Genomic DNA, 56,534 nt, shown 5'->3' on the forward strand with positions numbered 1-56,534 from the left:
GTTATCGTTAACGTCCATCGCGAGCAAGCTAGCTCCTACAGGGCACGCCCGCGGAGACGGCCTTAAAGCCGACATCCCTTTCGACTAGTAGTCATCTCCCTGCGCCGTCACATCCCGCTCTATCATCGGTGCTTGCGGATCATGCCCTTCCGGGAACTTGCCCTTCAGGTTCCAGGCAAACGCAATGATCTCGGCGATGGTCCGGTACAACTCTTCCGGAATGCTGTCACCCAGTTCCATTCTGGCCAGCAACTTCACCAGTTCGGCATTTTCGTAGATCGGCACTTCACAGTCGCGGGCAATCTTCAGGATGGCTTCGGCCAGTTCGTTGTCGCCCTTGGCGGTGAGGGTCGGTGCGTGATGGCCGTCGTATTTGAGGGCGATGGCCTGGAGGGGCGGGTTGGGGTTTTTCATGCGGTTTCGTCGACCCAGCGTTGTTCGAGGCGGGTTTGTACGCCTTGGGGGGGGGTGCCGAGGTGGCAGTCCAGATCGCCGACGTTCAGGCCGGACGCTACCAGGCGCTCGCGCAGCCCGCTCAAGTGGCTCTCGATCAGGCTGGCGGTGTACGGCCGCTCGGCCCACAGCTGGCCGGACAAACGACCCTGAACCAGCTGTGCCTGGATTTGCAGCGGCCCGAGCGGTTCCATGGCGAACGCCAGTTCGACTCGCCACAACAGCTGCTTGGGTTCGCGCTCCGGGTATTTTTCGCTCGGTTCTTTCTCGGGTGTTTCCTCGCGCTGGAACTTGAGCTGCAACGGCACGATGTCCTGCAGGTTGCGCATGGGAATTTCCAGCTGCCAGGTGCTTTGCAGATTGCCCTCGGCGGTGAGGCCGGTCTGCTCCAGGCTCGACAGCTGATGGCTTTGCAGGCGCGAAACTGCCGCGGCGGCCAGGCGCAGCAAGTGTTCCAGATCACCTTCGCCGTCCTGGCTTTGCAGCAAGCGCGAAGGTAGCGGGAAACCGCCGGGATGGGGTTTGGCGCTGACCTGGCCGAGGGTGCCGAGGGCGCTGCGGACAAAGCTCGGCATTGCCTGGGCCAGGGTGTTGGCGGCAATGATTGCATTGAAGTGGGTGCTGGCCGGCAGACCGGCGGCCATTTGCCCGATCAGGCGCAGCAGGTTGGCTTTCATGTCCGGGGTCAGCGCCGGGTTTTGCCCAGCGAGCAATTTCGCTTCAAGGAACAGACCACTGTTGGCCAGCGCCTGGGCCAGGCCCTTCGGCGTGCTCAACTGTTGGGCGTCAGGCAATCCACTGAGCAACTGGTCGATGGCCGCGCGCATAGCGGCTGATGTCGTACTGGCTGAGGTCTGATTCTGCAAGGCATTGAGCAACCCCTCCAGTGAACCCTGGCGGCTCTGTTGACTGATCAGTTGTTGCGCCACCGCCAGTTGGTCTTGACGACCGCTCAGGGGCACGAAGCTCAGCTCCTGTGAACCCTGGACCATGGCGCTGAGCAGGCTGCCGATGCGCAGCGGTTGCGGGCTGTCGATGCTCAAGGTATTGCCGCTCAAGGCGGTATTGAGCAGGCTCACCAGCGAGCGATAAACCGAGGGTTGGCCAGGGGTTTGGGGCAGCAACTGAGTGGTCAGTACCTTGCCCTGGAGCAAACTGCCGACCGGCAGTTGCGCCGTATCCAGGCGGGTGAGGGTGGCGACGCTGGAGGCGATGGCCTGCTGTACGCTGATCGTCAGTTTGCCGGCCGACAGCTGGCTGACCGCGAGGTTAGTGCCTGCGGCCAGGGGCTGGTTGCTGATGGCCTGGAGGGTGGTCTGGCGGCCGCTGTCGAGCGTCAGCTTGAGCAGCAACTGGAACGTCTGATCCGCCTGTTTCAGCGACAACACTTCGGCCTTGGCGGTCTGCCCGGCGGCGATCAGGCCTTCCAGCGGTTGCAGCAGTTTGAGCAACTCGCCACTCACCGCGGCCGGGCGCGTAGGGCCGGGAGTGGGCTGCGGTAGCGGGGGGATGTTCATTTCGCCTGTCATAGGGTCACACCCTGTCGAAATTGCCCTCTTTGGATCAGGACATGACATGTATAATGCCGCCCCGTTATCAAGGGAGCGCTGAAAACATCACAAATGTTTGACGCAGCTCTCTGGAACAAGCTGCCAATGCATTTACTCTGCATCACTTTAACGGCCGCTCCACCGCCGACTTGAACCCTAAAGGCCCGCGATCTCTTGACCAGCCCACTTCTAGAAGCCGTAGCGCTCGCCTGTGAGCGAGACTGGCGGATGCTCTTCGAAAACCTCGAATTGCGTCTGGCGGGCGGTGATATGTTGCAGATCAGCGGCCCCAACGGCAGCGGCAAGACCAGCCTGCTGCGCCTGCTGGCCGGTCTGATGCAACCGACTGCTGGCCAGGTCTTGCTCAACGGCCAGCCCTTGAAAGCGCAGCGTACCGACCAGGCGCATAACCTGCTGTGGATCGGTCACGCCGCCGGGATCAAGGATTTGCTGACGCCGGAAGAAAACCTCAGCTGGCTTTGCGCATTGCATCAGCCGGCCAGCCATGAGGCGATCTGGAAAGCGCTGGATTCGGTAGGTCTGCGCGGTTTCGAGGATGTGCCCTGTCACACCTTGTCCGCCGGTCAGCGCCGCCGGGTAGCACTGGCCCGGCTCTATCTGGACAGCCCGCAGCTGTGGATCCTCGACGAACCTTTCACCGCCCTCGACAAACAAGGCGTGGCGCAACTCGAAGAGCACCTCGCCGTTCATTGTGAGCAGGGTGGTATGGTGGTGTTGACTACTCACCACACCTTGAAGCATATGCCTGCCAGTTATCGCGATATTGATTTGGGCTTATACCTTGAGGGCCGGGCCGAATGAGTGTTTTCGGACTACTGGTTGCCCGCGAGGCGCGTCTGCTGTTTCGCCGACCGGCGGAATTGGCGAACCCGCTGGTTTTCTTCGCAATAGTCGTCGCATTGTTTCCGTTGGCCGTCGGTCCCGAGACTCAATTGTTGCAAACCTTGTCTCCGGGGCTGGTGTGGGTAGCGGCCTTATTGTCCGTCCTGCTCTCGCTGGACGGGCTTTTCCGCAGTGATTTCGAGGACGGATCGCTGGAGCAGTGGGTCCTTTCGTCGCACCCCCTGCCTCTTCTGGTTTTAGCCAAGGTACTGGCACACTGGGCGTTTTCCGGCCTGGCCCTGGTTTTGCTCGCACCCTTGCTGGCCTTGATGCTGGGTTTACCGGCCGCTTGTCTGCCAGTGTTGCTGGTGTCGTTGCTGCTGGGTACACCGATATTGAGTTTGCTCGGTGCGGTGGGCGCGGCGCTGACAGTGGGATTGAAACGTGGTGGCTTGCTGCTGGCACTGTTGATTCTGCCGCTGTACATCCCGGTACTGATTCTCGGCAGTGGCGCCTTGCAGGCGGCATTGCAGGGCATGCCGGCAACGGGTTACCTGCTCTGGCTTGGCAGCCTGACCGCCTTGGCGGTAACCCTGACACCTTTTGCAATAGCTGCTGGCCTGAAGATCAGCGTCGGCGAATAATAATGAGGTCTGGTCATTTTTTGATCACTTTTTTTGAAAAAAGGCCGACCCTGGCTTTTCGTGCTGACGAAAAGCAACCGTGATGGAAACAGCAATGAACTGGACTTGGTTTCATAAGCTCGGCTCGCCCAAGTGGTTTTATGGTATCAGCGGCAGAATGCTGCCCTGGATAAGTATGGCCGCAGTGCTGCTGATCGGTATCGGCGCTGTCTGGGGCCTGGCTTTCGCGCCGCCGGATTACCAGCAAGGCGACAGCTTTCGGATCATCTACATCCACGTCCCGGCCGCCATGCTGGCGCAGTCCTGCTACGTGATGCTAGCGGTGTGCGGCATTGTCGGGCTGGTGTGGAAGATGAAACTGGCCGACGTCGCCCTGCAATGCGCCGCGCCGATCGGTGCCTGGATGACCGTGGTGGCGCTGGTCACCGGGGCCATTTGGGGCAAACCGACCTGGGGCTCGTGGTGGGTCTGGGATGCACGACTAACGTCCATGCTGATTCTGCTGTTTCTGTACTTCGGTCTTATTGCGCTGGGCAATGCCATCAGTAATCGTGACAGTGCGGCCAAAGCCTGCGCGGTGCTGGCAATTGTCGGGGTGATCAACATTCCGATCATCAAATACTCTGTAGAGTGGTGGAACACACTGCATCAAGGTGTGACATTCAGTCTCACCGAGAAACCGGCGATGCCTGCCGAGATGTGGTTGCCGCTATTGCTGACAGTACTGGGTTTCTACTGTTTCTTCGGCGTGGTGCTGTTGCTGCGCATGCGCCTCGAAGTGCTCAAGCGTGAAGCCCGCAGCAGTTGGGTCAAGGCTCAGGTGCTGAATACTCTGGAGGCTGCACGATGAGTTTTGCCTCCTTGGGCGAATTTCTCGCCATGGGCCATCACGGTCTGTATGTCTGGTCAGCCTATGGCATCTGTTTTGCGGTGCTGGCCCTCAACGTCGCGGCGCCGATCCTGGCCCGCAAGCGTTATCTGCAACAAGAGGCGCGTCGTCTGCGCCGGGAGAACGGCAAGTGAATCCGCTGCGTAAAAAGCGTCTAATGATCATTCTCGCGCTTCTGGTCGGAGTCGGCGCTGCTGTCGGCCTGGCCTTGAGCGCTCTGCAGCAGAACATCAATCTGTTCTACACCCCGACCCAGATCGCCAACGGCGAAGCACCGAAAGACACGCGTATCCGTGCCGGTGGCATGGTCGAGAAGGGTTCGCTGCAGCGTTCCGGGGATTCTCTGGACGTGCGATTCGTCGTCACCGACTTCAGCAAGTCCGTCACCATTACCTATCGCGGCATCCTTCCGGACCTGTTCCGTGAAGGTCAGGGCATCGTTGCCCTCGGCAAAATCAACGCCGATGGCGTGGTAGAGGCCGACGAAGTACTGGCCAAACACGATGAGAAGTACATGCCACCGGAAGTGACCAAAGCCCTGAAAGACAGCGGGCAATCGGCACCGACACCCGTGAAAGAGGGCTAACTGATGACTGCTGGAATCTTTATTCCCGAACTGGGCCATCTGGCGATGATTCTGGCGCTGTGTTTTGCGTTGGTGCAGGCCGTGGTGCCGTTGCTCGGCGCCTGGCGCGGTGACCGGATGTGGATGGGCCTGGCCCAGCCTGCCGCCTGGGGCCAGTTTGCCTTTCTGACGTTCGCCTTTGGCTGTCTGACCTATGCCTTCATGGTCGACGATTTTTCCGTCGCCTATGTCGCCGGCAACTCCAACAGTGCGTTGCCCTGGTACTACAAGTTCAGCGCCGTATGGGGTGCCCACGAAGGTTCGTTGCTGCTCTGGGCGTTGATCCTCGGCGGCTGGACCTTCGCAGTATCGATATTTTCCCGGCAGCTGCCGCAAGTGATGCTGGCGCGGGTGCTGGCGGTGATGGGCATGATCAGCACCGGCTTCCTGCTGTTCCTGATCCTCACCTCCAACCCGTTCGCGCGGATCCTGCCGCAAATACCTACCGATGGTCGCGACCTCAACCCGTTGCTGCAAGACATCGGCCTGATCGTCCATCCGCCGATGCTCTATATGGGTTATGTCGGTTTCTCCGTGGCCTTCGCCTTCGCTATCGCCGCGTTGCTCGGCGGGCGTCTGGATGCGGCTTGGGCGCGCTGGTCGCGGCCATGGACCATCGTTGCCTGGGCGTTCCTCGGTATTGGCATCACCCTCGGCTCCTGGTGGGCCTACTACGAACTCGGCTGGGGCGGCTGGTGGTTCTGGGACCCGGTGGAAAACGCCTCCTTCATGCCTTGGCTGGTCGGTACGGCGCTGATTCACTCGCTGGCCGTTACCGAAAAACGTGGAGTGTTCAAAAGCTGGACGGTGTTGCTGGCCATCGCCGCGTTCTCCTTGAGCCTGCTGGGGACCTTCCTGGTGCGTTCCGGCGTACTGACTTCGGTGCATGCCTTCGCCTCCGATCCGGAACGCGGGGTGTTCATCCTGATCTTCCTGCTGTTCGTGGTCGGCGGTTCGTTGACGCTGTTTGCCTTGCGCGCGCCGGTGGTCAAGAGCCATGTCGGGTTCAACCTGTGGTCGCGGGAAACCCTGCTGCTGGGCAACAACCTGGTGTTGGTGGTGGCCGCGTCGATGATTCTGCTCGGCACCCTGTATCCGCTGATCCTCGATGCCATGACTGGCGCCAAGCTGTCGGTCGGCCCGCCGTACTTCAATGCGCTGTTCATCCCGTTGATGGCGTTGCTGATGGTAGTGATGGCGGTCGGCATGCTGGTGCGCTGGAAGGACACGCCGGTCAAATGGCTGCTGGGCATGCTGATCCCGGTGTTGCTCGGCAGCGCGGCGCTGGCCGTGGTGGCCGGCATCGCGTATGGCGACTTCAACTGGGCGGTGCTGGCGACCTTCATGCTCGCCGCCTGGGTATTGCTGGCCGGCGTGCGCGACATCTTCGACAAGACCCGCCACAAAGGCCTGATCAAAGGCCTGCCGACCCTGACCCGCAGCTATTGGGGCATGCAGGTGGCGCACCTGGGGATTGCCGTGTGTGCTCTGGGCGTGGTGCTTTCCAGCCAGAACAGCGCCGAGCGTGACCTGCGCCTGGCACCGGGCGAATCCATGGATCTGGGCGGTTACCAGTTTATCTTCGAGGGCGCCAAGCACTACGAAGGGCCGAACTTCACCTCGGACAAAGGCACCGTGCGGGTCATCCACGACGGCAAGGAAATCAGCGTGCTGCACCCGGAAAAACGTCTCTATACCGTGCAGAACTCGGTGATGACCGAAGCCGGGATCGATGCCGGGTTCACCCGTGACCTGTATGTCGCCCTCGGCGAACCCCTGGGCGAAGGCGCCTGGGCAGTGCGGGTGCACGTCAAACCGTTCGTGCGCTGGATCTGGTTCGGCGCCCTGCTCACCGGTCTCGGTGGGTTGCTGGCAGCCCTTGATCGACGTTATCGGGTCAAGGTCAAAAGCCGCGTGCAGGAAGCACTGGGCCTGTCTGGAGCCACTGCATGAAGCGTTGGATAATGTTGTTGCCGCTGGCGGTGTTTCTGCTGGTGGCGGTGTTTCTCTACCGCGGACTGTTCCTGAACCCGGCCGAGCTGCCGTCGGCAATGATCGGCAAGCCGTTCCCGGCTTTCTCGCTGCCGACCGTGCAGGGTGACAAGCAGTTGACCCAGGCGGATTTGCTCGGCAAGCCGGCACTGGTCAACGTCTGGGCCACCTGGTGCATTTCCTGCCGGGTCGAACACCCGGTGCTGAACAAACTGGCGGAGCAGGGCGTGGTGATCTATGGCGTCAACTACAAGGACGTCAATGCCGATGCGCAGAAGTGGCTCAAGGAATTCCACAATCCGTACCTGCTGGATATCCGTGACGAGGAGGGCTCCCTGGGCCTGAACCTTGGCGTTTACGGCGCCCCGGAAACTTTCTTCGTCGATGCCAAGGGCATCATTCGCGACAAATTCGTCGGGGTGATCGACGAAGCGGTCTGGCGCGAAAAACTGGCGGGCAAGTATCAGGCACTCGTCGATGAGGCCACGCCATGAAGCGCTGGATAGCCGCGGCCGTTCTCGGCCTGAGTATCGCCGGTATGGCTCACGCGGCGATCGACACCTACGAGTTCGCCAATGACGCCGACCGTGAGCGTTTTCGCGAGCTGACCAAAGAGTTGCGTTGCCCCAAGTGTCAGAACCAGGACATCGCTGACTCCAATGCGCCGATTGCCGCTGACTTGCGCAAAGAGATTTTCCGCATGCTCGGCGAGGGCAAGGACAATCAACAGATCATCGACTTCATGGTCGACCGCTATGGCGACTTTGTGCGCTACAAGCCGGCCCTGACCTCGAAAACCGCGGTGCTCTGGTTCGGTCCGGCCGGGCTGCTGCTGGGGGGGATAGTGATCATTGCCGTGATCATCCGCCGTCGTCGCGTACAGCGCACCGACACCCCGGACACGCTTTCCACCGAGGAGCGCAAGCGCCTCGATCAACTGTTGGATAAAGACCAAGAATGATTGATTTCTGGCTCGCTGCAGGTCTGCTGCTCCTGGTAGCCCTGAGTTTTCTGCTGATCCCGATTTTACGCGGCCGCCGTGCCCAGCGTGAAGAGGATCGTACCGCGCTGAACGTGGCGCTTTACCAGGAACGCGTGGCTGAGTTGCAAACTCAGCAGGAAGAAGGCGTTCTCACCTCAGCGCAAATGGACTCCGGTCGCGCCGAAGCGGCCCGTGAACTGCTGGCCGACACCGAAGGCGCCGATGCCCCGCGGGTTTCCCGTCTGGGCAAGCCGGCGCCATTGCTGGCGGCCATTCTGGTGCCGCTGCTGGGCCTTGGCCTGTACCTGCATTTTGGCGCCAGCGACAAGGTCGAGCTGACCCGCGAATTCGCCGAGGCCCCGCAATCGATGGAGGAGATGACCCGCCGTCTGGAACGTGCCGTCGCCGCGCAGCCGGATTCGGCTGAAGGCCTGTATTTCCTCGGTCGCACCTACATGGCCCAGGATCGCCCGGCGGATGCGGCGAAGATCTTCGAGCGCACGGTGGCGGTGGCCGGTCGTCAACCGGAACTGCTTGGCCAGTGGGCTCAGGCGCAATACTTTGCCGACAACAAAAAATGGTCGGACAAGGTCCAGGCCCTGACCGATGAAGCGCTGAAGGCCGATCCGAAAGAAGTCACCAGTCTCGGCCTGCTGGGCATCGCCGCCTTCGAAGGCGAGCGCTACCAGGAAGCCATCGACTACTGGAATCGCCTGTTGGCACAACTACCGCCGCAGGACAGCTCCCGCGCCGCGCTGCAAGGCGGCATCACTCGGGCCAGCGAAAAACTCCAGGAGAGCGGCGGCAAAGTCGCCGAGGCTCCAGCGGCGGTGGTGAAAACCGCAGCGCTGCTCAAGGTCCGCGTCGATCTGGCGGCGAACCTCAAAGCCAAGGTCCAGCCGGGTGACAGCGTATTCATCTTCGCCCGTGCCACCTCCGGCCCGCCCGCGCCATTGGCCGCCAAGCGGCTGACCGTTGCGGATCTGCCGGCGACTGTCGAGCTGGGCGATGCCGACGCGATGATGCCGCAGTTGAAACTGTCGAACTTCCCTGAAGTCCAACTGGTTGCGCGCATCTCCCGCGCCGGCAAACCGACTGCCGGCGAATGGATCGGACGCAGCCAGCCCCTGGCCAGCAGCACCACTGCGCAGCAGCAATTGACCATCGACAGCCCGGATAAATAACAGAGAATCCGTATATGACCGCCATCGCTCGTATCACCCTGCTCAGTCTGGTCCTGGGTCTAAGCGCATGCGCGGTCCAGCGGCCGACGCCAGCACCCATGCCGCCGATCCCGCCGTCGGGGCCGAGCACTCAACCGGTTCCACCCAAGGCGCCGAGCAAACCGACCGCACCCGCCAAACCGGCCAAGCCGCTGCCACGCACCTCCGCCAGCTTCGCCCCACCACCGGGCGGCAATAGCCACTGGGATGCCAAGCTGGGGGTCTATGTCCTCGACGACCAGACCGACACCTTCTACCGCCAGCGCACCTACTACCGCTGGAACAACGGCTGGAGCCGCTCCGTCAGCCCGAACGGGCCTTGGGAAGAGACGGATATCCACGGCGTGCCGTCGGGGTTGGGGCGTCAGTTCAGTCAGTAAAGATAAACGGCAGCCTCAGGGTTGCCGTTTTTGCATAGAGGTAAAGAACACAGGCGTCGTACACAGCAGTAAAGGGAGAATGCCTCACTCGTATCCCATCCTTAACGATTGCGCCTGTTCCGCCAGCAGATTCATTGCCTGTTCACTGGCGCTGTCGCGCTTGCTTTTGTAATCCATCAACTCGGCAAATCTTACGCGACGATGTTTACCGGTCTTGTGAAAGGCCAACTCGCCAGACTCCAACAGCTTGACCAGGTGCGGACGAGAAACATTGAGCAAGTCAGCCGCTTCTTGCGTGGTCAGCTCAGCGTGGACAGGCACAACCTTGACCGCATTGCCCGCCGCCAGCTCCGCCAGAATATCCACCAGCAACCGAAGTGCAGAAGTGGGTAGCTCGACAGTGTGAGCTTCGTTCTGCTCATCAAATATCTGGATATGCTGAGTTTCAAAGTGGGTGGTGAGAAATGCTGCCAAGGTCCGCTGCCCTTCAATAGCGGCCTGTACTTCGCGCTCCAGGGGCAGATGAATGGGAGGGTGGATAACTTTGGACATGATGAATTCCAGTTATTTTAAATAGACGATGCGGAAAGCCTATTCGAAACAAACGAAAATCGCAATAAACGAAACGAAACGAAACGAAACGAAACGGAATGGTTGAGCCTGATTATGGGTGGGGAAGGGGGAAGCTTGCTCTGCATGTGTATTTCCGGATTTTTCAGCGGACCGTCTTCGAATGGGACTACCCTCCGCGTTCGGATAGTGTATGCGGTCCGCCCATTGCCAGGAGGCAACATGCAGAAGACCGCGATCAATCCATCCTCGGTTTTCAACTCGTTGCAGTACGGGTTCAGTCAAGCGGTAGAGGTGCGTGGCGGTCGCCGGCTGCTCCTTTCCGGTCAGGTTGGTGTCGATGCCAATGAGCGCACGGTTGGGCCTGGCCTGTTCGAGCAAAGCTGCACGGCCATTGATAACGTTGAAAAGCTGTTGGCTGAGCGGGGAGGGGATTTAAGCCATGTGATCATGTTGCGAATCTACATTGCCGAATCGGCTCGCAATGAGCAGGACTCTATCGTCAAGGTGCTGCGTGAGCGTTTCCCCGACAATCCGCCGCCATCCTCCTGGATTATCGTCAGTGGATTGTCGCTGCCGGAATGGTTGATCGAGATTGAAGCCGAAGCGGTGCTTGCTGACTGAGGCCATTGAGTGATGGCTGGTTGAGGTGACGTAGCAGCTGGCGAAGCCTGCGTTCGGACCGGGGTCGCGCTCGACCGCAGCAGTCGTAAAATCAAGCGCCGCGGTATTCCAGACACACCGTGGAAGCAGGGTTTACGACTGCTACGCAGCCGAACGCAGCCGAACGCAGCCTGCGGCAGCTGCTACGAGGAATGTGCGGGGCATGCCCGTAAAGGCAGTTGAACAGTCGCTATAGATCTCGACCCTCAGCGCTTATTGCCCGCTGTAGATCTGATCAAAAACCCCACCATCATTGAAGTGGGTCTTTTGCACGGTGCGCCAGTCGCCGAAGGTTTTCTCCACCGAGAGAAAGTCGACTTTCGGGAAGCGGTCGGTGTATTTGGCCAGCACGGCAGGGTCCCGTGGGCGCAGGTAGTTGGCGGCGGCGATTTCCTGGCCTTCCGGGGACCAGAGGTATTTCAGGTATTGCTCGGCCACGGCGCGGGTGCCTTTCTTGTCGACGACTTTGTCGACCACGCTCACTGGCGGCTCGGCTTCGGCGGAGACGCTTGGGTAGATCACTTCGAACTGCTCGCGACCGAATTCGCGGGCGATCATTTCGGCTTCGTTTTCGAAGGTCACCAGGACGTCACCGATCTGGTTGGTCATGAAGGTGGTGGTGGCTGCGCGGCCGCCGGTGTCGAGGACCGGGGCTTGCTTGAACAGCTTGCCGACGAATTCCTTGGCCTTGTTCTCGTCACCGCCGTTCTTCAGCACGTAACCCCAGGCCGAGAGGTAGGTGTAGCGACCATTACCGGAGGTTTTCGGGTTGGGCACTATGACTTGCACGCCGTCCTTGAGCAGGTCCGGCCAGTCTTTCAGGGCTTTCGGGTTGCCTTTGCGGACGATGAACACAGTGGCCGAAGTGAATGGCGCACTGTTGTTTGGCAGGCGGGTGACCCAGTTCTCCGGGACCAGTTTGCCATTGTCTGCCAGGGCGTTGATGTCGGTGGCCATGTTCATGGTGATGACATCGGCCGGCAGGCCGTCGATCACCGAGCGGGCTTGTTTGCTGGAGCCGCCAAAGGACATCTGCAGGGTGATGTTTTCGTTGTGTTCGGCTTGCCAGTGTTTCTGGAAGGCAGCGTTGTAGTCCTTGTAGAAATCTCGCATCACATCGTAGGAAACGTTCAGCAGGGTCGGTGCGGCCTGAGCCATGCTGCCCAATGCCAGACCGGCGGCCAGAAGTGAGGCGCTAAAGAGTTTTTTCACTGCGCAATCCTTGTTCTATCAGATGTGGGGCCCAATGCCCGCGACTATAGCCGGGGCCGCATAGCTCTTTAAAGATTAAAAAGCTCTTTGCTTATTCTATTTTCTTAAACAGCACATTGCCGCAGCGCGAGCAGAACGCTGCGCCATGTTCGTGATGGTTTTTCTTGCACACCGGACAGTCGTGCTGGAGTTGCTCGCCGCGCATGGCGTTGGCCAGCTCGGCGGTGAAGATCCCGGTGGGCACGGCGATGATCGAGTAACCGGTGATCATCACCAGCGACGAGATGACTTGGCCCAGCACCGTCTTGGGCACGATGTCGCCGAAACCGACGGTGGTCAGGGTGACGATCGCCCAATAGATCCCAGTGGGAATGCTGGTGAAGCCGTGTTCCGGGCCTTCGACCACGTACATCAGGGTGCCGAACACCGTGACCAGGGTCGACACGCTGAGCAGGAACACGATGATTTTCTGTTTGCTGCCGCGCAGGGCGGCCATCAAATAGTTGGCTTGCTTGAGGTACGGGCTGAGCTTGAGCACGCGAAATATCCGCAGCATCCGGATGATACGGATGATCAGCAGGAATTGGGCGTCGGCGTAATACAGCGCAAGGATCCCCGGGACGATCGCCAGCAGGTCCACCAGCCCGTAGAAACTGAAGGCGTAGCGCAACGGCTTGGGCGAGCAGTACAGACGCAGGCCGTACTCGATAATAAACACAACGGTAAAAGCCCACTCGATGTAGGCCAGAACGCTGGCGTAGTTCTGGTGAACGCTGTCGATGCTGTCCAGGATCACGATCACCAGACTGGTGAGGATGATCAACAGCAAGATGCTGTCGAAGCGTCGACCGGCCGCTGTGTCGCTCTGGAAAATCATGACGTAAAGCCGTTCACGCCAATTGTTGCTGCTGTCCATGGATAACGCCTGAACCAATGTTCAGCGAAGCCTAGGGTGATTCTCCTCGATTGCGCAAGGCGCACTGTCCATTGCCGCCTGACGCAACACTCGAATGCCGGCGTGGACCAGCCAGCAAGCAATGACAAAAGGCGCGGTGAGAGGCGCAAGACCCAGGGCACTGAAACCGGGTGTCAGCAGTATGGCCAGGGCAATGCCGAGCAGCGGCAACCAGGGTTGGCGACGTTGCTGGCTGAAGGCGAGGGCGGCCAGTGCCGGGTTGTGGCCGTTCAAGCCGAGTAAAGCGGTTGAGGATTCGTTGAGCAGTAATGCGCATGCCAGACCGACGCCGGACCCCAGCAATGCCCAGGCAGCAGCGCGACGATTGGCAATCAGCAGCCCGCCGGCGATCAGCATGCCGGCCAATGGATGATCGAGCAGCATGATCTGGCCCAACCCTTTGAACTCGGCGCTCAGCAGGTTGAGGGTATTCAGTTCGGGCAGCTGGAGGGAGGGCAGCGGTTGGGGGGCGGCGAGACTCAGCAACAGCCAGCTCAAGCCCACGAACGGTGCGGTGTAGGCGGGCAGGCAATGCTGGGCGCGGGTGCGTTTGAGCCACTGCTGGGTCAGAATCGCGCTGAGGCCACCGCAGGCGATGATCAGCGGCGGCAGCATCGCGGACCAGGCGAACTGCTGGCTCAGCAGCAGACCCAGCAGGACGCCGTTGTAACTATAGAGCCCGGCCCGCCGCTCGGCCTTGGCATAACCGCGCCGTTGCGCGGTGAGCAACCCGGCGACGCCGCCCAGCAAGGCACCGCCGAGCAGCGTTGGGGCCGTTAGCAGTATTGCTAGCAGACACAGCAAACCGCAGAGCGGATGGCGCTGCAGGAAAATCTGGCTGAAGCCGTTGAGCAGGGCGGTGGCCCAGTCGGGGCAGTGGGTGTTGAAGTGGTGAGTGGACATGGTGGGGTCTGTGAAGGGCAGTGTGTCTGGTAAACAGTGGTGCCCCCATCGCGAGCAAGCTCGCTCCCACAGGGATTTGAGTCAGGCCTCAAATCTGTGAACAACAGATAACCTGTGGGAGCGAGCTTGCTCGCGATAGGGCTGGTGCAGGCGCTAAATCAACGTCTCGATGCGCAACGAGTTAGTCGACCCCGGCTGACCAAAAGGCACACCCGCAGTGATCAATAACGTATCGCCACGCTTGGCCATGCCTTGGGCCTGGGCGATTTCCAGGGCGGTGGAGCAGACCTCGTCAACCTGACGCAGCCGATCATTGACCACCGAGTGCACACCCCAGGCCACGGTCAGGCGGCGGGCGGTCTGCAGGTTCGGAGTGAGGTTGAGGATCGGCACCGTCGGCCGTTCCCGCGCGGCGCGCAAACTCGAGCTGCCGGACTCGCTGTAGTTCACCAGCACGGCCACTGGCAGGATGCTGCTGATCCGCCGGATCGCACAGCTGATGGCATCGGATACCGTGGCTTCGGCCTGTGGTCGGCTGACGTCCAGTTGTGCCTGATAGTCCGGGCCGCCTTCGACCTGGCGAATGATCTTGCTCATCATCTGCACCGCTTCGAGCGGGTAATCGCCGGAGGCGGTTTCCGCCGAGAGCATCACCGCATCGGCCCCTTCGGCCACCGCATTGGCGACATCAGTGACCTCGGCGCGGGTCGGTGCCGGGGAGAAGCGCATCGACTCGAGCATCTGCGTCGCGACCACCACCGGTTTACCGAGCTGGCGGCAGATAGTGATGATGTTCTTCTGGATCTGCGGCACGCTCTCGGCCGGCACTTCCACGCCCAGATCACCCCGGGCGACCATGATCGCGTCGCTCAGTTCGGCGATTTCGCGCAATTGTTCGACCGCTGACGGCTTCTCGATTTTCGCCATCAGGAAGGCTTTGTCGCCGATCAGTTCGCGGGCTTCGCGGATGTCCTGCGGGCGCTGCACGAAGGACAACGCAACCCAGTCGACCCCCAGTTCCAGACCGAAGCTCAGGTCGCGGCGATCCTTGGCGGTCAACGGGCTCAGCTCCAGTACCGCCTGAGGCACGTTGACGCCCTTGCGGTCGGACAACTCGCCGCCGTTGAGCACCGTGGTGTCGATGGCGTCGGCATGTTTGGCGGTCACCCGCAGGCGCAGCTTGCCGTCGTCCAGCAGCAGGTCCATGCCTGGCTCAAGGGCCGCGATGACTTCCGGGTGGGGCAGGTTGACCCGGCGTTGGTCGCCTGGCGTCGGGTCCAGGTCCAGACGCAGCGCCTGACCGCGTACCAGCTGAACCTTGCCCTGGGCAAATTTGCCGACCCGCAGTTTCGGGCCTTGCAGGTCCATCAGAATCCCCAGGGGATAGTTCAGCTGCTGTTCGACTTCCCGAATCCACTGGTAACGCTGAGCGTGGTCGGCGTGATCGCCATGGCTGAAATTGAGGCGAAAGATGTTCACCCCGGCTTCGACCAGCTCACGGATGGCGTCGATCCCATCGGTGGCCGGGCCGAGGGTGGCGAGGATTTTGACCTTCTTGTCAGGCGTCATGTTCAGGGCTCTCGAGAATCAGGATGGCACGGAAGTCGTTGACGTTGGTGCGGGTCGGTTCGGTGACGATCAACGCGTCCAGCGCGGCGAAGTAGCCATAGCCATTGTTGTTGTCCAACTCATCGCTGGCATTCAGGCCCAGGGCAGCGGCGCGGGCGTAGCTGTCGGGGGTCATGATCGCGCCGGCGTTGTCTTCGGAGCCGTCGATGCCGTCGGTATCGCCGGCCAGTGCATAAACCCCGGGCAGGCCCTTGAGGCTGTCGGTGAGGCTCAGCAGGAATTCGGCGTTGCGTCCGCCACGGCCATTGCCACGCACGGTGACAGTGGTTTCACCACCGGAAAGAATCACGCAGGGCGCAGCCAGCGGCTGACCATGGAGGACAACCTGACGGGCGATCCCGGCGTGGACCTTGGCCACCTCGCGGGATTCGCCTTCCAGGTCGCCGAGAATCAATGGGCTGAAACCGGCTTGACGCGCTTTTACCGCCGCCGCTTGCAAAGATTGTTGCGGCCGGGCGATCAGCTGGAAATGGCTGCGGGCCAGGCTCGGATCGCCGGGTTTGACCGTCTCCGATTCCGCGCTTTGCAGCCAGTTGCGCACCGTCGCTGGAACGTCGATGGCGTAGCGTTGCAGAATCGCCAGAGCCTGAGCCGAGGTGCTCGGGTCGGCCACGGTCGGACCGGAAGCGATCACGGTCGCCAGGTCCCCCGGTACATCGGAAATGGCATAGGTGTAGACAGTGGCCGGCCAGCAGGCCTTGGCCAGGCGTCCACCCTTGATCGCCGAGAGGTGTTTGCGTACGCAGTTCATCTCGCCGATGGTGGCGCCGGATTTGAGCAGGGCTTTGTTGATCGACTGTTTGTCGGCGAGGGTGATGCCGGCCGCGGGCAGCGCCAGCAATGCCGAGCCGCCACCGGACAGCAGGAAGATCACCCGATCGTCTTCGCTGAGGTTGCTGACCAGTTCCAGCACCCGTTTTGCCACGGCCAGGCCGGCAGCGTCAGGCACCGGGTGGGCGGCTTCGACCACTTCGATTTTTTCGCAGGGGGCGCCGTGACCGTAGCGGGTCACCACCAGCCCGGACACTTCACCCTGCCAGCAGCGCTCGACTACTTGGGCCATGGCCGCGGCCGCTTTGCCGGCGCCAATCACGATCACCCGAGCGCTGCGATCGCTGGGCAGATGGGCTTCAAGGACTTGCTGCGGGTGGGCGGCATCGATGGCTGTGGCGAACAGCTCACGGAGCAATTGTTGCGGATCGACCGACATGGCGGGCTCCCGGAATTCTTGTTATTGGGGTAGGGCAACAGTTTGTGGGCAAACTCGGTCCAATGTGGGAGCTGGCTTGTTGTGGCGAGGGGGCTTGTCGGAACGCCGCATCGCCCCGTTCGATTGCGAAGCAATCGCAAAACCAGTCATTGCATTTCTAATGCAAGATTGCGGTGACTGGCTTCAGGGGCGCTTCGCACCCCAACGGGGGCAAGCCCCCTCGCCACAACAAGCCCCCTCGCCACACAAGCTCGCTCCCATAAGGGACCGGGTCAGCTACAGGTCGCGGCCTTATTTATCGCGAATCGAGAAGTTCGCCATGTGCTCCAGGCCTTTGATCAGCGCCGAGTGGTCCCAGTTGCTGCCACCGATGGCCGCGCAGGTGCTGAACACTTGCTGGGTGCCGGCGGTGTTCGGCAGGTTGATGCCCAGTTCGCGCGCGCCGGCCAGGGCCAGGTTGAGGTCCTTCTGGTGCAGGCTGATGCGGAAGCCTGGATCGAAGGTGCCTTTGATCATGCGCTCGCCGTGGACTTCGAGGATCTTCGACGAAGCGAAACCGCCCATCAGCGCTTCACGGACCTTGGCTGGATCGGCACCGTTTTTCGAAGCGAACAGCAGGGCTTCAGCGACGGCCTGGATATTCAGTGCGACGATAATCTGGTTCGCCACTTTGGCGGTTTGACCATCACCGTTGCCGCCGACCAGGGTGATGTTCTTGCCCATGCTCTGGAACAGTGGCAGGGCGCGTTCGAAGGCGCTGCTGTCGCCCCCGATCATGATGCTCAGGGTCGCGGCCTTGGCACCGACTTCACCGCCGGACACTGGCGCGTCGAGGTATTGCGCGCCTTTTTCGTTGATCTTCGCCGCGAAGGTTTTGGTCGCGGTCGGCGAGATCGAGCTCATGTCGATCACGATCTTGCCTTTGCCAACACCAGCCGCCACGCCGTCGGCGCGGAACAGCACGTCCTCGACCTGCGGGGTATCCGGAACCATGACGATGATGAACTCGGCTTCCTGGGCGACTTCTTTCGGGCTCGCCAGAGCGACCGCGCCACCGGCGATCAGATCGGCAGGCGCGGCATCGTGGTGTGCCGACAGGAACAGGCTGTGACCGGCTTTCTGCAGGTTCAACGCCATTGGGTGGCCCATGATGCCGGTGCCAATAAATCCGATTTTAGCCATGAGAAAATCCTCTTGTTTTTGTGTGGCTCATGTAGGAGCTGCCGAAGGCTGCGATCTTTTGACTTTAAAAAGCTGAAGATCAAAAGATCGCAGCCTTCGGCAGCTCCTACAGTGATGACAGTGATGACAGTGATGACAGTGATGAGTGTGTTCGATCAGATTGCGTTATGGGTCTTCAGCCAGCCCAATCCGGCTTCTGTGGTGGTCAGCGGCTTGTATTCACAGCCGACCCAGCCCTGGTAACCGATGCGGTCCAGGTGTTCGAACAGGAAGCGATAGTTGATCTCGCCAGTGCCCGGTTCATTGCGCCCCGGGTTGTCGGCGAGCTGAATGTGATTGATCTCGCCCAGATGGTCGGCCATGGTCCGGGCCAGGTCGCCCTCCATGATTTGCATATGGTAGATGTCGTACTGCAGGAACAGGTTGCTGCTGCCCACCTGCTCGCGAATCGACAGGGCTTGCGCTGTGTTGTTCAGATAGAAACCGGGGATGTCGCGGGTATTGATCGCTTCCATCACCAGCTTGATGCCCACCGCTTGCAGCTTGTCAGCCGCGTACTTGAGGTTGGCGACAAAGGTCTTTTCCACGGTGGCATCGTCGACGCCTTGGGGGTGGATGCCGGCCAGGCAGTTGACCTGGGTATTGCCCAGCACTTTCGCGTAAGCGATCGCCAGATCGACACCGGCGCGGAATTCTTCGACCCGATCCGGCAGGCAGGCGATACCGCGTTCACCCTTGGCCCAGTCACCGGCCGGCAGGTTGAACAGCACTTGGGTCAGGCCGTGGGCGTCGAGTTGGGCCTTGAGCTCGGCGGAGGTGAAGTCGTAGGGGAACAGGTATTCGACCCCACTGAAGCCGGCCTTGGCGGCGGCTTTGAAGCGGGCAAGAAAATCCTGCTCGGTAAACAGCATGGACAGGTTGGCGGCGAAACGCGGCATGGTGGTCTCCTGTATGTGTGAGGGCCCCTGTGGGAGCGAGCTTGCTCGCGAAAGCGGTGTGCCAGACAACAAAGATGTTGAATGTACCGGCCTCATCGCGAGCAAGCTCGCTCCCACAGAGGGACGATCAATCGAGCATCGAAATAGCGGTCGGCGCGTCGCTGCCGACCAGCGCCAGGTCTTCGAATTCGTTGACGGCGTTGATCTCGGTGCCCATGGAAATGTTGGTCACACGCTCCAGAATAATCTCGACGATCACCGGAACCTTGAATTCCTCGATCATTTCCTGAGCCTTGCGCAGCGCTGGCTGGATCTGGGCCGGTTCGAACACGCGCAGGGCCTTGCAACCCAGGCCCTCGGCCACTGCGACGTGGTCGACGCCGTATCCGTTGAGCTCCGGAGCGTTGAGGTTATCGAAGGACAGCTGCACGCAGTAGTCCATCTCGAAACCGCGCTGCGCCTGACGGATCAGCCCCAGGTAGGAGTTGTTCACCACCACGTGGATGTACGGCAGTTTGAACTGCGCACCCACCGCCAGCTCTTCGATCATGAACTGGAAGTCATAGTCGCCGGACAGCGCCACGACCTTGCGGCTCGGATCTGCCTTGACCACGCCCAGCGCTGCCGGAATAGTCCAGCCCAGAGGGCCGGCCTGACCGCAGTTGATCCAGTGGCGCGGCTTGTAAACGTGCAAGAACTGCGCGCCGGCAATCTGCGACAGGCCGATGGTGCTGACGTAGCAGGTGTCTTTGCCGAACACCTGGTTCATTTCTTCGTAGACCCGTTGCGGCTTGACCGGCACGTTGTCGAAGTGGGTCTTGCGGTGCAGGCTGGCTTTGCGCTGCTGGCAATCTTGCAGCCAGGCGCTGCGGTCCTTCAGTTTGCCAGCGGCTTTCCACTCGCGAGCGACTTCGATAAAGACCTTCAGTGCGCTTGCGGCATCGGCAACGATGCCCAGGTCCGGGGTGAATACACGACCGATCTGGGTCGGTTCGATGTCGACGTGAATGAACCGACGGCCTTCGGTGTAGACGTCCACCGAGCCGGTATGACGGTTGGCCCAACGGTTACCGACGCCCAGCACCACGTCGGACTTGAGCATGGTCGCGTTGCCATAACGGTGCGAGGTTTGCAGGCCGACCATGCCGACCATCAACGGGTGATCGTCCGGGATGGTGCCCCAGCCCATCAGGGTCGGGATCACCGGGATGCCGGTCAGTTCAGCGAACTCCACCAACAGCTCGCTGGCATCGGCATTGATGATGCCGCCACCGGCCACCAGCAATGGCCGTTCAGCCTGATCGAGCATGGCCAGGGCCTTCTTGATCTGTACCCGGTTGGCCACGGGTTTGGCCAGCGGCAGCGGTTCGTAGGCGTCGATGTCGAATTCGATTTCAGCCATCTGCACGTCGAACGGCAGGTCGATCAGCACTGGGCCTGGGCGGCCGGAGCGCATTTCGTAGAAGGCTTTCTGGAAGGCGTAAGGCACCTGGCCTGGTTCCATGACGGTAGTCGACCACTTGGTCACTGGCTTGACGATGGTGGTGATGTCGACTGCCTGGAAGTCTTCCTTGTGCATGCGGGCCCGGGGTGCCTGGCCAGTGATGCAGAGGATCGGGATCGAGTCGGCCGACGCGCTGTAGAGCCCGGTGACCATGTCGGTCCCGGCAGGCCCGGAAGTACCGATGCACACGCCGATGTTGCCGGCTTTAGTGCGAGTGTAACCCTCGGCCATGTGCGAGGCGCCTTCAACGTGGCGAGCGAGGACGTGATCAATGCCACCGACCTTTTGCAGGGCGCAGTACAGCGGGTTGATGGCTGCACCCGGGATGCCAAAGGCGGTATTAACCCCTTCGCGGCGCATCACCAGAACGGCGGCCTCGATTGCTCTCATTTTGCTCATTGTTTTGTGCCTCTTACGTTTTGTAATTGTATACAAGTGGCTTTTCGCAGAGTGTATTCACGGCGGGCGGCGCAGGTCAATTCATTTTCTCAAGCGGCTGTTTCATTTCGTCAGAAGCCGGAAGTGCTGGGGCCTTTTGTCGCATTAGCAGCTTTTAGATAATTATTGTATACAAAAAAATAGATCATTGTGTTCTATTTGTCCTGTCGGATTTCGCCATGCCGAGGTCCACAGGCTTTTTTCAAAACAAAATAAGGACGGCACCCATGAGCGCTTTAACCTTGAAGATCGCAGTCAGCCTGACCGGTCAAGCCATAGTCGCGGGGCGCAAGATCGCCGCGGCACCGTTGACCATCGCGGTACTCGATGCCGGCGGGCATCTGCTGAGCTTGCAGCGTGAAGACGGCGCGAGTCTGCTGCGGCCGCAGATTGCCATCGGCAAAGCCTGGGGCGCGATTGCCCTGGGCAAGGGCTCGCGACTATTGGCACTGGACGCACAACAACGGCCGGCGTTTATCGCCGCGCTCAACAGCCTCGGCCAGGGCAGCGTGGTGCCGGCGCCGGGCGGGGTGTTGATTCGTGATCAGGAAGGCGTAGTGATCGGCGCCATCGGCATCAGCGGCGACACCTCGGACATCGACGAGCAATGCGCGGTCAGCGCCATCGAGGCGCAGGGGTTGCGGGCGGATGCGGGGGTGGCTGTTTGATCTTCGTTGATTGATTTACCGCTATCGCGAGCAAGCTCGCTCCCACATTGGACTTGGTGGTAGACACAAAATATGTGAACACAATCGATCTCTGTGGGAGCGAGCTTGCTCGCGATAGCTATCTACTGGACACATCCAGACTAAAATTGCCGTCATTTACAGGTCTAGCCTTTCCATGATTTCATCATGTGAAAGAGGCAAAGGAATGCCTGATTTACCTTCTTCACATCGCCTGCGCATTGGCCGCTATGCAGCGCCACACTGCATTTACCTACTGACCTCCAATACCCTCGACCGAGAACCGGTTTTTGAGGATTTTGTCTTGGGCAGATTGGTCGTTGACCAATTTCGAAGTGCACAGGATCAGGGCTGGGCGAACTCATTGGCCTGGGTGGTCATGCCCGATCACTTTCACTGGTTGATCGAGTTGGAGCACGGATCGTTGGGCGAACTGATGCAAAAAACCAAATCATTGAGTGCGCGAGCGGTGAACATGTCCTCCGGACGCAAGGGTAGTCTTTGGCAGCCTGGCTATCACGACCGAGCGTTACGGCGAGAGGAGGATCTGGTAAAGCTGGCTCGGTACGTCGTGGCTAACCCATTGCGGGCGGGGTTGGTCGAGCGACTTGGCGATTATCCGCTGTGGGATGCTATTTGGATCTGATCGAAATCCGAGTTGCCCCTAATCGCGAGCAAGCTCGCTCCCACATTGGATCTTCGGCGTGCGCAAATCCTATGAACACCAGGGACAAATGTGGGAGCGAGTTTGCTCGCGATGGGTGCAACTCGGTCTATCAGTCCAGCTCACAGCCTTTGAGCACCAGCCGAATAATGGTCTGCGCCGCCGCTTCATAATCGGCTTCATCGAGCTTGGCCTTGCCGGTGACGACTGAGATCTGCCAGTCGAAATCGGCGTAGGTCTGGGTGGCGGCCCAGATGCTGAACATCAGGTGATTGGGGTCGAGTGGGGCGATCAGGCCGCGGTCGATCCAGGTCTGGATGCAGTCGATGTTGTGTCTGGCCTGGGCGTTCAGTTGTTCGACCTGATCGGGGCTCAGGTGCGGGGCGCCATGCATGATTTCGCTGGCGAATACCTTGGACGCAAACGGCAGGTCGCGGGAGATGCGGATTTTTGAGCGAATATAGCCGCTCAGCACTTCGCTGGGGACACCCTCGGCATTGAACGGGGTCGAAGCCTGCAGGATCGGTTCGATGATGCTTTCCAGCACCTCGCGGTAGAGGTTTTCCTTGGATTTGAAGTAGTAGTAGACGTTGGGCTTGGGCAATCCCGCCTTGGCCGCGATGTCGCTGGTTTTGGTCGCGGCGAAGCCCTTGTCGGCGAACTCCTCGCTTGCTGCACGCAGGATCAGTTCTTTGTTGCGCTCGCGGATGGTGCTCATAAACCAGGTGATTCCTTGCCTGTTCTGGCGGTTGCGCATGGTAGCACCGGCTTTGCGCGAGGCTCAAGAATGCCCCACGGAGTCTTGGGTCGCGCTATGCTCGACAAAATTTATTAGTAAAGGAAGCCTGACCCATGGCCGGAAGCAGTTTGCTGCTGTTGATCGATGATATTGCCGCGGTGCTCGACGACGTCTCCTTGATGACCAAGATGGCCGCGAAGAAGACCGCCGGGGTGCTCGGCGACGATCTGGCGCTCAATGCCCAGCAGGTCTCGGGAGTGCGTGCAGAACGTGAAATACCGGTGGTCTGGGCGGTTGCCAAAGGCTCGTTCATCAACAAATTGATTCTGGTTCCCGCCGCATTGGCCATCAGTGCGTTCGTGCCATGGCTGGTGACTCCGCTGTTGATGCTCGGCGGGGCCTACCTGTGTTTCGAAGGATTCGAGAAACTCGCCCACAAGTTCCTCCACAGCAAGGCCGAAGATCAGGCCGAGCACGCTGAATTGATTGAAGCCGTAGCCAATCCCGCAGTCGATCTGGTGGCCTTCGAGAAAGACAAGATCAAGGGCGCGGTGCGGACTGACTTTATCCTGTCGGCGGAAATCATCGCCATTACCCTCGGCACCGTAGCCGATGCGCCGCTGATGCAGCAGGTCCTCGTGCTGTCGGGCATCGCCATCGTCATGACCGTCGGCGTTTATGGCCTGGTGGCCGGTATCGTCAAGCTCGACGACCTCGGGTTATGGCTGACGCAAAAACCCGGGCAGATGGCCAAAAGCATCGGCGGCGTCATTTTGCGCGCGGCGCCGTACATGATGAAAGCTCTCTCGGTGATCGGCACTGCGGCGATGTTCATGGTCGGCGGCGGAATTCTCACCCATGGCGTGCCGGCGGCTCATCACTGGATCGAAAGTGTGAGTCAGAGCACGGGCGGCTTTTCGCTGATCGTGCCGACCTTGCTCAATGCAGTGGCCGGGATTATCGCGGGCGCGGTGGTTTTGGTGGGGGTGATGGCATTCAGCAAGGTCTGGCGGATGGCGAAGGCCTGAAAGATCAAAAGATCGCAGCCTGCGGCAGCTCCTACGGGATCGCGTATATCTGCAATTTTGTGGGTGTACCCGGTCGGCGTAGGAGCTGGCGTAGCCTGCGATCTTTTTGGGGACAGCAAAGCAGCAAAGAAAAAGGCCATTCGATCTGATCGAATGGCCTTTTTCATTACCCGCAGTTCGCCTTATTCAGCAATCTGCAACTTACGCGCCTCGGTGTAGACGTAACGAACCTTTTCGTACTCGAACGGGGTGTTCAACTGACCGTAACGGAAACTGGTCTGGTAGCGCTTGTCGATGGCGCGCAGGAGCAGGAGTTCCGGATGGTTGCCGCTGACTTCGGCGACGTTGAGGAAGTTGATCTGCGCTTCCGCCGCGAAGTCGAACACCAGGCCGCCAGTATCGCGCAGGTTCGATGGGCCGAAGATCGGCAGGATGACGTAGGCACCCCCCGGTACGCCATAGAAGCCCAGGGTCTGACCGAAGTCTTCGTTCTGGCGCGGCAAGCCCATTTTGCTGGCCGGGTCCCACAGACCGGCGATGCCGATGGTGGTGTTGAGCAACAACCGACCGGTGGTTGCCATCGAGCGCTTGCCCTTGAGCTGAAACAGACTGTTGAGCAGGTTGGGCACATCGCCGAGGTTGTTGAAGAAGTTACTCACGCCGGTGCGCAGGAAGCTCGGGGTGATGTATTGGTAGCCGTTGATCACTGGCAGGAACACCCACTGATCGAAGCGATAGTTGAAGTGGTAGACCCGACGGTTCCACGACTCCAGCGGGTCATAGACATTCAGCGCGTTCAAGGTCGAGCGTTCGAATTCGCGCTGGTCCAGGCCGGGGTTGAACTTGAGTTTGGTCAGCGGCAGTGTGAAGCCGTCCTGTTCGACCACGCTGGGTGTATTGGCCTTGCTGTTGTCGGCATTGACATAGCCTGCGCAGAGCAGCGCAGCGATAAGCAGGAGAGGTTTAACCACGGAAGAACTCCAGCATAGCGTCGCTGTTGACGCGATAGTTGAGGTTGCCGCAATGGCCGCCGAGAGGGTAGACGGTCAGACGATCGCCGAAGGTTTTACGCAGGAAACCGAGGTCGCCCGGGCCGAGGATCACGTCGTCGGCATTGTGCATCACGGCGATTTTCGGGCTGTCGTGCAGGTAATCCTTGAGCGCGTAGAGGCTGACCTGGTCGATCAGTTGCAGCACGCTGCCGCCATCGGTGCGGGCGCGCCACATCGGGATCACCTGCTCGGTGATGTAACAATCGAAGTCGCATTGCAGGGCGCGCTTGAGGAACGGAGTAAGGCTGGTGCCCTCGGTGATCGGGTACTTGGGCGGGGTGATCAGGCCGCGACGGTTGATCAGGTCCGAGGTGAAGGCAATGTCGGCGGCCGAGAAACGGAACGAGGTGCCGATCAGCATGGCCATTTGTTCGTTGCTCAGATGCTGTTTGGACTGTTGAAAGTCGTAGACCAGCGCGTCATTGAGATCGATATAACCTTTTTGCTGGAAGTAGCGGGTCAGTTTGTTCAGCACCAGCTCATAAAACGTGGTGCTGTTGTTGATGCCCTTGACCTCCGTTTGCACAAGCTTGTCGAGGTTGGTGATCGAGGTGTAGAGATTGACCGGCGGGTTGAGCAGCAAGACTTTCTTGAAGTTGAAGCTGCGCCGGGTTTCATCCAGCTTGCTGACGAACGCCGCATCCAGCGCACCCAGGCTGTAACCGCTGAGGTAGAACTCGCTGATCGGCAGTTTCGGGTGTTGCGCACGCACAGCCTGCATGACCCGGTACAGATCCTCGGCGTCTTCCTTGGTCACCCCGGGCGTGGCAAAGCGCGAAGCAGCCGTCATGAAGTCGAAGCTGGTGGGCGATGACAGTTGCACCACGTGATAGCCAGCTTTGTAGTAAAGCTTTTTCAGGTATTCGTTGATGCTGCTGTGATAAGGCGCACCCGTGCCGGCGATCAGGAAAATCAGCGGTGCCGCGTGATCCTGCTTGGCCATGCGGTAGGTGAGCTTTTTCACCGCCCAGAAATTGTCGGGCAAAGTGAATTCACGCTCCGGGCGCAATCTCAGGCTGTAATCCGCCTGGTCGATATCCTCATCTGCCGGCAGTTCCGGTCGCAGTTCCGGTGGCGTGGTGGCAATCGTGGCCTCGAACGGATTGGTCAGCGGATAGCCATAACTCGCAGCGTCGATATCCACTGCCAGTGCGGACGCACTCAGAATAAGGCCGCCAAAAAAGGCAGCGAAGCGTAAGGGTCGGAGCATGACTGAATCCCTTAGAGGAAGGTGCCGGGTAGAGTTAGCAGGCTATGACCATCACAATGGTACTGAAGTGCCATTTTTCGGACGAAATGGCAGTTCAGCGGGCGTGAATCGGCGTAATAGTAGCCGGACGATACACTTTCCGGTGATTTCGTGAACAGTTATCTGCTTATCTCGCTTGCTTACCCCTGTCGGGCGATTAAGCTGGGCGCCATTTTCGTTTATCGGAGTGCTTCATGTCCCGCCGCCTGCCCGTGATCCTGTTACTTATTGTGTTGCCGTTATGGCTGGCCGCCAGTTATGGCCTGCGTTACGGCTTTATGGAGGATGGGCAGTGGGTCGGCATTTGTGTCGACGAGGCAAGTCGCTGGGAATGCCAGGTGCGCTCGAACCTGGGGCTGATGATTCATTTCCAGATCCTCGGCTGGGCGGCGTTGGCGGCAGCGGTGCTCGGGTTTGTACTGCCGGGGCGTGCGGGCTGGTGGATGGCGGTGCTGGCACTGCTGTTCGGGTTCCCGGCGCTGGCCTTGTACAACACCAGTATGGCGGTGTTTGCGGTGGTGATGGGTGGGTTGCGGCTGGTCAGGGCGAGTCGCGGCGCCTAGCCTGATAGTCAGCCCTAATGCCAGTCAGTTAAGGCGTTACGCGAACCGTAGCAGCTGCCGAAGGCTGCGTCCGGCTGCGAAGCAGTCGCAAATCCTGCTTGCACGGTTTGTCTGGAATACCGCAGCGCCTGATTTTACGACTGCTGCGCAGCCGGACGCAGGCTTCGCCAGCTGCTACGGGGGACAGTGCTGAACCTGAAACTCCTTAATTGACTGACATTGGGGAAAGCCCACAGGGGATCTCCTGCATACACAAGTTTTGTGAACGCCAGAGACCAAATGTGGGAGCGACGGTGCGGCGATCCGACCTGCTCGCGATAGCGCCGACAGGCGCTCCAGGATTCAGGCCTTGCGAACCCGCAAGCTGCGCCACAATGCAGCAACCATCAACCCGCTCACCAGCGCCCAGCCCCAGGCCTGCTGGTTTTCCAGGCCTTCGCGGTACAGCTGCGGGGCGATGCCGGCGCCGATGATAAAGGCCAGCAGGGCGATCTCTGCGCGCGGCACCCTGACGGGGCGGCACAAGTAGACCAGTGCCGGCAGCAACAAGGCGGCGCTCGGGAAACTGCGATAGCGCGGGTCGAACACCAAGGCGAGCATCATCACCGCGCCAGCGAAACCAGCGGCGGCCAGCAGCCAGCCGGCGCGCTGTTCCAGCCAGTTGAACGCACGCTCACGCCAGGCGGTCTTGCTGCTGAGCGCCAGTGCGGCGTGGGCCAGCACTAACAGATTCAAGCCCACCAGCAACCCGGCCCAGATCCATTCGCCGGCAAAACGGCTGGTGACCCGGGCCAGTTCACCCCAGGTGCCGATGGAGCAGGTCGCCACTGCGCCGAGCAGCGGCAGGATCAGCGCCGCACGAGTGCCGCGCACGCGACCACCGAGGGCCAGCGTGCCGAGGAAGATCAAGCCACCGATGCCCAGCCACTGTCGCCAGAAGGGCAGGTTCGACACCGGCCCGGCCAACACGCCCTTGTCTTGACGGTCAGCATCGAACAGCCCCCAGTAACCGCCCACCGCACCTTCACTGGCGCGCTTCCACGGTTGGTCGAAGGCTTCAATCAGGTTGTAGTGCCAGCCATTGTGTTCAGCCATGACGACAAAACCGCGAATGAACTTGGCCTCGTTGACCCGGCTTGGCAGGGCGGTTTCGCGCTGGCGGCCCTCGCTTGGCCAGCCGGTTTCGCCAATCATCACATCCTTGGGGGCGAAGCGATTGCCGAACACCTTGCGGACTTCAGCGACGTGATTGAGGGCGGCGTCGATGTTGGACGGATCATCTTCCCAGTACGGCAGCAAATGGATGGTCAGGAAGTCCACGGTCGGAGCGATTTCCGGATGCTTGAGCCAGAACTCCCAGACATCGGCGTAGGTCACTGGCTGTTTGACGTGGCTTTTCACCCGGACAATCAGCTTGGCCAGTTGAGGCCCGGTGATTTCCTTGCGCAACAGGACTTCGTTGCCGACGATCACCGAGGTGACGACATCGGCGTTGGCATTGGCGGAAGCGATCAGCAGGTCGACTTCCTTGGCGGTGTCCACCGGGTTGCTGTTGACCCAGGCACCGATCATCAGTTTCAGGCCGTGCTTGCGCGCCAGGGCGGGGAGGGCTTCGAGGCCGGTCATGGAATAGGTGCGGATGCATTCGAAGCGGGTGGCCAGCAGCGCAAGGTCGGCGTCCATGCGCTCTGGGCGCAGCTTGAACGGCTGGTCGAACGGCGATTGGTCTTTATCGAACGGGGTGTAGGAGGCGCATTGCAGCTTGTGGGTGGCGCTGGCCACATCCGGCAGCAGCACCGGTTGGCCGAGGCCATACCAGAAACCGCAAAGGGCAAACAGGCCAAGCAGACAGGCGAACAGGTAAGGTAAAAAAGCGAAGCGTGCAGTCGCGGGCATGGTCTGGCCGTATGGGGGCAAAGCCGCGCATCTTACCTGCATTTGTCGCCCGTCAGGGCGGCTGCAAGGTTTTGACATGCAAAGTTCGGGCGGGATCCGTTGTCGTATTTCTACTTGCCGTCGTTAATGGCGTTCTGATGTCGTTTCTCGTTGCCTTGAGGTCGCTGCCAGAGCAGGTCGCCGAGCACGGCAGGTTGATGATCGGTGCGTCAGTACTCCGCTGATGTTCGAGCAGGTTTGGTGGTAGGGCGTGATGGGGGCGCTGGCGCCGAAGTTGACTAACAGAACTCGCCACACAGGCCACTACATAACAATAAGTTGACGACGCTCGGCATCCGTCGGGCGCAGCACTTTCGGGGAAGTAACGATGAAGATGCGACGACTCTTAGGTGCAGGTGCCGCTCTGGTGCTTGCAGTGGGTTCCACTCTGGCCAGTGCCGACAGCAAAACCCTGAGCATCGGCTACGTCGACGGTTGGTCGGACAGCGTGGCAACCACCCATGTGGCGGCCGAGGTGATCAAAAAGCTCGGTTATGACGTCAAGCTGCAGGCTGTGGCGACCGGGATCATGTGGCAGGGTGTTGCAACCGGCAAACTCGATGCGATGCTCTCGGCCTGGCTGCCGGTGACTCACGGTGAGTACTGGGCCAAGAACAAGGACAAGGTGGTCGATTACGGCCCTAACTTCAAGGACGCGAAAATCGGCCTGATCGTGCCGGAGTACGTCAAGGCGCAAACTATCGGCGACCTGAAAGAAGACACCACTTTCAAGAACAAGATCGTCGGGATCGATGCCGGCTCAGGCGTGATGCTCAAGACCGATCAGGCGATCAAGGACTATGGCCTCGATTACAAGCTGCAGGCCAGTTCCGGTGCGGCGATGATTGCCGAACTGACCCGTGCCGAAGACAAGAAAGAGTCCATTGCGGTCACCGGTTGGGTGCCTCACTGGATGTTTGCCAAGTGGAAACTGCGTTTCCTTGAAGATCCAAAAGGTGTTTACGGTGCTGCTGAAACGGTAAACAGCATCGGTAGCAAAGGTCTGGAGAAGAAGGCTCCGGAAGTTTCGGCCTTCCTGAAAAAATTCAACTGGGCGTCGAAAGACGAAATTGGCGAAGTTATGTTGGCAATTCAGGACGGTGCCAAGCCTGAAGCGGCTGCCAAAGACTGGGTCGCCAAGCATCCGGAACGGGTTGCCGAGTGGACCGCCAAATAATCTCTCGAAGCGTCTGAACCGCGGTTATCAAGACCGTCTGGCGTTCGCGCCAGGCGGTCTTTTGCGTTGTTCGGGGTGACAATTCGTCACAGGAGTCATGTCGTTCTAATACTAAGGTCGTCTGGAACCGAATCTGTAGCCGCATAGAGTGGAATACGTTGCAATTCAATCTGTGCTGCGAGGACAAAAACAATGAACGACAGCATTTACCTCTCGATTCAAAACAGCCCGCGTTTCAAGGAGCTGGTCAGCAAAAGAGAGCGGTTCGCCTGGATTCTCTCGGCGCTCATGCTTGGGCTTTACACTGGCTTCATCCTTTTGATTGCTTATGGACCACATATACTCGGGGCGAAAATCAACCCTGAGTCATCGATTACCTGGGGTATACCCATCGGTGTCGGGCTGATTCTTTCAGCCTTTATCCTGACTGCGATCTACGTTCGACGCGCCAACGGCGAATTCGACGACCTGAACAATGCGATTCTCAAGGAGGCTCAGCAATGATCCGGCGTCTGATTGCGGCACTCGGTATAGCGGCCTTCGCCCCGGCAGTCTGGGCGGCGGAAGCCCTGACCGGCGAGGTGCAAAAACAACCACTCAACGTTTCGGCGATCCTGATGTTCGTCGCGTTCGTTGGCTTGACCCTGTGCATCACTTACTGGGCTTCCAAGCGTAACAATTCGGCGGCCGACTACTATGCGGCGGGCGGCAAGATCACCGGTTTCCAGAACGGTCTGGCGATTGCCGGTGACTACATGTCGGCGGCGTCCTTCCTGGGTATTTCCGCGCTGGTTTACACCTCCGGCTATGATGGTCTGATCTACTCGATCGGCTTCCTGGTGGGCTGGCCGATCATTCTGTTTCTGATCGCCGAGCGCCTGCGTAACCTGGGTAAATACACCTTTGCCGACGTAGCGTCTTACCGTCTCGGGCAAACCCAGATCCGCACCCTGTCGGCCAGCGGTTCGCTGGTGGTAGTGGCGTTCTACCTGATCGCGCAAATGGTCGGTGCCGGCAAGCTGATCCAGCTGCTGTTCGGTCTGGACTACCATATCGCGGTAATCCTGGTCGGTATCCTGATGTGCATGTACGTGCTGTTCGGCGGCATGCTGGCAACTACCTGGGTGCAAATCATCAAGGCTGTGTTGCTGCTCTCGGGCGCTACCTTCATGGCTGTCATGGTGATGAAGTACGTTAACTTCGACTTCAATGCGCTGTTTGCCGAAGCGACCAAGGTTCACCCTAAAGGTGAAGCAATCATGAGCCCCGGCGGTCTGGTGAAGGATCCGGTCTCGGCATTCTCCCTCGGCCTGGCGCTGATGTTCGGTACTGCCGGTCTGCCGCACATTCTGATGCGCTTCTTCACCGTAAGTGACGCTAAAGAAGCTCGTAAAAGCGTGCTGTATGCCACTGGCTTCATCGGCTACTTCTACATCCTGACCTTCATCATCGGCTTCGGCGCGATCCTGCTGGTCAGCACCAACCCGGCCTTTAAAGATGCAGCTGGCGCGCTGTTGGGCGGCAACAACATGGCGGCGGTGCACCTGGCTAACGCGGTGGGTGGCAGTATCTTCCTGGGCTTCATCTCGGCAGTAGCGTTCGCGACCATTCTGGCTGTTGTGGCTGGTTTGACCCTGGCTGGTGCTACGGCGGTGTCTCACGACCTTTACGCCAGCGTGATCAAGAAGGGCAAGGCCAACGACAAGGACGAGATCCGTGTCTCGAAAATCACCACCGTCGCTCTGGGCGTGCTGGCGATCGGTCTGGGCATTGCGTTCGAAAGCCAGAACATCGCGTTCATGGTCGGCCTGGCGTTCTCTATCGCGGCGAGCTGTAACTTCCCGGTGCTGCTGCTTTCCATGTACTGGAAAAAGCTGACGACCCGTGGCGCGATGATCGGCGGCTGGTTGGGTCTGATAAGCGCTGTGGGTTTGATGGTGCTTGGGCCAACCATTTGGGTGCAGATCCTGCATCACGAGAAGGCTATCTTCCCGTATGAGTACCCGGCGCTGTTCTCGATGGCTATTGCCTTTATCGGGATCTGGTTCTTCTCCATCACTGACAAGTCGGCCGCGGCAGACAAGGAACGGGCGTTGTTCTTCCCGCAATTCGTTCGCTCGCAGACGGGTCTGGGCGCGAGTGGGGCGGTGTCGCACTAAGGTTCCAAGCTTCAATAGATAAGCTGCGTTGAACAGAAATGCCCCGGTCGAGAGACTGGGGCATTTTTGTTTGGGTGTGCACAACTCACCCCCTGTGGGAGCGAGCCGGACAAGGCCAAACCGTGTTGACGGAAAGGCTCAGGGCGTGAAGGTGGCCTTGCAGCCGGCCTGGCTCTAGAAGGTGTACATATCCATTCCTGCGGTAACGGCCACTAATGGTTCCGCCCTTACGGCGTGTCACTTTGGAAAAACGCCAAAGTAACCAAAGCGTTTTTGCCCCTCCATTCGGTGCCTCGCCTAGGCTCGGCATACCCTCGCTCCGGCATTGCTCCGGGGGCCCGCCGCCATCGGCCATCCATGGCCGGGGGCGGCTACCTCGGCATCCATGCCGAGGTAGCCGCCTGCGCAACGCCTGCGTTCGGCCTCTGGGAAAGGGGCAGGCAGATCAAGATCAAAAGCAAAGCAAAGCAAAAGCGAAAGCAATGGCAACGGCAATGGCAACGGCAATGGCAACGGCAAGATCAAAAGATCGCAGCCTGCGGCAGCTCCTACGGGGGGAACGCGTGCGCTTGAAATCAGGCCGGCCGGTCCGGCCGCCTCGCTTTTGCTTTTGCGGTGCACACCCCCTCGAGAGGCCGAGAGGAGGTTCTGCGCAGTGGGCAACCCGGCATGGATGCCGGGTTAGCCGCGCACGGCCATGGATGGCCGATCGCGGCGGGCCCACGGAGCAGGACCGGAGCGAGGGCACCCTGAGCCTAGGCGAAGGGCCGAACGAAAGGGGCAGAAGCGCTTTGGTTACTTTCGCGCTTTTCGAAAGTGACCCGCTGTAAGAGCGGAACCATTAGTGGCCGTTACCGCAGAAACGGATATGTACTCAACCAAAGAGCCCGGTCGGCTGTCAGGCCGCCGCGTATTCGGCATCAGGCCCAAACAAAAACGGCCTCTATATATTGAGGCCGTTTCCGGTGCAGCTTAAGACATTATCGCAAGACAAGCCTTATTTGCGGTCTTCCAGATTAGGAATGTCACGCGACTCGTAGCCGGTGTACAACTGGCGCGGGCGGCCGATTTTGTACGGGCTGGAGAGCATTTCTTTCCAGTGGGAGATCCAGCCGACGGTCCGCGCCAGGGCGAAGATTACGGTGAACATGCTGGTTGGAATGCCGATCGCCTTGAGGATGATCCCCGAGTAGAAGTCGACGTTCGGGTACAGCGAGCGCTCGATGAAGTACGGGTCGGTCAGCGCAATTTCTTCCAGGCGCATGGCCAGGTCGAGTTGCGGATCGTTTTTGATGCCCAGTTCTTTGAGTACTTCGTCGCAGGTCTGCTTCATCACGGTGGCACGCGGGTCGCGGTTTTTGTAAACCCGGTGACCGAAGCCCATCAACTTGAACGGATCGTTCTTGTCCTTGGCCTTGGCGATGTATTTGTCGATGTTCGACAAATCGCCGATTTCGTCGAGCATGCTCAACACGGCTTCGTTGGCGCCGCCGTGAGCCGGGCCCCAGAGCGCAGCGATACCGGCCGCGATGCAGGCAAACGGGTTGGCACCCGAAGAGCCCGCCAGGCGTACGGTGGAAGTCGATGCGTTCTGCTCGTGGTCGGCATGGAGGATGAAGATCTTGTCCATGGCCTTGGCGAGTACCGGGCTGATCGGTTTGATCTCGCACGGGGTGTTGAACATCATGTGCAGGAAGTTTTCCGCGTACGTCAGGTCGTTGCGCGGGTACATCATGGGCTGGCCCATGGAGTACTTGTAAACCATTGCAGCCAGGGTCGGCATCTTGGCAACCAGACGGACCGCGGAGATTTCGCGGTGCTGCGGGTTTTTGATGTCCAGGGAGTCGTGGTAGAAGGCCGAGAGAGCGCCGACTACGCCGCACATGATGGCCATCGGGTGGGCATCGCGGCGGAAGCCGTTGAAGAAGCTCTTCAACTGCTCGTGAACCATGGTGTGGTTCTTCACGGTCGTGACGAACTGGGCCTTTTGCTCTGCAGTCGGCAGTTCGCCGTTGAGCAGCAGGTAGCAGACTTCCAGGTAGTCCGACTTCTCGGCCAGCTGTTCGATCGGGTAACCGCGGTGCAGCAGGATGCCGTTGTCGCCGTCGATATAGGTGATCTTCGACTCGCACGAGGCGGTCGACATGAAACCAGGGTCAAAGGTGAAACGGCCCGTGGCCGTCAGGCTCCGGACGTCGATTACATCGGGACCAACGGTGCCGGTTAAAATGGGCAGCTCGACGGGGGCTGCGCCCTCGATGATCAACTGCGCTTTTTTGTCAGCCATGTGGCCTCCTATTTATGCTTGAAATCATCAGACAGACCCCCCACGCAGGGCCCGCACCACTATAGTGAGATAAATTTGAATGTCAATTTGCCTAAAGTATTGCGCCAGAAGGCTCTAACCGGACTTTTTCCTCGAAATTCCCTGCCATTTACGCCTTTTATTCAACTAACGCAATCAGCTATTAGGGGAAGGCGATTGCGTTGTCATTAGTGACCTAACTGTCTATACTCGGCCTCCGACCGCCAGGGGCTTTTGGGCCTGCTTTAATGGGGGTCGCACTCCCTGGGTGGTGGGTACCTGACCAGTGCACTCCCCAACAACTTTGCCCTGATTGTTAGGGGCTCTTCAGTGTGAAAAAAAAGCCGTGAATAGCCAACGACCTGTAAACCTAGACCTAAGGACCATCAAACTCCCAGTCACTGCTTACACGTCCATCCTTCACCGCATATCCGGTGTCATCCTCTTTGTCAGCCTGGCCATCATGCTCTATGCATTGGACAAATCGCTCGACTCGGAAGAAGGCTTCGGTCAGGTGAAAGCGTGTCTGACCAGTCCGCTAGCCAAGCTAGTGACATGGGGCATCCTGTCCGCCTTGCTGTATCACCTGGTTGCCGGCGTGCGCCACTTGATCATGGACATGGGCATCGGTGAATCGCTGGAAGGCGGCAAACTGGGCTCGAAAATCGTTATCGCCGTTTCCGTGGTGGTAATCGTTCTGGCAGGAGTTTGGATATGGTAACTAACGTCACGAACCTTTCGCGTTCGGGCCTCTATGACTGGATGGCACAACGTGTGTCTGCGGTCGTTCTCGCGGCTTACTTCATTTTCCTGATCGGATACGTCGTCGCCAACCCTGGCATCGGCTACGCCCAATGGCATGAACTGTTCGCAAGCAACTGGATGCGTATTTTCAGTCTCCTGGCTCTCGTTGCCCTCGGCGCTCACGCCTGGGTCGGCATGTGGACCATCGCGACTGACTACCTGACGCCAATGGCGTTCGGCAGGTCCGCGACTGCAATACGTTTCCTCTTCCAGGCAGTATGCGGCGTTGCGATGTTCGCTTACTTCGTCTGGGGTGTGCAGATTCTTTGGGGTATCTGAGTCATGGCTAACACAGTTAATACGCTTTCGTTCGACGCCATCATCATTGGCGGCGGCGGTGCCGGCATGCGCGCTGCCCTGCAGCTGGCACAAGGTGGTCACAAGACTGCCGTAGTCACCAAGGTTTTCCCGACTCGTTCGCACACTGTATCCGCCCAGGGTGGCATCACCTGCGCCATCGCTTCGGCAGATCCGAACGATGACTGGCGCTGGCACATGTACGATACCGTCAAGGGTTCCGACTATATCGGTGACCAGGACGCTATCGAATACATGTGTTCCGTAGGCCCGGAAGCAGTCTTCGAACTCGAGCACATGGGCTTGCCGTTCTCCCGTACCGAACAGGGCCGCATCTATCAGCGTCCGTTCGGCGGTCAGTCGAAAGACTTCGGTAAAGGTGGCCAGGCTGCACGTACTTGCGCCGCTGCCGACCGTACTGGTCACGCACTGCTGCACACCCTGTATCAGGCCAACCTGAAGGCCGGCACCGTATTCCTCAACGAGTACTACGGCGTCGACCTGGTGAAGAACGAAGATGGTGCCTTTGTCGGCATGATCGTGATCTGCATCGAAACCGGCGAAACCTCCTACGTCCGTGCCAACGCTACTGTTTTGGCGACCGGCGGTGCAGGTCGTATCTACTCGTCCACCACCAATGCCCTGATCAACACCGGTGACGGCGTCGGCATGGCTCTGCGTGCTGGCGTGCCGGTACAAGACATCGAAATGTGGCAGTTCCACCCGACCGGCATTGCCGGCGCGGGTGTACTGGTTACCGAAGGCTGCCGCGGTGAAGGCGGTTACCTGATCAACAAGCACGGCGAGCGTTTCATGGAGCGTTATGCTCCGAACGCCAAAGACCTTGCCGGTCGTGACGTGGTAGCCCGCTCCATGGTTAAAGAGATCATCGCCGGCAACGGTTGTGGTCCGGATGGCGACCACGTTCTGCTGAAGCTCGATCACCTCGGTGAAGAAGTGCTGCACAGCCGTCTGCCGGGTATCTGCGAACTGTCCAAGACCTTCGCCCACGTCGATCCAGTGACCGCGCCGGTTCCAGTGGTTCCTACCTGCCACTATATGATGGGTGGCGTTCCCACCAACATTCATGGCCAGGCGATCACTCAGGACGCCGACGGCGTTGACCAGATCATCCCTGGTCTGTTCGCTGTAGGTGAAGTGGCTTGCGTATCGGTTCATGGTGCCAACCGTCTGGGCGGTAACTCGCTGCTCGACCTGGTCGTGTTCGGTCGTGCCGCCGGCCTGTTCCTGGAACAGACCCTGAAGGAGGGCGTTGATTACACTCGCGCTCGCCAGTCCGACATCGACGCTGCCCTGGCACGTCTCGATGGCCTGAACTCGCGTACCGAAGGCGAAGACGTAGCAACCCTGCGTAAAGAGCTGCAAAGCTGCATGCAGAACTACTTCGGTGTATTCCGTACCGGCGAATACATGCAGAAGGGTATTGCTCAGCTGGCGGATCTGCGTGGCCGTATCGCCAACGTCAAGATCAACGACAAGAGCCAGGCGTTCAACACCGCTCGTATCGAAGCCCTGGAACTGCAAAACCTGCTGGAAGTGGCTGAAGCTACCGCCATCGCCGCAGAGATCCGTAAAGAGTCCCGCGGCGCTCACGCCCGTGAAGACTTCGAAGATCGCGATGACGTCAACTGGTTGTGCCACACCCTGTACTTCCCTGGTGAGAAACGCGTTGCCAAGCGTGCCGTGAACTTCTCGCCAAAAACAGTCCCGACCTTTGAACCAATGATTCGGACTTATTAAGGGTGGCCGCTATGTTGAAAGTCAGTGTTTATCGCTACAACCCTGATCAGGACGCTGCGCCGTTCATGCAGGAATTTTCGGTCGATACCGGTGGTAAAGACCTGATGGTGCTGGACGTGCTGGCCCTGATCAAAGAGCAGGACGAAGGTTTCTCCTATCGTCGCTCTTGCCGTGAAGGCGTCTGCGGCTCCGACGGCATGAACATCAACGGCAAAAACGCCCTGGCGTGCGTCACGCCGCTGTCGGCTGTCGTAAAAGGTAACAAGCTGATCGTTCGTCCTCTGCCAGGTTTGCCGGTTATCCGTGACCTGGTCGTCGATATGAGCATCTTCTACAAGCAGTACGAAAAAGTTAAGCCATACCTGCAGAACGACACGCCGGCTCCGGCCATCGAGCGTCTGCAGACTCCACAAGAGCGTGAAAAGCTCGATGGTCTGTACGAGTGCATCCTGTGCGCTTGCTGCTCGACCTCTTGCCCATCCTTCTGGTGGAACCCGGACAAGTTCCTGGGTCCAGCTGCGCTGCTGCAAGCTTATCGCTTCCTGGCAGACAGTCGTGACACCCAGACTGCCGAGCGTCTGGCTTCGCTGGATGACCCGTTCAGCGTATTCCGCTGCCGCGGGATCATGAACTGCGTCAACGTTTGTCCGAAAGGCCTGAACCCGACCAAGGCCATCGGTCACATCCGTAACATGCTGCTGCAAAGCGGCGTGTGATTCAGCAGCTGTACCCGTAGTATCGCTTTACCCGTAGACGCTGCGGCGCAGGCTTCAACCGGCGCCGTAGTTTTAACCTGAGCAGCAGCTTATAAGGCTGCGGCTCTTATTTTGAAGAAATGAGACAAGCAGGGGCATCCGGGCTGGTACCCGGACTATCAGCGTGATCCTAAGTGGCTTGTTTTGGTCGCTGCACTCGGACTTCTGCAAGTTTGCTCGGTGTCTTCGCCGATGGTGTTCCCCTAACCGAGGGTGACCAAGCATGCAAGAAAGCGTGATGCAGCGCATGTGGAACAGCGCCTACCTATCCGGTAGTAATGCTGCCTATGTGGAAGAGCTCTATGAGCTCTACCTGCACGACCCTAACGCTGTGCCAGAAGAGTGGCGCACCTACTTTCAGAAGCTGCCGACTGACGGCAGCTCTGCCATCGATGTTTCGCACTCGACAATTCGCGATCATTTCGTCTTGCTGGCAAAGAACCAGCGCCGCGCCCAACCGGTTTCCGCCGGCAGCGTGAGCAGTGAGCACGAGAAGAAGCAAGTTGAAGTGCTGCGATTGATCCAGGCCTACCGTATGCGTGGCCACCAGGCAGCCCAGCTTGACCCGCTGGGGCTGTGGCAGCGACCTGCACCTGCAGACCTGTCGATCAATCATTACGGCTTGACCAATGCCGATCTTGATACGACCTTCCGTGCCGGCGACCTGTACATCGGCAAAGAGGAAGCGAGCCTACGCGAAATTCACGAAGCGTTGCAGCAGACATATTGCCGCACCATCGGTTCTGAATTTACCCACATCGTCGATTCCGAGCAGCGCCAGTGGTTCCAGCAGCGTCTGGAAAGCGTGCGTGGCCGTCCGAGCTACTCCGCGGACATCAAGAGCCACCTGCTCGAGCGCGTGACTGCAGCCGAAGGCCTGGAAAAATACCTGGGTACCAAATACCCGGGCACCAAGCGTTTCGGTCTGGAAGGTGGTGAAAGCCTGATCCCGTTGCTGGATGAACTGATCCAGCGTTCGGGCTCCTACGGCACCAAGGAAATCGTTATCGGCATGGCCCACCGTGGTCGTCTGAACGTATTGGTCAACACCTTCGGCAAGAACCCGCGCGATCTGTTCGACGAGTTCGAAGGCAAGAAAAAGGTCGAGCTGGGTTCCGGTGACGTCAAATACCACCAGGGCTTCTCGTCCAACGTCATGACCGCCGGCGGTGAAGTTCACCTGGCCATGGCCTTCAACCCGTCCCACCTGGAAATCGTTTCGCCAGTGGTCGAGGGTTCGGTCCGTGCCCGTCAGGATCGTCGTAACGACCCTACCGGTGAAAAGGTTCTGCCGATTTCCATTCACGGTGACGCTGCTTTCGCAGGTCAGGGCGTGGTCATGGAAACCTTCCAGATGTCGCAGACTCGCGGCTTCAAGACGGGCGGCACGATCCATCTGGTGATCAACAACCAGGTTGGTTTCACCATCAGCAATCCGGAAGACTCGCGCTCCACCGAGTACTGCACCGATGTTGCGAAAATGATCCAGGCGCCGATCCTCCATGTGAATGGTGATGATCCGGAAGCCGTATTGTTCGTGACCCAGCTCGCCATCGATTACCGCATGCAATACAAGCGCGACATCGTGATCGACCTGGTGTGCTACCGCCGTCGCGGCCACAACGAGGCCGACGAGCCAAGCGGTACTCAACCGATAATGTATCAGCAGATCGCCAAGCAGCGCACGACTCGTGAGTTGTACGCCGAGCGCCTGATCCAGTCCGGTGTGTCCGATGCCCTGCGTGCTCAGACCAAGATCGACGAATACCGCAACGCGCTGGACAACGGTCTGCATGTTGTAAAAAGCCTGGTCAAAGAGCCGAACAAAGAGTTGTTCGTGGACTGGCGTCCGTATCTGGGCCACGCCTGGACCGCGCGTCACGACACTCGTTTCGATCTGAAAACCCTGCAGGAACTGTCCGCCAAGCTGCTGGAAATCCCGGAAGGCTTCGTGGTTCAGCGCCAGGTTTCGAAAATCTACGAAGACCGCCAGAAGATGCAAGCCGGCGGCCTGCCGATCAACTGGGGTTACGCCGAAACCATGGCGTACGCGACCCTGGCGTTCGAAGGTCACCCGATTCGTCTCACTGGCCAGGACATCGGCCGCGGCACTTTCTCGCACCGTCATGCGGCGTTGCACAACCAGAAAGATGGCAGCACCTACATTCCATTGCAGCACCTGTACAAAGGTCAGCCTCGTTTCGACCTGTACGACTCGCTGCTGTCCGAAGAAGCGGTTCTGGCGTTCGAGTACGGTTACTCGACCACCGAGCCAAACGCCCTGGTTATCTGGGAAGCGCAGTTCGGCGACTTCGCCAACGGTGCCCAGGTGGTTGTTGACCAGTTCATCACCAGCGGCGAGCACAAGTGGGGCCGTCTCTGCGGTCTGACCATGTTGCTGCCACACGGTTATGAAGGGCAGGGGCCGGAGCACTCCTCGGCTCGTCTGGAACGTTACCTCCAGCTGTGCGCCGAGCACAACATTCAGGTCTGCGTACCGACTACGCCGGCTCAGATCTACCACTTGCTGCGCCGTCAGGTGATTCGTCCGCTGCGCAAACCACTGGTAGTCCTGACTCCGAAGTCGCTGCTGCGTCACAAACTGGCCATCTCGACCCTGGAAGATCTGGCCGAAGGTTCGTTCCAGACCGTCATCCCGGAAATCGATGTTCAGGACCCGAAAAAGGTCCAGCGCATTGTTCTGTGTAGCGGCAAGGTCTACTACGACCTGCTGGAAAAACGCCGTGTCGAAGGTCGTGAAGACATCGCTATCGTGCGTCTCGAGCAGCTGTATCCGTTCCCTGAAGACGACCTGATGGAGACGCTCGCCCCTTACACCAACCTCGAACACGTGGTCTGGTGCCAGGAAGAGCCGATGAACCAGGGCGCCTGGTACAGCAGCCAGCATCACATGCGTCGCAGCCTGACCAACCACAAGAAAGGCCTGGTCCTGGAATACGCTGGTCGTGAGGCGTCCGCCGCACCTGCTTGCGGTTACGCTTCGATGCACGCCGAGCAGCAGGAAAAACTGCTGCAAGATGCTTTCACTGTTTAACGCCTTCGCGCACCTGAAACCGAATTTAAGGACCCACAGATAATGGCTATCGAAATCAAAGCCCCCACTTTCCCGGAATCGGTTGCCGATGGCACCGTTGCCACCTGGCACAAACAACCGGGCGACGCCGTCAAGCGTGACGAACTGATCGTCGACATTGAAACCGACAAAGTCGTACTGGAAGTTCTGGCCACTGCTGACGGCGTGCTGGGCGCTATCGTCAAGGGCGAAGGCGAAACCGTTCTGTCCGACGAAGTTCTGGGCTCCATCGAAGCGGGCGGTGCTGCTGCCGCTCCAGCTGCCGCTGCTCCAGCCGCCGCGGCCCAGGCTGCTGCACCAGCTGCTGCCGGCGAAGACGATCCGGTTGCTGCACCGGCTGCGCGCAAGCTGGCTGAAGAAAGCGGCATCAACATCGCTTCCGTTGCCGGTACTGGCAAAGGCGGTCGTGTGACCAAGGAAGACGTAGTCGCAGCTGTTGCTGCCAAGAAAGCCGCTCCGGCTGCCGCGCCTGCCAAGGCTGCTGCACCTGCCGCCGCTGCTCCAGTGTTCGCTGCCGGTGATCGCGTTGAAAAACGCGTGCCGATGACCCGCCTGCGGGCCAAGGTTGCCGAGCGTCTGGTTGAAGCTCAGTCGAACATGGCGATGCTGACCACCTTCAACGAAGTCGACATGACTGAAGTCATGGCCCTGCGTTCGAAGTACAAGGACCTGTTCGAGAAGTCCCACAACGGCGTGCGCCTGGGCTTCATGTCGTTCTTCGTGAAAGCGGCCACCGAAGCGCTGAAGCGCTACCCGGCTGTCAACGCGTCGATCGACGGTGCCGACATCGTTTACCACGGTTATGCCGACGTTGGTGTTGCCGTGTCCAGCGACCGCGGTCTGGTGGTACCGGTCCTGCGTAACGCCGAACTGATGAGCCTGGCTGAAATCGAAGGCGGCATCGCCACCTTTGGCAAGAAAGCCCGCGACGGCAAGCTGTCCATGGACGAAATGACCGGTGGTACCTTCACTATCACCAACGGCGGTACTTTCGGTTCGATGATGTCGACCCCGATCGTCAACCCGCCGCAAGCGGCTATCCTGGGCATGCACAACATTCTGCAGCGCCCTATGGCGATCAACGGTCAGGTCGTCATCCGTCCGATGATGTACTTGGCTCTGTCCTACGATCACCGTTTGATCGATGGCAAAGAAGCTGTGACGTTCCTGGTTACCATCAAAAACCTGCTGGAAGATCCGGCTCGTCTGCTGCTGGATATCTGATTTCGTTGCACGGGCCGTTCAGTGATGACCGGCCCCATTCTGTAATGACCAGCTTCGTCCCACGACGGCCCTCAAAAGGGACCGTCCGGTTTGATTCGAGAAGGAATGACACATGACCCAGAAATTCGACCTGGTAGTGATTGGCGCGGGCCCTGGCGGCTATGTAGCTGCTATTAAAGCCGCGCAACTTGGCCTTAAGACTGCCTGCATCGAGAAATATACCGACAAGGAAGGCAAACTGGCCCTTGGCGGTACGTGCCTGAACGTCGGCTGCATCCCTTCCAAGGCGTTGCTCGACAGCTCCTGGAAATTCCACGAAGCACAAGATGGCTTCGCGATCCACGGTATCAACCACGCTGGCGTGACCATGGACGTGGCAGCAATGGTCGGCCGCAAGGCCAACATCGTCAAAGGCCTGACCTCCGGTGTTGCCACCCTGTTCAAGGCTAACGGTGTGACTTCCCTGCAAGGCCACGGCAAACTGCTGGCCGGCAAGAAAGTCGAACTGACCAAGCCTGATGGCACTGTCGAAGTCATCGAAGCCGACAACGTGATTCTCGCTTCTGGCTCGCGTCCGATCGACATTCCACCGGCTCCGGTTGACCAGAACGTGATCGTCGATTCGACGGGCGCGCTGGAATTCCAATCGGTACCCAAGCGTCTGGGCGTTATCGGCGCTGGCGTGATCGGCCTGGAACTGGGTTCGGTTTGGTCCCGTCTGGGCGCTCAAGTGACTGTCCTGGAAGCACTGGACACCTTCCTGATGGCTGCCGACGCCGCCGTTTCCAAGGAAGCCTTGAAAACCCTGACCAAACAAGGTCTGGATATCAAGCTAGGCGCTCGCGTAACCGGTTCCAAAGTCAACGGCGAAGAAGTCGTAGTGACTTACACCGACGCCAATGGCGAACAGACCATCACGTTCGACAAGCTGATCGTAGCCGTTGGTCGCCGTCCAGTGACCACTGATCTGTTGGCTGCCGACAGCGGCGTGACCATCGATGAGCGCGGTTTCGTGTTCGTTGACGATTATTGCGCCACCAGCGTACCGGGCGTTTTTGCGATCGGCGACGTGGTTCGCGGCATGATGCTGGCCCACAAGGCTTCCGAGGAAGGCATCATGGTCGTTGAGCGGATCAAGGGCCACAAAGCCCAGATCAACTATGACCTGATCCCTTCGGTTATTTATACTCACCCGGAAATCGCGTGGGTCGGGAAAACCGAGCAGGTCTTGAAAGCTGAAGGCGTTGAAGTTAACGTCGGCACTTTCCCGTTCGCAGCCAGTGGCCGTGCCATGGCAGCCAACGATACCGGCGGTTTCGTAAAAGTTATCGCTGATGCCAAGACTGACCGCGTATTGGGCGTCCACGTGATTGGCCCGAGCGCTGCAGAGTTGGTACAGCAGGGCGCAATCGGCATGGAATTCGGCACCAGTGCCGAAGACCTGGGCATGATGGTCTTCTCCCATCCGACCCTGTCCGAAGCCTTGCACGAAGCAGCTCTGGCAGTGAATGGCGGCGCCATTCACATCGCCAACCGCAAGAAGCGTTAAGACAATAAGAAACCACGGCGCTATGCCCGTCGTGAGTCTTGTGTGCAAGGCTCACCGCGGAACTTGAGCCGGACGCAGTCTTGCGTAGCTCAGCTACGCAAGCAGCAGTCACAGGTGGTGCGGCACTCGAACGAGTGCAGCACCGAATGCGCAGTACCTAACGAAGACGGTAATCAGCATGAATCTTCATGAGTATCAGGGTAAGCAGCTGTTCGCTGAATACGGCCTGCCAGTATCCCAGGGTTTCGCAGTAGACACCCCGGAAGCAGCAGCAGAAGCGTGCGACAAAATCGGCGGGACCGAGTGGGTTGTCAAAGCCCAGGTGCACGCTGGTGGTCGCGGTAAAGCGGGCGGCGTAAAGCTGGTTCGCAGCAAAGAAGACGCCAAGGCATTCGCTCAACAGTGGTTGGGCAAGCGTCTGGTGACTTACCAGACTGATGCCAACGGTCAGCCAGTCACCAAGATCCTGGTTGAATCGTGCACTGATATCGCTAAAGAGCTGTACCTGGGCGCTGTCGTTGACCGTTCGAGCCGTCGCATCGTGTTCATGGCTTCCACCGAAGGTGGCGTGGACATCGAGAAAATCGCTCACGACACCCCTGAGAAAATCCTCAAGGCCACTATCGATCCACTGGTTGGCGCTCAGCCATTCCAGGGTCGCGAGCTGGCTTTCCAGTTGGGTCTGGAAGGTAAGCAAGTTGCTCAGTTCGCCAAGATCTTCGTAGGTCTGGCCAAACTGTTCAAGGATCACGACCTGGCTCTGCTGGAAGTGAACCCGCTGGTGATCAAGGCCGACGGCGATCTGCATTGCCTCGATGCCAAGATCAACATCGACGCCAACGCCATGTACCGTCAGCCTAAGCTGAAGACTTTCCACGATCCGTCGCAAGACGATCCGCGCGAAGCGCACGCTGCCAAGTTCGAACTGAACTACGTGGCACTGGAAGGCAACATCGGTTGCATGGTCAACGGCGCTGGCCTGGCCATGGGTACCATGGACATCGTCAACCTGCATGGCGGCAAACCAGCCAACTTCCTCGACGTGGGCGGCGGTGCTACCAAAGAACGCGTTACCGAAGCGTTCAAGATCATCCTGTCCGACACTAACGTCGCTGCAGTATTGGTCAACATCTTCGGCGGCATCGTTCGTTGCGACATGATTGCCGAAGGCATCATCGGTGCAGTGAAAGAAGTCGGCGTGAAAATCCCGGTTGTTGTTCGCCTTGAAGGCAACAACGCTGAACTGGGCGCTAAAGTACTGGCAGAAAGCGGTTTGAACATCATCGCGGCTACCAGCCTGACCGACGCTGCTCAACAAGTTGTCAAAGCTGCGGAGGGCAAGTAATGAGCGTCCTGATCAATAAAGACACCAAAGTTATCTGCCAGGGTATTACCGGTTCGCAAGGTAGTTTCCACACCCAGCAAGCTCTCGAATACGGCACCCAGATGGTTGGTGGCGTAACTCCTGGCAAAGGCGGCACCACTCACCTGGACCTGCCTGTCTTCAACACTGTGAAAGAAGCCGTAGCAGCCACTGGCGCCACCGCCAGCGTGATCTACGTTCCAGCTCCTTTCTGCAAGGACTCGATCCTTGAAGCAGCGTTCGGCGGCATCAAGCTGATCGTGTGCATCACCGAAGGCATTCCTACCCTGGACATGCTGGATGCCAAGGTCAAGTGCGACGAACTGGGTGTAATCCTGATCGGCCCTAACTGCCCAGGCGTGATCACTCCAGGCGAATGCAAGATCGGCATCATGCCAGGTCACATTCACTTGCCAGGCAAGGTCGGTATCGTTTCCCGTTCCGGCACCCTGACTTACGAAGCCGTGAAGCAGACTACTGACGCCGGTTTCGGTCAGTCGACTTGCGTCGGCATCGGTGGTGACCCGATCCCGGGCTCCAACTTCATCGACATCCTGAAGCTGTTCCAGGAAGACCCGAAGACCGAAGCGATCGTCATGATCGGTGAGATCGGCGGTTCGGCTGAAGAAGAAGCGGCTGCCTACATCAAGGCACACGTGACCAAGCCGGTTGTTTCCTACATCGCTGGTGTGACTGCTCCTGCGGGCAAGCGCATGGGCCATGCTGGCGCAATCATCTCTGGCGGCAAAGGCACTGCGGACGAGAAGTTCGCTGCCCTGGAAGACGCAGGCGTGAAAACCGTGCGTTCGCTGGCAGACATCGGCAAGGCTCTGTCCGAGCTGACTGGCTGGGCGATGAAGTAAGCCTCGCGCTTACCTCACGCTACACCAGACAAAGGCCACCTTCGGGTGGCCTTTGTCGTTTCTGAAAATCAAAAGATCGCAGCCTGCGGCAGCTCCTACGGGATTTGTGTACACCCGCAATGCCAAGGGTGTATTCGGTCGGCGTAGGAGCTGCCGCAGGCTGCGATCTTTTGATCTTTTTAATATGTAAATGCGACATCGGAAGGTCGCTTATCGGACAATTCGCCCTCTAATAGTGCGTTTTTCGCTCAAATTCGTTAGGCTAGCAACCATTTTTGCGCCAGCATCCCACAAGGCAGCTACGCGCTAAACGGGTCAGTCCCATACGGACCGACAGCATTTCCCTCACCCATAGGGAAATCCCTCTCTAAATTCCGATTCAGTAGTGTGGTATTTCCTTAATGAAAGTGTTGAAAGGCCAGGACATCCTGGCACTTGGTTTTATGACGTTTGCCCTGTTCGTCGGGGCCGGCAACATCATCTTCCCGCCTATCGTCGGTTTGCAGTCCGGGCCTCATGTCTGGATGGCGGCGCTGGGCTTTCTGATCACTGCGGTTGGTTTGCCGGTGATCACCGTGGTAGCCCTGGCCAAGGTCGGTGGCGCGATGGATGCGTTGAGCAGCCCGATCGGTAAAGTCGCCGGTGGCCTGCTGGCAGCCGCGTGCTATCTCGCCGTTGGCCCGCTGTTCGCGACGCCGCGAACCGCGACCGTGTCCTTCGAAGTGGGTCTGGCGCCGCTGACCGGCGAGAGCCCGCTGGCGCTGTTCCTTTATAGCTCGGTGTACTTCCTGCTGGTGTTCTTCATTTCGCTCTATCCGGGCCGTCTGCTGGACACCGTAGGGCGTTTCCTCGCGCCATTGAAGATCATCGCCCTGGCCGTGCTCGGCATCGCGGCGTTTGCCTTGCCGGCCGGCGATATCGGTGTGGCGACCCCTGAATACGCCGCGGCACCGTTCTCCCAAGGCTTTATCAATGGTTACCTGACCATGGATACCCTGGGCGCGCTGGTGTTCGGCATTGTCATCGTCAACGCGATCCGTTCCCGTGGTGTCGAGTCGCCAGCGCTGATCACCCGTTACGCGATCATCGCCGGGCTGATTGCCGGCGTGGGTCTGGCGCTGGTTTACGTCAGCCTGTTCCGTCTCGGTTCGGGCAGCCATGAAGTGGCCGCTGGCGCAGCCAATGGCGCGGCGGTATTGCACGCTTACGTCCAACACACCTTCGGCTCCCTGGGCAGCGGTTTTCTTGCGGTGCTGATCTCCTTGGCCTGCCTGGTTACGGCGGTTGGTCTGACGTGTGCCTGCGCCGAATACTTCAGCCGGGTCTTGCCACTGTCCTACAAGACCTTGGTGATCATCCTGGCGGTGTTTTCGCTGCTGGTATCCAACCTGGGGCTGACCAAGCTGATCGCGTTCTCGATCCCGGTACTGACCGCGATCTACCCGCCGTGCATCGCCCTGGTCGCGCTGAGCTTCTGCAAGGACTTCTGGCAGGAGCAGGGGAGGATCGTCGGTCCGGTGATGCTGGTGTCGTTCCTGTTCGGCCTGATCGACGCCCTCAAAGGCGCCGGTCTGGCCGACTGGATGCCGACTCAGCTGGCTCACCTGCCACTGAGCGAGCAGGGCCTGGCGTGGCTGGTGCCGTCGGTCATGACCCTGGTGGCTGCGGTGGTCTGCGATCGTCTACTGGGCAAGCGCGAAGAGGCGCTGGCCTAAGCCGCTGCTTGGCCCGTCATAAGCGGGCCTTGAGCTGCGCTCTACAAAATAGAAATGCCCCGTATTAATCGATACGGGGCATTTTTTATGGGGGCGATGCGGTGTCTTTTTCCTTGAGCTAACGTCGAAGCATTGCAAATCCCATGTGGGAGCGAGCCTGCTCGCGATGGTGGCTTTACATTCAGCAGAGATGTTGACTGATCCACCGCTATCGCGAGCAGGCTCGCTCCCACAAGATTTCGGTGTTCCGCCACTACATCACAAGGAACTGCATGTCGTTCATTCACGCCAATCTGATCCACATCCTCGCGGCGCTCTGGTTCGTTATCTGCTGGGGCGGTTACACCCGTTATGCCACGTGGAAGGGCCGTGACACCGCGTGCCTGGCCAGCGTGCTGCATTTGTATCGCGAAGACTGGATGCGTCGCATGTTGCTGCGTGACAACCGCATCGCCGATGCCAGTGTGATCGGCAATCTGGAGCGCAATGCGTCGTTCTTTGCCTCGAGCACCCTGATTATCCTGGCCGGTATTCTCACCGTGCTCGGCGCGTCCGAGCGGGCGGTGTCGCTGCTGGCGGACATTCCGATGGTGCAGCAGGCCTCCCAGGGCATGTCGGAGATCAAGCTGTTGTGCCTGGCGGTGGTCTTTGTCTATGCCTTCTTTACGTTCAGTTGGTGCATGCGCCAGTACAACTTCGCGGCGATTCTGGTTGGCTCGGCGCCGATGATTGGCGAGCGGCATGTCTCCGAGCAGGAGCGCAAAGCTTTCGCCATGCGTGCCGCGCGAGTCATCTCGCTGGCCGCCAACCAGTTCAACTTCGGTCTGCGCTCTTATTATTTCGGCATGACCATGCTGGCCTGGTTCGTCAGTCCCTGGCTGTTCATGCTGATGAGTGCCGGGGTGGTGTTCGTGCTGTATCGCCGGGAGTTTCATTCCGACGTGTTGGATGTCATGGTCTATACCCCTACGGAGGCGCCATTGCCTGAGGTGGTCAAGGAGATCAACCCATGAGTATTCCGTTCTGGTGTGTGTTCATCAGCGCACTGCTGATTATCATCGCCAAGGTCCCGGTTGCCAGGGAGATGCAGGCGCAGGGTGGTTATGACAACCATTTGCCGCGCAACCAGCAGGCACAATTGACCGGTTTCGGTGCTCGCGCGCTGGCGGCCCATCAAAACAGTTTCGAGGCCTTCATGCTGTTCGCGGCGGGGGTGTTGATGGCGCACACCACGCAGACGGCGGGGTGGTTGATCGATTTGCTGGCGATTATCTTCGTGATCGCCCGGGTGCTTTACCTGCTCTGCTATTGGGCGGACATGGCCTGGCAGCGCAGCCTGGTATGGGGTATCGGATTTGTCTGCAGCCTGTTATTGATGCTTAGTCCAACTTTTCGCACTGTCCTGATCTGAACAATTTTCGGACAAAATAAAGCCCGCACCGGGCGGGCTTTATTTGGAAGAGCTAAAACCGGATTAGTTGGTTTTAGGCGCCGTGGCTGGAGCGGCTTCTTCGGTGGCTGCTTTGTTCGATTCAGCCTGAGCTTTGGCAGCTTCGGCGTTTTCTTTCGCTGCGTCGTTCACTTTATCCTGAGCTTCGTTCATTTTTTGTTGAGCTTCCTCAGAATGTTGGGTTGCATCTTGAGCTTTGTCCTCGGATTTTTTATCGCAGGCAGCGAGACCGAGGGTCGCGGTCAACATCAAGGCAATAGCTAAAGTCTTACGCATGGGGTGTTTCTCCTTATTGAAGATATCTTCTGGCCTTTCGAGCACAGGCTCACAGGTTAAGTTCCTTGAAATGCATAGATATATTAAGGACGCCGATCATGGAACTTTTACGTGATTCGATAATTGCACCACAGCGACACTAAGAAGAGAGTTGAGCACATGGCGCAAAACCTTGTTTTTGAACGCGCAACGCGCTTCCTGTCGGCCCTGCGGCACTGTCAGGTGCTGGGGATCGGCGTTTCCGGCGCCTCGACGGACGGCATCACGTTGAGGCTGCCTTACAGCCCGCACATAGTCGGTAATCCGCTCACCGGAGTCATACACGGAGGCGCAATAACTTCCTTGATGGACACTGCCTGTGGCATGGCGACCTTGTGCGTATTAGCGGAATTCGAGGTCTGTCCAACCCTTGACCTGCGCATCGACTACATGCATCCAGCTGAACCCCACAAGGATGTTTATGGCTTTGCTCAATGCTATCGAGTGACTACTGACGTGATATTCGCTCGCGGCTTTGCCTATCAGGACGACCCCGAGCAACCGATCGCTCATGTAGTGGGTACTTTTATGCGCATGGGCAAGGGCATTAAAGGAACAAAAGGTTTTGCGGGTGCAATCACTGGCGGTGCGGTATGACGGACACATTCAAGGAACAACTGCAACAGGCTCATGCGCAGGGTGATTACGCCGCACTGCTGGAGTGGATCCCCTATGCCAAGCTGATCGGTGTCGAGTGCTCGCGACTGGGGGACGAGTTGCTGTTTCGTCTGCCGGCGAACAAGGACAACATTGGTAACCCGTTATTGCCTGCCATCCACGGCGGGGTCATCGCCGGGTTCATGGAGCTCGCCGCGGCCCTGCATTTGCTGGTCTTCACCGGGTCCCCCGGAGTGCCGAAGATCATCGACTTCTCCCTCGACTACCTGCGTGCCGGACAGTTTCGCGATACCTATGCCAAATGCCAGGTCTGCCGTCAGGGCCGACGGGTGGCGAACGTCGCGGTCACCGCGTGGCAGATCACTGAGGCCGAGCCTATCGCCACGGCTCGCGCACATTTCAAAATTGAAGAGATGCCGTGCTCTTGAAATCCTCGTCTTAGCCCCCAACTCTGATGACATCCCGCCGCCGCCCATGCAGGGCGCGGCCAATGCCATCCAATTGGAGTTTGATGACCATGAGCGTGGAAACTCAAAAGGAAACCCTGGGCTTCCAGACCGAGGTAAAGCAACTGCTGCATCTCATGATCCATTCGCTGTATTCCAACAAGGAAATTTTCCTTCGTGAATTGATCTCGAACGCCTCTGATGCAGTCGACAAATTACGTTTCGAAGCGCTGTCCAAGCCTGATTTGCTGGAAGGCGGCGCCGAGCTGAAAATCCGTGTGAGCTTCGACAAAGACGCGAAAACCGTCACCCTCGAAGACAACGGTATCGGCATGAGCCGCGAAGATGCGGTCACCCACCTGGGGACCATCGCCAAGTCCGGCACCGCCGACTTCATGAAGCACCTCTCGGGCGATCAGAAAAAAGATTCGCACCTGATCGGTCAGTTCGGTGTCGGTTTCTACTCCGCGTTCATCGTTGCCGATGAAGTCGAGGTGTTCAGCCGCCGTGCCGGCCTCGCTGCCAGCGAAGGTGTGCACTGGTCGTCCAAGGGCCATGGCGAATTCGACGTCGCGACCCTGGAGAAAGCCGATCGCGGTACCCGCATCGTGCTGCACCTGAAATCCGGCGAAGACGAGTTCGCCGATGGCTGGCGTCTGCGCAATATCATCAAGAAGTACTCCGACCACATCGCGTTGCCGATCGAGCTGCCGAAAGAACAGGCTGCCAAAGAAGGCGAAGAGGCACCTGCGCTTGAATGGGAAACCGTCAACCGTGCCAGCGCCCTGTGGACTCGCCCTCGCACTGAAGTGAAAGACGAGGAATACCAGGAGTTCTACAAGCACGTCGCTCACGATTTCGAAAACCCGCTGAGCTGGAGCCATAACAAGGTCGAAGGCAAGCTGGAATACACCTCGCTGCTTTACGTACCGACCCGCGCCCCGTTCGACCTGTACCAGCGTGAAGCGCCGAAAGGCCTGAAGCTGTACGTGCAGCGCGTGTTCGTGATGGATCAGGCCGAGTCGTTCCTGCCGCTGTACCTGCGCTTCATCAAAGGTATTGTCGACTCCAACGACCTGTCGCTGAACGTGTCGCGGGAAATCCTGCAGAAAGACCCGATCATCGACTCCATGAAGTCGGCGCTGACCAAACGTGTGCTCGACATGCTGGAAAAACTGGCGAAGAACGAGCCTGAGCAATACAAGGGCTTCTGGAAGAACTTCGGCCAGGTCATGAAAGAAGGCCCGGCTGAAGACTTCGCCAACAAAGAGAAAATCGCCGGCCTGTTGCGCTTTGCCTCGACTCACGAAGAGGGCGGCGAGCAAGTGGTTGCCCTGGCCGACTACCTGGCGCGTGCCAAGGAAGGTCAGGACAAGATCTACTACCTGACCGGTGAAACCTACGCCCAGGTCAAGAACAGCCCGCACCTGGAAGTCTTCCGCAAGAAAGGCATCGAAGTGTTGCTGCTGACCGACCGTATCGATGAGTGGCTGATGAGCTACCTCAGCGACTTCGACGGCAAGGGCTTTGTCGACGTGGCGCGCGGTGACCTGGACCTGGGCAATCTGGACTCGGAAGAGGACAAGAAAGCTGCCGAAGAAGTCGCCAAGACCAAAGAAGGTCTGGTTGAACGCATCAAGACCGCGCTGGGCGAGGCTGTCAGCGAAGTGCGGGTTTCTCATCGACTGACCGATTCCCCGGCGATCCTGGCCATCGGCGAGCAGGACCTGGGCATGCAGATGCGCCAGATCCTCGAAGCCAGCGGCCAGAAAGTCCCGGACTCGAAGCCAATCTTCGAATTCAACCCGACTCACCCGTTGATCGAGAAACTCGACAACGAGCAGGGCGAAGAACGTTTCGGCGACTTGTCGCACATCCTCTTCGACCAGGCTGCCCTGGCCGCCGGGGACAGCTTGAAAGACCCGGCCGCTTATGTACGCCGGTTGAACAAGCTGCTGGTTGAGCTATCAGTTTAACAAGGTTGTAAAAAAACCCGCTTCGGCGGGTTTTTTTATCTGTAGGAGCCGAGCTTGCTCGCGATGGACGTTAACGATAACGCGTGTTTTCTGAATAAACGCGTCGCCCTGTAGGAGCTGCCGCAGGCTGCGATCTTTTGATCTTTGCGACGGTGGTGCCCGCAGAAAAGATCGCAGGCTGCGCCAGCTCCTACGCCGACCGCGTGCACCTGCAATGCTGTGGGTGTCTGCAATCCCCTGTAGCGAGCTTGCTCGCGATGGACGTTAACGATAACGCGTATTTTCTGAATAAACGCGCCGCCCTGTAGGAGCTGCCGCAGGCTGCGATCTTTTGATCTTTGCGACGGTGGTGCCCGCAGAAAAGATCGCAGGCTGCGCCAGCTCCTACACATCCCTTAACAGGAGTCTGAAATGAGCCAAGTCACTGTTCGTTCCGTGGTCTATCAGGTCGATGGCCAGCCCTATGAAAGTCGTGTGGCCTTTGACGCCAGCCAGAAGGGCCCGCGCCCGGGCTTGTTGATGGCACCCAACTGGATGGGCGTCGGAGCAGGCGCCGAGAGGATTGCCGAGTCTGTCGCTGCCAAAGGCTATGTGGTGCTGATTGCCGATCTTTATGGTCAGGCGCTTCGTCCACAAAATGCCGACGAAGCAGGCGCGGCGATGATGCCGTTGAAGAATGACCGGGCCTTGCTGCGCAAGCGCATGCAGGCGGCGTTCGAAGCGTTGCAACACCAGGGCGAAGCGGCAGTTGATACCTCGAGACTGGCGACCTTCGGTTTCTGTTTCGGTGGTTGCTGCGCCTTGGAACTGGCCCGTACCGGCGCGCCGTTGAAGGCCGCCGTGTCGTTTCACGGCACCCTGGACACGCCAAACCCGGCGGATGCGATGAACATCAAAGGATCGGTGCTGGTGCTGCACGGGGCCAGCGATCCACTGGTGCCCAAAGAGCAGCTGCCGGCCTTTGAAGACGAGATGAATGCCGCCGGTGTCGACTGGCAACTGCTCAGCTACGGCGGCGCGGTGCATTCCTTCACCGACCCGCAGGCCAATATGCCGGGCAAGATGATGTACGACGCCAGGACCGCGAGCCGGGCATTTGTGTCGATGCACAATTTGCTGGATGAAGTGTTCAAGGGCTGATTTCGGTATTGCCCCAGAAAGATCAAAAGATCGCAGCCTACGGCAGCTCCTACAAAAGAATCGGCGTCAACCCGGTCCCTGTGTAGGAGCTGCCGATAGGCTGCGATCTTTTTGGGCCAAATGAGATGTAGCTGACCCCAGAGAAATAGCGGAATGATCTTCAGCCCTAGAGCGGCGTCGGTGCGGCCCGGCCCACCGGCAACTCGATCCGCTCAGTCTCCCCCGGCACTTTCGGCCAATCCCCGGCCGCCCAGCGTGCGCGGGCCTGGTCGATCAACGCAGGATCGCTGGCCACAAAGTTCCAGTTGATCCGCCGCGGACCGTCCATGGGGGCGCCGCCAAACAGCACCGCATGACAATCGCTTTGCGCAAACAGCGTCATGACTTCTCCCGCAGGCAAAACCACCAGCGAATGTGCTTCGACGGGCTCGCCATCCAGCTGTGCATCACCGTCCAGTACGTACAGCGCGCGTTCTTCGTGTTCGTCTGGAATCAGCAGCGTGGTCGCCGTCTGCAGGTGCAGTTCGGCGTACAGGGTAGGGGAGAGCACCGGCACCGGAGACTCCAGGCAAAAGCCTGCCCCGGCAATCATGCGGATCCGCACCCCGAGGTTATCGCTGACCGGCAAGCTGGCGGCCGGGTAGTGGCTGTAATGGCCCGGGCCTTGTTCGTATTTTTTCGGCGAGGCCAGCCAGATTTGCAAGCCGTGCATGCTGAAACCGCTGGCCTTGAGGGTTTCGGGGGTGCGCTCGACATGGGCAATGGCACTGCCGGCCGTCATCCAGCTGACGTCGCCCGGTTTCACTCGTTGGTCCGAGCCGAGGCTGTCCTTGTGCTGGATTTCCCCTTCGAACAGGTAGGTCAGTGTAGACAGGCCGATATGCGGATGCTGACGGATGTTCATGCCTTTGCCTGCCGGATAGCGGGTCTGGAGCATGTGGTCGAAAAACACGAAGGGTCCGACGCTGCGGCACTTGGCCGACGGCAGCGGACGCAGGATAGGTTGGCCTTCGACATCCTCGGCACGCGGGCGGATCACGGTCGGAGTGTTCATGGTGCATTCCAGGTTCAGCGGGTCATAGCCCAAAGCATAACCCGCTGAGACAGCACTTGCCGCTACTGGCTGAAAGCACCTTCGGACAAAAGAGTCTCGATGCTGACTTCACTGGTGGTCATCAGCTTGTGTATCGGGCAGCGATCGGCCACGCGGTGCAGTTCTTCGCGCTGGGCGTCGGTCAGCACACCCTTGAGGGTCAGCTTGACCTGCAGGGCGTATTTGCCTTGCTGTTCCTGACTGTTGTCGTGTTTGACTTCGACAGTGACCCCGGTCAGCGGGATTTCCTTCTTCTGCGCGTAAAGCTTGAGGGTCAGGGCTTTGCAGGCCCCCAGCGCCGCGTCGAAGTAATCATGGGGTTCCGGTGCGGTGTCTTCGCCACCCAGGTCCTTGGGCAGGTCGGTATAGAAATGGTGATCGCCGACCTGGATGCTGTGACGAAAGCATTCGCTGGATTCAGTATTGACGGTAACGGTCATGTTAAACCTCATAGCAGTGGGAAAGGTCGCGCACCTGGCAACCATGGTGCGGTGGGAAACAGCATTCATTTATAGAACATCTGCTGCTTCAGGCGTTCCACTTTCTTTGCCGCTGAACCCTAGTGGCCTGTACGGCTAGTTCGTTAGCTCAAATTCGGATGCCAGAAGTCCATAGCCAAGGCGCTGTGACGAGTCATAGCCCGCTATGGCGAGGAGCAGCAACGCAGGATGTGGGCTCGGCAACGAAGTTGACTAACAGAACTAGCCACACAGGCCACTAGTTTGTGGGGCGCGGTCTATTCTGCTCATATCCTCCGGAGATCGCGCGTGCCAATGACCCGCTTGAGTTGCGCCTGGCTGCTGGTCCTTGCGAGCACCTGTGCCGATGCCCGCGAATATGCCTACAGCGACGCGCACCTGCATTACGTCGACTTCTTCCAGGAGTCCGCCGGCATGGACAAGTTGCTCAAGGCCATGGCCGACAACCGCATTGAGCATGTGATGATTTCCGGGATTCCGGTGGCCAAGAAGTGGCATGAAGACGAACCCAAGCGCCCGCGTTATTACGCCGGTGACGATGCCGACGCCTATTGGTACAGCGCCACTGATGTGATTGTCGCCGCAGCGGTAAACAAGCTGACGCCCGAACAGCGTCCGCGCTTTCATCCGTTTCTCTCAGGCTTCAATCCCAACGATAAAAACTCCGCTGCGCATATCCAGCGCATGCTCGATCTCAATCCGGGTCTGTGGCAAGGCATCGGCGAAGTCTTTACCCGTCACGACGACCTGACCGCGCTGACGTCCGGCGATACCCCGCGGGCGAATAACGAGGCGATGACGCGGATCTACCACCTGGCGGCGGAAAACGATTTGCCGGTGATGCTGCATTCCAACATCACCTCTAAGCGTGAGAAAAATCCGTTGTGCCTGGCAGAAGTCGAGGAATCGCTGCGCAATCATCCCCATACGCGGTTTATCTGGGCCCATGCCGGAAGCAGTGTGGAAATCCATCGGCATCAGACGCAGATGGACTTTCTGCTGCCGACCCTGGCGCGGATGCTTGAGGCTTATCCGAACTTGTACATCGACCTGTCCTGGAGCGTGCTCACGCCTTATCTGCTGGACGATGCGGGACAGCCTCGAGCGGAATGGGTAAAGCTGGTGGAGCACTTTCCCGAGCGTTTCATGCTGGGCTCGGACGTGGTGGGACGTTTCAATAAGCTGGGTAAGGAATTGCACAGCTTCGATCCGTTTCTGGATGCCTTGCCGGAAGATGTGGCGCGCAAGGT

General features: G+C 59.1%; 54 protein-coding genes (1 of these 54 running past the window's edge). 35 read left to right on the top strand and 19 right to left on the bottom strand.

Annotated features, from left to right (window positions below; all coding sequences use genetic code 11):
* Positions 1–84: 84 nt before the first annotated feature.
* Both F8N21_RS18535 and F8N21_RS18540 read right to left on the bottom strand, forming a co-directional pair.
* A complete protein-coding gene (locus F8N21_RS18535) occupies positions 85–414 on the bottom strand; it encodes an EscU/YscU/HrcU family type III secretion system export apparatus switch protein (protein WP_150643501.1) in 330 nt (109 codons plus the stop codon).
* On the bottom strand, positions 411–1,982 hold the full coding sequence (locus tag F8N21_RS18540; RefSeq protein WP_150643502.1) for a flagellar hook-length control protein FliK: 1,572 nt from the start codon (positions 1,980–1,982) through the stop codon (positions 411–413). The genes F8N21_RS18535 and F8N21_RS18540 overlap by 4 nt, the downstream gene beginning before the upstream one ends.
* Positions 1,983–2,177: 195 nt before the next feature.
* Between F8N21_RS18540 and ccmA the strand changes: the two genes are divergently transcribed.
* The 10 genes from ccmA (at position 2,178) to F8N21_RS18590 (ending at position 9,581) form a co-directional block, all read left to right on the top strand.
* Positions 2,178–2,825, top strand: coding sequence for a cytochrome c biogenesis heme-transporting ATPase CcmA (gene ccmA / locus F8N21_RS18545; RefSeq protein ID WP_150643503.1), 648 nt, complete (start codon positions 2,178–2,180; stop codon positions 2,823–2,825).
* Complete coding sequence (ccmB, locus tag F8N21_RS18550) at positions 2,822–3,490, top strand: heme exporter protein CcmB (RefSeq protein WP_150643504.1); 669 nt, start codon at positions 2,822–2,824, stop codon at positions 3,488–3,490. Before ccmA ends, ccmB begins: the two co-directional genes overlap by 4 nt.
* A gap of 94 nt (positions 3,491–3,584) precedes the next feature.
* The gene (locus F8N21_RS18555) at positions 3,585–4,340 is read left to right on the top strand and encodes a heme ABC transporter permease (protein WP_150643505.1); all 756 of its coding nucleotides are present in this window, start codon (positions 3,585–3,587) and stop codon (positions 4,338–4,340) included.
* A complete protein-coding gene (gene ccmD, locus F8N21_RS18560; protein ID WP_150643506.1) occupies positions 4,337–4,513 on the top strand; it encodes a heme exporter protein CcmD in 177 nt (58 codons plus the stop codon). The genes F8N21_RS18555 and ccmD overlap by 4 nt, the downstream gene beginning before the upstream one ends.
* Positions 4,510–4,965: a cytochrome c maturation protein CcmE gene (ccmE, locus tag F8N21_RS18565; RefSeq protein WP_150643507.1), complete on the top strand. Its 456-nt coding sequence runs from the start codon at positions 4,510–4,512 to the stop codon at positions 4,963–4,965. The genes ccmD and ccmE overlap by 4 nt, the downstream gene beginning before the upstream one ends.
* 3 nt (positions 4,966–4,968) lie before the next feature.
* The gene (locus F8N21_RS18570) at positions 4,969–6,957 is read left to right on the top strand and encodes a heme lyase CcmF/NrfE family subunit (protein WP_150643508.1); all 1,989 of its coding nucleotides are present in this window, start codon (positions 4,969–4,971) and stop codon (positions 6,955–6,957) included.
* Complete coding sequence (locus F8N21_RS18575; RefSeq protein WP_150643509.1) at positions 6,954–7,490, top strand: DsbE family thiol:disulfide interchange protein; 537 nt, start codon at positions 6,954–6,956, stop codon at positions 7,488–7,490. The genes F8N21_RS18570 and F8N21_RS18575 overlap by 4 nt, the downstream gene beginning before the upstream one ends.
* Positions 7,487–7,957 carry a cytochrome c-type biogenesis protein gene (locus F8N21_RS18580; protein WP_150643510.1) on the top strand — a complete coding sequence of 157 codons (471 nt, stop codon included), beginning with the start codon at positions 7,487–7,489 and terminating at the stop codon, positions 7,955–7,957. Before F8N21_RS18575 ends, F8N21_RS18580 begins: the two co-directional genes overlap by 4 nt.
* Positions 7,954–9,162: a c-type cytochrome biogenesis protein CcmI gene (gene ccmI / locus F8N21_RS18585; RefSeq protein WP_150643511.1), complete on the top strand. Its 1,209-nt coding sequence runs from the start codon at positions 7,954–7,956 to the stop codon at positions 9,160–9,162. The genes F8N21_RS18580 and ccmI overlap by 4 nt, the downstream gene beginning before the upstream one ends.
* Positions 9,163–9,176: 14 nt before the next feature.
* Positions 9,177–9,581, top strand: a complete 405-nt coding sequence (locus F8N21_RS18590) for a hypothetical protein (protein WP_150643512.1) — start codon at positions 9,177–9,179, stop codon at positions 9,579–9,581.
* Positions 9,582–9,665: 84 nt separating this feature from the next.
* On the opposite strand, the gene F8N21_RS18595 is transcribed toward F8N21_RS18590, so the two are convergent.
* The gene (locus tag F8N21_RS18595) at positions 9,666–10,133 is read right to left on the bottom strand and encodes a helix-turn-helix domain-containing protein (protein ID WP_150643513.1); all 468 of its coding nucleotides are present in this window, start codon (positions 10,131–10,133) and stop codon (positions 9,666–9,668) included.
* Between the two features lie 240 nt (positions 10,134–10,373).
* Between F8N21_RS18595 and F8N21_RS18600 the strand changes: the two genes are divergently transcribed.
* Entirely contained in the window at positions 10,374–10,775 is a 402-nt protein-coding gene (locus tag F8N21_RS18600; RefSeq protein WP_150643514.1) for a RidA family protein, read from the top strand.
* A 252-nt stretch (positions 10,776–11,027) separates the two neighbouring features.
* Here the strand turns inward: F8N21_RS18600 and F8N21_RS18605 are convergent, their stop codons facing one another.
* The 8 genes from F8N21_RS18605 to gcl form a co-directional block, all read right to left on the bottom strand.
* Complete coding sequence (locus F8N21_RS18605; protein ID WP_150643515.1) at positions 11,028–12,026, bottom strand: sulfate ABC transporter substrate-binding protein; 999 nt, start codon at positions 12,024–12,026, stop codon at positions 11,028–11,030.
* A gap of 91 nt (positions 12,027–12,117) precedes the next feature.
* Complete coding sequence (locus F8N21_RS18610; protein ID WP_150643516.1) at positions 12,118–12,942, bottom strand: ion transporter; 825 nt, start codon at positions 12,940–12,942, stop codon at positions 12,118–12,120.
* Between the two features lie 21 nt (positions 12,943–12,963).
* Entirely contained in the window at positions 12,964–13,884 is a 921-nt protein-coding gene (locus tag F8N21_RS18615) for an urea transporter (RefSeq protein WP_150643517.1), read from the bottom strand.
* A 153-nt stretch (positions 13,885–14,037) separates the two neighbouring features.
* Entirely contained in the window at positions 14,038–15,453 is a 1,416-nt protein-coding gene (gene pyk, locus F8N21_RS18620) for a pyruvate kinase (RefSeq protein ID WP_150643518.1), read from the bottom strand.
* On the bottom strand, positions 15,443–16,723 hold the full coding sequence (locus F8N21_RS18625) for a glycerate kinase (RefSeq protein ID WP_150643519.1): 1,281 nt from the start codon (positions 16,721–16,723) through the stop codon (positions 15,443–15,445). Before F8N21_RS18625 ends, pyk begins: the two co-directional genes overlap by 11 nt.
* A gap of 291 nt (positions 16,724–17,014) precedes the next feature.
* The gene (locus F8N21_RS18630; protein ID WP_150643520.1) at positions 17,015–17,905 is read right to left on the bottom strand and encodes a 2-hydroxy-3-oxopropionate reductase; all 891 of its coding nucleotides are present in this window, start codon (positions 17,903–17,905) and stop codon (positions 17,015–17,017) included.
* A 155-nt stretch (positions 17,906–18,060) separates the two neighbouring features.
* Entirely contained in the window at positions 18,061–18,843 is a 783-nt protein-coding gene (gene hyi / locus F8N21_RS18635) for a hydroxypyruvate isomerase (RefSeq protein ID WP_150643521.1), read from the bottom strand.
* A gap of 127 nt (positions 18,844–18,970) precedes the next feature.
* Positions 18,971–20,746, bottom strand: coding sequence for a glyoxylate carboligase (gcl, locus tag F8N21_RS18640; RefSeq protein WP_150643522.1), 1,776 nt, complete (start codon positions 20,744–20,746; stop codon positions 18,971–18,973).
* A 266-nt stretch (positions 20,747–21,012) separates the two neighbouring features.
* Here gcl and F8N21_RS18645 point away from each other — a divergent pair, with 266 nt between their 5' ends.
* Positions 21,013–21,453 (top strand): GlcG/HbpS family heme-binding protein, encoded by a 441-nt coding sequence (locus tag F8N21_RS18645; RefSeq protein WP_150643523.1) that lies wholly within the window; start codon positions 21,013–21,015, stop codon positions 21,451–21,453.
* A gap of 205 nt (positions 21,454–21,658) precedes the next feature.
* On the top strand, positions 21,659–22,117 hold the full coding sequence (locus F8N21_RS18650; protein ID WP_150643524.1) for an REP-associated tyrosine transposase: 459 nt from the start codon (positions 21,659–21,661) through the stop codon (positions 22,115–22,117).
* Positions 22,118–22,247: 130 nt separating this feature from the next.
* On the opposite strand, the gene F8N21_RS18655 is transcribed toward F8N21_RS18650, so the two are convergent.
* Positions 22,248–22,853: a TetR/AcrR family transcriptional regulator gene (locus F8N21_RS18655; RefSeq protein WP_150643525.1), complete on the bottom strand. Its 606-nt coding sequence runs from the start codon at positions 22,851–22,853 to the stop codon at positions 22,248–22,250.
* Between the two features lie 134 nt (positions 22,854–22,987).
* Between F8N21_RS18655 and F8N21_RS18660 the strand changes: the two genes are divergently transcribed.
* Positions 22,988–23,902: a DUF808 domain-containing protein gene (locus tag F8N21_RS18660; RefSeq protein WP_150643526.1), complete on the top strand. Its 915-nt coding sequence runs from the start codon at positions 22,988–22,990 to the stop codon at positions 23,900–23,902.
* A gap of 182 nt (positions 23,903–24,084) precedes the next feature.
* On the opposite strand, the gene F8N21_RS18665 is transcribed toward F8N21_RS18660, so the two are convergent.
* A complete protein-coding gene (locus F8N21_RS18665; RefSeq protein WP_150643527.1) occupies positions 24,085–24,873 on the bottom strand; it encodes a VacJ family lipoprotein in 789 nt (262 codons plus the stop codon).
* Entirely contained in the window at positions 24,866–26,164 is a 1,299-nt protein-coding gene (locus tag F8N21_RS18670) for a serine/threonine protein kinase (protein ID WP_150643528.1), read from the bottom strand. Before F8N21_RS18670 ends, F8N21_RS18665 begins: the two co-directional genes overlap by 8 nt.
* 233 nt (positions 26,165–26,397) lie before the next feature.
* Here F8N21_RS18670 and F8N21_RS18675 point away from each other — a divergent pair, with 233 nt between their 5' ends.
* Positions 26,398–26,766, top strand: a complete 369-nt coding sequence (locus F8N21_RS18675) for a hypothetical protein (protein ID WP_150643529.1) — start codon at positions 26,398–26,400, stop codon at positions 26,764–26,766.
* Between the two features lie 342 nt (positions 26,767–27,108).
* On the opposite strand, the gene F8N21_RS18680 is transcribed toward F8N21_RS18675, so the two are convergent.
* Positions 27,109–28,704: a beta (1-6) glucans synthase gene (locus tag F8N21_RS18680; protein ID WP_191624352.1), complete on the bottom strand. Its 1,596-nt coding sequence runs from the start codon at positions 28,702–28,704 to the stop codon at positions 27,109–27,111.
* A gap of 325 nt (positions 28,705–29,029) precedes the next feature.
* On the opposite strand from F8N21_RS18680, the gene F8N21_RS18690 reads away from it, so the two are divergent.
* From F8N21_RS18690 to F8N21_RS18700, 3 genes are all read left to right on the top strand, one after another.
* On the top strand, positions 29,030–29,878 hold the full coding sequence (locus tag F8N21_RS18690; protein ID WP_150643531.1) for a glycine betaine ABC transporter substrate-binding protein: 849 nt from the start codon (positions 29,030–29,032) through the stop codon (positions 29,876–29,878).
* A gap of 192 nt (positions 29,879–30,070) precedes the next feature.
* Entirely contained in the window at positions 30,071–30,382 is a 312-nt protein-coding gene (locus F8N21_RS18695) for a DUF485 domain-containing protein (RefSeq protein ID WP_150643532.1), read from the top strand.
* Positions 30,379–32,037, top strand: coding sequence for a cation acetate symporter (locus F8N21_RS18700; RefSeq protein WP_150643533.1), 1,659 nt, complete (start codon positions 30,379–30,381; stop codon positions 32,035–32,037). Before F8N21_RS18695 ends, F8N21_RS18700 begins: the two co-directional genes overlap by 4 nt.
* A gap of 997 nt (positions 32,038–33,034) precedes the next feature.
* Here F8N21_RS18700 and gltA read toward each other — a convergent pair.
* Positions 33,035–34,324: a citrate synthase gene (gene gltA / locus F8N21_RS18705; RefSeq protein WP_150643534.1), complete on the bottom strand. Its 1,290-nt coding sequence runs from the start codon at positions 34,322–34,324 to the stop codon at positions 33,035–33,037.
* 364 nt (positions 34,325–34,688) lie between these two features.
* On the opposite strand from gltA, the gene sdhC reads away from it, so the two are divergent.
* From sdhC to F8N21_RS18770, 12 genes are all read left to right on the top strand, one after another.
* On the top strand, positions 34,689–35,063 hold the full coding sequence (gene sdhC, locus F8N21_RS18710; RefSeq protein ID WP_150643535.1) for a succinate dehydrogenase, cytochrome b556 subunit: 375 nt from the start codon (positions 34,689–34,691) through the stop codon (positions 35,061–35,063).
* Positions 35,057–35,425: a succinate dehydrogenase, hydrophobic membrane anchor protein gene (gene sdhD / locus F8N21_RS18715; protein WP_150643536.1), complete on the top strand. Its 369-nt coding sequence runs from the start codon at positions 35,057–35,059 to the stop codon at positions 35,423–35,425. Before sdhC ends, sdhD begins: the two co-directional genes overlap by 7 nt.
* A 3-nt stretch (positions 35,426–35,428) precedes the next feature.
* Positions 35,429–37,204 carry a succinate dehydrogenase flavoprotein subunit gene (gene sdhA, locus F8N21_RS18720; RefSeq protein ID WP_150643537.1) on the top strand — a complete coding sequence of 592 codons (1,776 nt, stop codon included), beginning with the start codon at positions 35,429–35,431 and terminating at the stop codon, positions 37,202–37,204.
* 11 nt (positions 37,205–37,215) lie between these two features.
* Positions 37,216–37,920, top strand: coding sequence for a succinate dehydrogenase iron-sulfur subunit (locus F8N21_RS18725; protein ID WP_150643538.1), 705 nt, complete (start codon positions 37,216–37,218; stop codon positions 37,918–37,920).
* Between the two features lie 262 nt (positions 37,921–38,182).
* On the top strand, positions 38,183–41,014 hold the full coding sequence (locus tag F8N21_RS18730) for a 2-oxoglutarate dehydrogenase E1 component (RefSeq protein WP_150643539.1): 2,832 nt from the start codon (positions 38,183–38,185) through the stop codon (positions 41,012–41,014).
* A gap of 42 nt (positions 41,015–41,056) precedes the next feature.
* Positions 41,057–42,277, top strand: a complete 1,221-nt coding sequence (gene odhB, locus F8N21_RS18735) for a 2-oxoglutarate dehydrogenase complex dihydrolipoyllysine-residue succinyltransferase (protein ID WP_150643540.1) — start codon at positions 41,057–41,059, stop codon at positions 42,275–42,277.
* A 112-nt stretch (positions 42,278–42,389) separates the two neighbouring features.
* Entirely contained in the window at positions 42,390–43,826 is a 1,437-nt protein-coding gene (gene lpdA, locus F8N21_RS18740) for a dihydrolipoyl dehydrogenase (protein ID WP_150643541.1), read from the top strand.
* A gap of 178 nt (positions 43,827–44,004) precedes the next feature.
* Entirely contained in the window at positions 44,005–45,171 is a 1,167-nt protein-coding gene (gene sucC, locus F8N21_RS18745; RefSeq protein ID WP_008148602.1) for an ADP-forming succinate--CoA ligase subunit beta, read from the top strand.
* Entirely contained in the window at positions 45,171–46,052 is an 882-nt protein-coding gene (gene sucD, locus F8N21_RS18750; RefSeq protein WP_150643542.1) for a succinate--CoA ligase subunit alpha, read from the top strand. The genes sucC and sucD overlap by 1 nt, the downstream gene beginning before the upstream one ends.
* 401 nt (positions 46,053–46,453) lie before the next feature.
* Complete coding sequence (gene brnQ / locus F8N21_RS18755) at positions 46,454–47,767, top strand: branched-chain amino acid transport system II carrier protein (RefSeq protein ID WP_150643543.1); 1,314 nt, start codon at positions 46,454–46,456, stop codon at positions 47,765–47,767.
* A gap of 272 nt (positions 47,768–48,039) precedes the next feature.
* The gene (locus tag F8N21_RS18765; protein ID WP_150643545.1) at positions 48,040–48,780 is read left to right on the top strand and encodes a DUF599 domain-containing protein; all 741 of its coding nucleotides are present in this window, start codon (positions 48,040–48,042) and stop codon (positions 48,778–48,780) included.
* The gene (locus tag F8N21_RS18770) at positions 48,777–49,178 is read left to right on the top strand and encodes an MAPEG family protein (protein WP_150643546.1); all 402 of its coding nucleotides are present in this window, start codon (positions 48,777–48,779) and stop codon (positions 49,176–49,178) included. The genes F8N21_RS18765 and F8N21_RS18770 overlap by 4 nt, the downstream gene beginning before the upstream one ends.
* 63 nt (positions 49,179–49,241) lie before the next feature.
* On the opposite strand, the gene F8N21_RS18775 is transcribed toward F8N21_RS18770, so the two are convergent.
* Entirely contained in the window at positions 49,242–49,493 is a 252-nt protein-coding gene (locus tag F8N21_RS18775; RefSeq protein ID WP_150643547.1) for a hypothetical protein, read from the bottom strand.
* A 159-nt stretch (positions 49,494–49,652) separates the two neighbouring features.
* Between F8N21_RS18775 and F8N21_RS18780 the strand changes: the two genes are divergently transcribed.
* From F8N21_RS18780 to F8N21_RS18795, 4 genes are all read left to right on the top strand, one after another.
* Positions 49,653–50,129, top strand: coding sequence for a PaaI family thioesterase (locus tag F8N21_RS18780; protein ID WP_150643548.1), 477 nt, complete (start codon positions 49,653–49,655; stop codon positions 50,127–50,129).
* A complete protein-coding gene (locus F8N21_RS18785; RefSeq protein ID WP_150643549.1) occupies positions 50,126–50,578 on the top strand; it encodes a PaaI family thioesterase in 453 nt (150 codons plus the stop codon). Before F8N21_RS18780 ends, F8N21_RS18785 begins: the two co-directional genes overlap by 4 nt.
* Positions 50,579–50,667: 89 nt before the next feature.
* Positions 50,668–52,572 (top strand): molecular chaperone HtpG, encoded by a 1,905-nt coding sequence (gene htpG, locus F8N21_RS18790; RefSeq protein ID WP_150643550.1) that lies wholly within the window; start codon positions 50,668–50,670, stop codon positions 52,570–52,572.
* Between the two features lie 411 nt (positions 52,573–52,983).
* Positions 52,984–53,712 (top strand): dienelactone hydrolase family protein, encoded by a 729-nt coding sequence (locus F8N21_RS18795; protein ID WP_150643551.1) that lies wholly within the window; start codon positions 52,984–52,986, stop codon positions 53,710–53,712.
* Between the two features lie 166 nt (positions 53,713–53,878).
* On the opposite strand, the gene F8N21_RS18800 is transcribed toward F8N21_RS18795, so the two are convergent.
* Complete coding sequence (locus F8N21_RS18800) at positions 53,879–54,766, bottom strand: pirin family protein (protein WP_150643552.1); 888 nt, start codon at positions 54,764–54,766, stop codon at positions 53,879–53,881.
* Between the two features lie 62 nt (positions 54,767–54,828).
* Entirely contained in the window at positions 54,829–55,245 is a 417-nt protein-coding gene (locus F8N21_RS18805; protein WP_150643553.1) for an OsmC family protein, read from the bottom strand.
* A 333-nt stretch (positions 55,246–55,578) separates the two neighbouring features.
* Between F8N21_RS18805 and F8N21_RS18810 the strand changes: the two genes are divergently transcribed.
* Positions 55,579–56,534 carry the 5' portion of an amidohydrolase family protein gene (locus F8N21_RS18810; RefSeq protein ID WP_412071651.1) on the top strand. The gene runs 49 nt beyond the window's last position, so only the first 956 of its 1,005 coding nucleotides appear in the window; its start codon is at positions 55,579–55,581; the stop codon falls past the right edge of the window.

The organism is Pseudomonas fluorescens, assembly GCF_902497895.1.
Taxonomy (GTDB): domain Bacteria; phylum Pseudomonadota; class Gammaproteobacteria; order Pseudomonadales; family Pseudomonadaceae; genus Aquipseudomonas; species Aquipseudomonas fluorescens_BP.

Coding starts and splice junctions, on each gene's coding strand:
- F8N21_RS18535 (WP_150643501.1), bottom strand. CDS start 414: ATGAAAAACCCCAACCCGCCCCTCCAGGCCATCGCCCTCAAATACGAC.
- F8N21_RS18540 (WP_150643502.1), bottom strand. CDS start 1,982: ATGACAGGCGAAATGAACATCCCCCCGCTACCGCAGCCCACTCCCGGC.
- ccmB (WP_150643504.1), top strand. CDS start 2,822: ATGAGTGTTTTCGGACTACTGGTTGCCCGCGAGGCGCGTCTGCTGTTT.
- F8N21_RS18555 (WP_150643505.1), top strand. CDS start 3,585: ATGAACTGGACTTGGTTTCATAAGCTCGGCTCGCCCAAGTGGTTTTAT.
- ccmD (WP_150643506.1), top strand. CDS start 4,337: ATGAGTTTTGCCTCCTTGGGCGAATTTCTCGCCATGGGCCATCACGGT.
- F8N21_RS18570 (WP_150643508.1), top strand. CDS start 4,969: ATGACTGCTGGAATCTTTATTCCCGAACTGGGCCATCTGGCGATGATT.
- F8N21_RS18575 (WP_150643509.1), top strand. CDS start 6,954: ATGAAGCGTTGGATAATGTTGTTGCCGCTGGCGGTGTTTCTGCTGGTG.
- F8N21_RS18580 (WP_150643510.1), top strand. CDS start 7,487: ATGAAGCGCTGGATAGCCGCGGCCGTTCTCGGCCTGAGTATCGCCGGT.
- ccmI (WP_150643511.1), top strand. CDS start 7,954: ATGATTGATTTCTGGCTCGCTGCAGGTCTGCTGCTCCTGGTAGCCCTG.
- F8N21_RS18590 (WP_150643512.1), top strand. CDS start 9,177: ATGACCGCCATCGCTCGTATCACCCTGCTCAGTCTGGTCCTGGGTCTA.
- F8N21_RS18595 (WP_150643513.1), bottom strand. CDS start 10,133: ATGTCCAAAGTTATCCACCCTCCCATTCATCTGCCCCTGGAGCGCGAA.
- F8N21_RS18600 (WP_150643514.1), top strand. CDS start 10,374: ATGCAGAAGACCGCGATCAATCCATCCTCGGTTTTCAACTCGTTGCAG.
- F8N21_RS18610 (WP_150643516.1), bottom strand. CDS start 12,942: ATGGACAGCAGCAACAATTGGCGTGAACGGCTTTACGTCATGATTTTC.
- F8N21_RS18615 (WP_150643517.1), bottom strand. CDS start 13,884: ATGTCCACTCACCACTTCAACACCCACTGCCCCGACTGGGCCACCGCC.
- pyk (WP_150643518.1), bottom strand. CDS start 15,453: ATGACGCCTGACAAGAAGGTCAAAATCCTCGCCACCCTCGGCCCGGCC.
- F8N21_RS18625 (WP_150643519.1), bottom strand. CDS start 16,723: ATGTCGGTCGATCCGCAACAATTGCTCCGTGAGCTGTTCGCCACAGCC.
- F8N21_RS18630 (WP_150643520.1), bottom strand. CDS start 17,905: ATGGCTAAAATCGGATTTATTGGCACCGGCATCATGGGCCACCCAATG.
- hyi (WP_150643521.1), bottom strand. CDS start 18,843: ATGCCGCGTTTCGCCGCCAACCTGTCCATGCTGTTTACCGAGCAGGAT.
- gcl (WP_150643522.1), bottom strand. CDS start 20,746: ATGAGCAAAATGAGAGCAATCGAGGCCGCCGTTCTGGTGATGCGCCGC.
- F8N21_RS18645 (WP_150643523.1), top strand. CDS start 21,013: ATGAGCGCTTTAACCTTGAAGATCGCAGTCAGCCTGACCGGTCAAGCC.
- F8N21_RS18650 (WP_150643524.1), top strand. CDS start 21,659: ATGCCTGATTTACCTTCTTCACATCGCCTGCGCATTGGCCGCTATGCA.
- F8N21_RS18655 (WP_150643525.1), bottom strand. CDS start 22,853: ATGAGCACCATCCGCGAGCGCAACAAAGAACTGATCCTGCGTGCAGCA.
- F8N21_RS18660 (WP_150643526.1), top strand. CDS start 22,988: ATGGCCGGAAGCAGTTTGCTGCTGTTGATCGATGATATTGCCGCGGTG.
- F8N21_RS18670 (WP_150643528.1), bottom strand. CDS start 26,164: ATGCTCCGACCCTTACGCTTCGCTGCCTTTTTTGGCGGCCTTATTCTG.
- F8N21_RS18675 (WP_150643529.1), top strand. CDS start 26,398: ATGTCCCGCCGCCTGCCCGTGATCCTGTTACTTATTGTGTTGCCGTTA.
- F8N21_RS18680 (WP_191624352.1), bottom strand. CDS start 28,704: ATGCAGGTAAGATGCGCGGCTTTGCCCCCATACGGCCAGACCATGCCC.
- F8N21_RS18690 (WP_150643531.1), top strand. CDS start 29,030: ATGAAGATGCGACGACTCTTAGGTGCAGGTGCCGCTCTGGTGCTTGCA.
- F8N21_RS18695 (WP_150643532.1), top strand. CDS start 30,071: ATGAACGACAGCATTTACCTCTCGATTCAAAACAGCCCGCGTTTCAAG.
- F8N21_RS18700 (WP_150643533.1), top strand. CDS start 30,379: ATGATCCGGCGTCTGATTGCGGCACTCGGTATAGCGGCCTTCGCCCCG.
- gltA (WP_150643534.1), bottom strand. CDS start 34,324: ATGGCTGACAAAAAAGCGCAGTTGATCATCGAGGGCGCAGCCCCCGTC.
- sdhD (WP_150643536.1), top strand. CDS start 35,057: ATGGTAACTAACGTCACGAACCTTTCGCGTTCGGGCCTCTATGACTGG.
- sdhA (WP_150643537.1), top strand. CDS start 35,429: ATGGCTAACACAGTTAATACGCTTTCGTTCGACGCCATCATCATTGGC.
- F8N21_RS18725 (WP_150643538.1), top strand. CDS start 37,216: ATGTTGAAAGTCAGTGTTTATCGCTACAACCCTGATCAGGACGCTGCG.
- F8N21_RS18730 (WP_150643539.1), top strand. CDS start 38,183: ATGCAAGAAAGCGTGATGCAGCGCATGTGGAACAGCGCCTACCTATCC.
- odhB (WP_150643540.1), top strand. CDS start 41,057: ATGGCTATCGAAATCAAAGCCCCCACTTTCCCGGAATCGGTTGCCGAT.
- lpdA (WP_150643541.1), top strand. CDS start 42,390: ATGACCCAGAAATTCGACCTGGTAGTGATTGGCGCGGGCCCTGGCGGC.
- sucC (WP_008148602.1), top strand. CDS start 44,005: ATGAATCTTCATGAGTATCAGGGTAAGCAGCTGTTCGCTGAATACGGC.
- sucD (WP_150643542.1), top strand. CDS start 45,171: ATGAGCGTCCTGATCAATAAAGACACCAAAGTTATCTGCCAGGGTATT.
- brnQ (WP_150643543.1), top strand. CDS start 46,454: ATGAAAGTGTTGAAAGGCCAGGACATCCTGGCACTTGGTTTTATGACG.
- F8N21_RS18765 (WP_150643545.1), top strand. CDS start 48,040: ATGTCGTTCATTCACGCCAATCTGATCCACATCCTCGCGGCGCTCTGG.
- F8N21_RS18770 (WP_150643546.1), top strand. CDS start 48,777: ATGAGTATTCCGTTCTGGTGTGTGTTCATCAGCGCACTGCTGATTATC.
- F8N21_RS18775 (WP_150643547.1), bottom strand. CDS start 49,493: ATGCGTAAGACTTTAGCTATTGCCTTGATGTTGACCGCGACCCTCGGT.
- F8N21_RS18780 (WP_150643548.1), top strand. CDS start 49,653: ATGGCGCAAAACCTTGTTTTTGAACGCGCAACGCGCTTCCTGTCGGCC.
- F8N21_RS18785 (WP_150643549.1), top strand. CDS start 50,126: ATGACGGACACATTCAAGGAACAACTGCAACAGGCTCATGCGCAGGGT.
- htpG (WP_150643550.1), top strand. CDS start 50,668: ATGAGCGTGGAAACTCAAAAGGAAACCCTGGGCTTCCAGACCGAGGTA.
- F8N21_RS18795 (WP_150643551.1), top strand. CDS start 52,984: ATGAGCCAAGTCACTGTTCGTTCCGTGGTCTATCAGGTCGATGGCCAG.
- F8N21_RS18800 (WP_150643552.1), bottom strand. CDS start 54,766: ATGAACACTCCGACCGTGATCCGCCCGCGTGCCGAGGATGTCGAAGGC.
- F8N21_RS18805 (WP_150643553.1), bottom strand. CDS start 55,245: ATGACCGTTACCGTCAATACTGAATCCAGCGAATGCTTTCGTCACAGC.